The sequence below is a fragment of the Rhodococcus sp. 21391 genome, from assembly GCF_016772255.1.
In the GTDB taxonomy this organism is placed as follows: domain Bacteria; phylum Actinomycetota; class Actinomycetes; order Mycobacteriales; family Mycobacteriaceae; genus Rhodococcus_F; species Rhodococcus_F opacus.
In genome coordinates this window covers 227,435-285,105 of the sequence record NZ_CP063783.1, presented here as the reverse complement: position 1 = coordinate 285,105, position 57,671 = coordinate 227,435, and the positions used below count along the sequence as shown (strand labels likewise).

46 protein-coding genes and 8 pseudogenes (2 of these 54 running past the window's edge) are annotated in these 57,671 nt (G+C 63.4%); 19 read left to right on the top strand and 35 right to left on the bottom strand.

Annotated features, from left to right (window positions below; genetic code table 11):
- The 3 genes and pseudogenes from tkt to GO592_RS43450 form a co-directional block, all read left to right on the top strand.
- On the top strand, positions 1–105 hold the final stretch of the coding sequence (gene tkt / locus GO592_RS43460) for a transketolase (RefSeq protein WP_039951982.1). The gene continues 2,034 nt to the left of window position 1, outside the view; 105 of the gene's 2,139 nt are visible here — the last part of the coding sequence; the start codon falls outside the window, past its left edge; it ends in the stop codon at positions 103–105.
- Positions 106–245: 140 nt separating this feature from the next.
- Positions 246–464, top strand: coding sequence for a DUF3263 domain-containing protein (locus GO592_RS46870; protein ID WP_082324958.1), 219 nt, complete (start codon positions 246–248; stop codon positions 462–464).
- Between the two features lie 8 nt (positions 465–472).
- Positions 473–649, top strand: a pseudogene (locus GO592_RS43450) (glucose-6-phosphate isomerase); the annotation flags it as partial.
- A gap of 900 nt (positions 650–1,549) precedes the next feature.
- Here the strand turns inward: GO592_RS43450 and GO592_RS45695 are convergent.
- From GO592_RS45695 to GO592_RS43405, 9 genes and pseudogenes are all read right to left on the bottom strand, one after another.
- Positions 1,550–1,925, bottom strand: a pseudogene (locus GO592_RS45695) (hypothetical protein); the annotation flags it as partial.
- 556 nt (positions 1,926–2,481) lie between these two features.
- Positions 2,482–2,937 carry a MaoC family dehydratase gene (locus tag GO592_RS43440; protein WP_007298762.1) on the bottom strand — a complete coding sequence of 152 codons (456 nt, stop codon included), beginning with the start codon at positions 2,935–2,937 and terminating at the stop codon, positions 2,482–2,484.
- Complete coding sequence (gene fabG, locus GO592_RS43435) at positions 2,934–3,707, bottom strand: 3-oxoacyl-ACP reductase FabG (protein ID WP_007298761.1); 774 nt, start codon at positions 3,705–3,707, stop codon at positions 2,934–2,936. Before fabG ends, GO592_RS43440 begins: the two co-directional genes overlap by 4 nt.
- A gap of 16 nt (positions 3,708–3,723) precedes the next feature.
- Positions 3,724–3,905: pseudogene (locus GO592_RS43430) on the bottom strand (hypothetical protein); the annotation flags it as partial.
- Between the two features lie 26 nt (positions 3,906–3,931).
- Positions 3,932–4,105 (bottom strand): annotated as a pseudogene (locus GO592_RS43425) (acetyl-CoA C-acyltransferase); the annotation flags it as partial.
- Between the two features lie 52 nt (positions 4,106–4,157).
- Positions 4,158–4,994, bottom strand: coding sequence for an SDR family oxidoreductase (locus GO592_RS43420; RefSeq protein WP_050998652.1), 837 nt, complete (start codon positions 4,992–4,994; stop codon positions 4,158–4,160).
- Between the two features lie 130 nt (positions 4,995–5,124).
- Entirely contained in the window at positions 5,125–6,078 is a 954-nt protein-coding gene (locus GO592_RS43415) for a helix-turn-helix transcriptional regulator (RefSeq protein ID WP_007298757.1), read from the bottom strand.
- Positions 6,079–6,164: 86 nt separating this feature from the next.
- Complete coding sequence (locus GO592_RS43410) at positions 6,165–7,685, bottom strand: long-chain-fatty-acid--CoA ligase (protein WP_007298756.1); 1,521 nt, start codon at positions 7,683–7,685, stop codon at positions 6,165–6,167.
- Positions 7,686–7,729: 44 nt separating this feature from the next.
- On the bottom strand, positions 7,730–8,746 hold the full coding sequence (locus GO592_RS43405; protein WP_237720497.1) for a polysaccharide deacetylase family protein: 1,017 nt from the start codon (positions 8,744–8,746) through the stop codon (positions 7,730–7,732).
- 183 nt (positions 8,747–8,929) lie between these two features.
- Here GO592_RS43405 and GO592_RS43400 point away from each other — a divergent pair, with 183 nt between their 5' ends.
- Positions 8,930–9,940: an NADP-dependent oxidoreductase gene (locus GO592_RS43400; RefSeq protein ID WP_237720496.1), complete on the top strand. Its 1,011-nt coding sequence runs from the start codon at positions 8,930–8,932 to the stop codon at positions 9,938–9,940.
- 550 nt (positions 9,941–10,490) lie between these two features.
- Here GO592_RS43400 and GO592_RS43395 read toward each other — a convergent pair.
- The 9 genes and pseudogenes from GO592_RS43395 to GO592_RS43355 form a co-directional block, all read right to left on the bottom strand.
- On the bottom strand, positions 10,491–11,252 hold the full coding sequence (locus tag GO592_RS43395; RefSeq protein ID WP_082324957.1) for an NAD(P)-binding domain-containing protein: 762 nt from the start codon (positions 11,250–11,252) through the stop codon (positions 10,491–10,493).
- A gap of 643 nt (positions 11,253–11,895) precedes the next feature.
- On the bottom strand, positions 11,896–12,966 hold the full coding sequence (locus GO592_RS43390) for a nucleoid-structuring protein H-NS (RefSeq protein WP_202715298.1): 1,071 nt from the start codon (positions 12,964–12,966) through the stop codon (positions 11,896–11,898).
- Between the two features lie 668 nt (positions 12,967–13,634).
- Positions 13,635–13,949 (bottom strand): hypothetical protein, encoded by a 315-nt coding sequence (locus GO592_RS43385; RefSeq protein WP_202715297.1) that lies wholly within the window; start codon positions 13,947–13,949, stop codon positions 13,635–13,637.
- Positions 13,950–13,996: 47 nt separating this feature from the next.
- Positions 13,997–15,673: a ribbon-helix-helix protein, CopG family gene (locus GO592_RS43380; protein ID WP_202715296.1), complete on the bottom strand. Its 1,677-nt coding sequence runs from the start codon at positions 15,671–15,673 to the stop codon at positions 13,997–13,999.
- Positions 15,674–15,834: 161 nt separating this feature from the next.
- Complete coding sequence (locus GO592_RS43375; protein ID WP_202715280.1) at positions 15,835–16,053, bottom strand: hypothetical protein; 219 nt, start codon at positions 16,051–16,053, stop codon at positions 15,835–15,837.
- A 99-nt stretch (positions 16,054–16,152) separates the two neighbouring features.
- Positions 16,153–16,719: pseudogene (locus GO592_RS43370) on the bottom strand (PDDEXK nuclease domain-containing protein); the annotation flags it as partial.
- A 680-nt stretch (positions 16,720–17,399) separates the two neighbouring features.
- A complete protein-coding gene (locus GO592_RS43365; protein WP_237737283.1) occupies positions 17,400–17,720 on the bottom strand; it encodes a hypothetical protein in 321 nt (106 codons plus the stop codon).
- 411 nt (positions 17,721–18,131) lie between these two features.
- Entirely contained in the window at positions 18,132–18,740 is a 609-nt protein-coding gene (locus GO592_RS43360; RefSeq protein WP_202715294.1) for a hypothetical protein, read from the bottom strand.
- The gene (locus GO592_RS43355; RefSeq protein ID WP_007298007.1) at positions 18,737–19,075 is read right to left on the bottom strand and encodes a hypothetical protein; all 339 of its coding nucleotides are present in this window, start codon (positions 19,073–19,075) and stop codon (positions 18,737–18,739) included. The genes GO592_RS43360 and GO592_RS43355 overlap by 4 nt, the downstream gene beginning before the upstream one ends.
- A gap of 279 nt (positions 19,076–19,354) precedes the next feature.
- Here GO592_RS43355 and GO592_RS43350 point away from each other — a divergent pair, with 279 nt between their 5' ends.
- Together GO592_RS43350 and GO592_RS43345 are read left to right on the top strand one after the other, a co-directional pair.
- Entirely contained in the window at positions 19,355–19,516 is a 162-nt protein-coding gene (locus GO592_RS43350) for a hypothetical protein (RefSeq protein ID WP_157234263.1), read from the top strand.
- Between the two features lie 74 nt (positions 19,517–19,590).
- Positions 19,591–20,178, top strand: a complete 588-nt coding sequence (locus tag GO592_RS43345) for a DUF2441 domain-containing protein (RefSeq protein WP_237720460.1) — start codon at positions 19,591–19,593, stop codon at positions 20,176–20,178.
- Between the two features lie 427 nt (positions 20,179–20,605).
- Here the strand turns inward: GO592_RS43345 and GO592_RS43340 are convergent, their stop codons facing one another.
- Complete coding sequence (locus GO592_RS43340; RefSeq protein WP_167332375.1) at positions 20,606–20,752, bottom strand: hypothetical protein; 147 nt, start codon at positions 20,750–20,752, stop codon at positions 20,606–20,608.
- Positions 20,753–21,169: 417 nt separating this feature from the next.
- Here GO592_RS43340 and GO592_RS46440 point away from each other — a divergent pair, with 417 nt between their 5' ends.
- The gene (locus GO592_RS46440; RefSeq protein WP_157234262.1) at positions 21,170–21,409 is read left to right on the top strand and encodes an ATP-dependent DNA ligase; all 240 of its coding nucleotides are present in this window, start codon (positions 21,170–21,172) and stop codon (positions 21,407–21,409) included.
- A gap of 375 nt (positions 21,410–21,784) precedes the next feature.
- Here GO592_RS46440 and GO592_RS46435 read toward each other — a convergent pair whose 3' ends face one another.
- A complete protein-coding gene (locus GO592_RS46435; RefSeq protein ID WP_337460052.1) occupies positions 21,785–21,913 on the bottom strand; it encodes a hypothetical protein in 129 nt (42 codons plus the stop codon).
- Between GO592_RS46435 and GO592_RS46865 the strand changes: the two are divergent.
- A pseudogene (locus GO592_RS46865) lies at positions 21,860–22,063 on the top strand (hypothetical protein); the annotation flags it as partial. The gene GO592_RS46435 and the pseudogene GO592_RS46865 sit on opposite strands and share 54 nt — an antisense overlap.
- A 145-nt stretch (positions 22,064–22,208) precedes the next feature.
- Positions 22,209–22,751, top strand: a complete 543-nt coding sequence (locus GO592_RS43325) for a GIY-YIG nuclease family protein (RefSeq protein ID WP_039951575.1) — start codon at positions 22,209–22,211, stop codon at positions 22,749–22,751.
- 147 nt (positions 22,752–22,898) lie between these two features.
- On the opposite strand, the pseudogene GO592_RS43320 reads toward GO592_RS43325, so the two are convergent.
- The 4 genes and pseudogenes from GO592_RS43320 to GO592_RS43310 form a co-directional block, all read right to left on the bottom strand.
- Positions 22,899–23,084 (bottom strand): annotated as a pseudogene (locus GO592_RS43320) (phosphate transport system regulatory protein PhoU); the annotation flags it as partial.
- Positions 23,085–23,146: 62 nt separating this feature from the next.
- The gene (locus tag GO592_RS45685) at positions 23,147–23,422 is read right to left on the bottom strand and encodes a DUF6308 family protein (protein WP_237720459.1); all 276 of its coding nucleotides are present in this window, start codon (positions 23,420–23,422) and stop codon (positions 23,147–23,149) included.
- Between the two features lie 122 nt (positions 23,423–23,544).
- Complete coding sequence (locus GO592_RS45680; RefSeq protein ID WP_237720458.1) at positions 23,545–23,808, bottom strand: DUF6308 family protein; 264 nt, start codon at positions 23,806–23,808, stop codon at positions 23,545–23,547.
- 752 nt (positions 23,809–24,560) lie between these two features.
- Positions 24,561–25,773, bottom strand: a pseudogene (locus tag GO592_RS43310) (IS110 family transposase).
- A 739-nt stretch (positions 25,774–26,512) separates the two neighbouring features.
- Here GO592_RS43310 and GO592_RS43305 point away from each other — a divergent pair.
- Positions 26,513–28,003 (top strand): AAA family ATPase, encoded by a 1,491-nt coding sequence (locus tag GO592_RS43305; protein WP_157234261.1) that lies wholly within the window; start codon positions 26,513–26,515, stop codon positions 28,001–28,003.
- Here GO592_RS43305 and GO592_RS43300 read toward each other — a convergent pair.
- Positions 27,981–29,081, bottom strand: coding sequence for an IS630 family transposase (locus GO592_RS43300; RefSeq protein ID WP_202715098.1), 1,101 nt, complete (start codon positions 29,079–29,081; stop codon positions 27,981–27,983). The two genes, GO592_RS43305 and GO592_RS43300, sit on opposite strands and share 23 nt — an antisense overlap.
- Before the next feature lie 216 nt (positions 29,082–29,297).
- Here GO592_RS43300 and GO592_RS43295 point away from each other — a divergent pair, with 216 nt between their 5' ends.
- Both GO592_RS43295 and GO592_RS43290 read left to right on the top strand, forming a co-directional pair.
- Positions 29,298–30,542 carry a tetratricopeptide repeat protein gene (locus GO592_RS43295; protein ID WP_082325019.1) on the top strand — a complete coding sequence of 415 codons (1,245 nt, stop codon included), beginning with the start codon at positions 29,298–29,300 and terminating at the stop codon, positions 30,540–30,542.
- Between the two features lie 489 nt (positions 30,543–31,031).
- A complete protein-coding gene (locus GO592_RS43290; protein WP_007300018.1) occupies positions 31,032–34,970 on the top strand; it encodes a P-loop NTPase in 3,939 nt (1,312 codons plus the stop codon).
- A gap of 188 nt (positions 34,971–35,158) precedes the next feature.
- Here the strand turns inward: GO592_RS43290 and GO592_RS43285 are convergent, their stop codons facing one another.
- From GO592_RS43285 to GO592_RS43270, 4 genes are all read right to left on the bottom strand, one after another.
- Positions 35,159–37,474 carry a CHAT domain-containing protein gene (locus GO592_RS43285; RefSeq protein ID WP_157234326.1) on the bottom strand — a complete coding sequence of 772 codons (2,316 nt, stop codon included), beginning with the start codon at positions 37,472–37,474 and terminating at the stop codon, positions 35,159–35,161.
- Positions 37,475–37,885: 411 nt separating this feature from the next.
- Positions 37,886–38,218, bottom strand: coding sequence for a hypothetical protein (locus GO592_RS43280; RefSeq protein WP_007300017.1), 333 nt, complete (start codon positions 38,216–38,218; stop codon positions 37,886–37,888).
- Between the two features lie 48 nt (positions 38,219–38,266).
- Complete coding sequence (locus tag GO592_RS43275; protein ID WP_162130659.1) at positions 38,267–40,315, bottom strand: hypothetical protein; 2,049 nt, start codon at positions 40,313–40,315, stop codon at positions 38,267–38,269.
- A 341-nt stretch (positions 40,316–40,656) separates the two neighbouring features.
- A complete protein-coding gene (locus GO592_RS43270) occupies positions 40,657–42,474 on the bottom strand; it encodes a hypothetical protein (RefSeq protein WP_007300015.1) in 1,818 nt (605 codons plus the stop codon).
- A 250-nt stretch (positions 42,475–42,724) separates the two neighbouring features.
- On the opposite strand from GO592_RS43270, the gene GO592_RS43265 reads away from it, so the two are divergent.
- The 3 genes from GO592_RS43265 (at position 42,725) to GO592_RS43255 (ending at position 45,646) form a co-directional block, all read left to right on the top strand.
- The gene (locus GO592_RS43265) at positions 42,725–43,750 is read left to right on the top strand and encodes a beta-propeller fold lactonase family protein (RefSeq protein ID WP_007300014.1); all 1,026 of its coding nucleotides are present in this window, start codon (positions 42,725–42,727) and stop codon (positions 43,748–43,750) included.
- Between the two features lie 314 nt (positions 43,751–44,064).
- On the top strand, positions 44,065–44,286 hold the full coding sequence (locus GO592_RS43260; protein ID WP_007300013.1) for a hypothetical protein: 222 nt from the start codon (positions 44,065–44,067) through the stop codon (positions 44,284–44,286).
- A gap of 544 nt (positions 44,287–44,830) precedes the next feature.
- Complete coding sequence (locus GO592_RS43255) at positions 44,831–45,646, top strand: hypothetical protein (protein WP_007300012.1); 816 nt, start codon at positions 44,831–44,833, stop codon at positions 45,644–45,646.
- A 167-nt stretch (positions 45,647–45,813) separates the two neighbouring features.
- Here the strand turns inward: GO592_RS43255 and GO592_RS43250 are convergent, their stop codons facing one another.
- The 3 genes from GO592_RS43250 to GO592_RS43240 form a co-directional block, all read right to left on the bottom strand.
- Entirely contained in the window at positions 45,814–46,176 is a 363-nt protein-coding gene (locus GO592_RS43250; RefSeq protein WP_007300011.1) for a type II toxin-antitoxin system HicB family antitoxin, read from the bottom strand.
- Between the two features lie 835 nt (positions 46,177–47,011).
- Positions 47,012–49,111, bottom strand: coding sequence for a DUF262 domain-containing protein (locus GO592_RS43245; RefSeq protein ID WP_162130658.1), 2,100 nt, complete (start codon positions 49,109–49,111; stop codon positions 47,012–47,014).
- 49 nt (positions 49,112–49,160) lie between these two features.
- Positions 49,161–49,655 (bottom strand): hypothetical protein, encoded by a 495-nt coding sequence (locus GO592_RS43240; protein ID WP_162130657.1) that lies wholly within the window; start codon positions 49,653–49,655, stop codon positions 49,161–49,163.
- A 23-nt stretch (positions 49,656–49,678) separates the two neighbouring features.
- On the opposite strand from GO592_RS43240, the gene GO592_RS43235 reads away from it, so the two are divergent.
- On the top strand, positions 49,679–50,128 hold the full coding sequence (locus tag GO592_RS43235) for a hypothetical protein (protein WP_157234325.1): 450 nt from the start codon (positions 49,679–49,681) through the stop codon (positions 50,126–50,128).
- Between the two features lie 467 nt (positions 50,129–50,595).
- Here the strand turns inward: GO592_RS43235 and GO592_RS43230 are convergent, their stop codons facing one another.
- Positions 50,596–51,609 carry a DUF2510 domain-containing protein gene (locus GO592_RS43230; protein WP_007300008.1) on the bottom strand — a complete coding sequence of 338 codons (1,014 nt, stop codon included), beginning with the start codon at positions 51,607–51,609 and terminating at the stop codon, positions 50,596–50,598.
- The gene (locus GO592_RS43225) at positions 51,606–52,010 is read right to left on the bottom strand and encodes a DUF732 domain-containing protein (protein WP_157234324.1); all 405 of its coding nucleotides are present in this window, start codon (positions 52,008–52,010) and stop codon (positions 51,606–51,608) included. The genes GO592_RS43230 and GO592_RS43225 overlap by 4 nt, the downstream gene beginning before the upstream one ends.
- A gap of 244 nt (positions 52,011–52,254) precedes the next feature.
- Between GO592_RS43225 and GO592_RS43220 the strand changes: the two genes are divergently transcribed.
- Complete coding sequence (locus GO592_RS43220; RefSeq protein WP_007300006.1) at positions 52,255–55,446, top strand: DEAD/DEAH box helicase; 3,192 nt, start codon at positions 52,255–52,257, stop codon at positions 55,444–55,446.
- Between the two features lie 349 nt (positions 55,447–55,795).
- Complete coding sequence (locus tag GO592_RS43215; protein ID WP_007300005.1) at positions 55,796–56,086, top strand: DUF4193 domain-containing protein; 291 nt, start codon at positions 55,796–55,798, stop codon at positions 56,084–56,086.
- A 287-nt stretch (positions 56,087–56,373) separates the two neighbouring features.
- On the opposite strand, the gene GO592_RS43210 is transcribed toward GO592_RS43215, so the two are convergent.
- Positions 56,374–56,721, bottom strand: a complete 348-nt coding sequence (locus GO592_RS43210; RefSeq protein ID WP_007300004.1) for a hypothetical protein — start codon at positions 56,719–56,721, stop codon at positions 56,374–56,376.
- A 483-nt stretch (positions 56,722–57,204) separates the two neighbouring features.
- Here GO592_RS43210 and GO592_RS43205 point away from each other — a divergent pair.
- Positions 57,205–57,671 (top strand): IS3 family transposase gene (locus GO592_RS43205; RefSeq protein ID WP_237737277.1). Its coding sequence is split into 2 segments (ribosomal slippage): positions 57,205–57,577 and positions 57,577–57,671, totalling 1,455 coding nucleotides (it continues 987 nt past the right edge of the window); the frame shifts between segments, so codons are not numbered across the junction.

Below are 57,671 nucleotides of genomic sequence, written 5' to 3'. Positions count from 1 at the left end.
TTCGAACGATTCGGCTTCACCGCGGACCGTGTCGCGCGCGCCGCACGACAGACGTTCACCCGATCCAGCAAAGCCGAACCCGTGTCGGCAACCGCAGCATCGTGACATAGCCCCCGAAACGCGGCTCCTTACCCCGTGTCGCCCTCCCCCGGGGTAAGGAGCCGAACCAACACCTCACCCTCGAAGATCCGTCACCCCACCCCCATCCCTGCAACAACACACACGAAGCTCCCCCCGGAGCCGACATGATTGACAACGCACAAGCCAAAGTTGCATTTGCAAAGAAGTGGAGATTCTGGGGTGGCGCACCCGACGAAGACCTCTTCGTCGAATTCGGACTCACACCCACCCAATACTATTCACGCCTCCAACAACTCCTCGCAAGTTTCCTTCACCTCCGCGCGTTCGACCTCTCCCCTCTCGTGACAGCTCAGCTCAGGACGACGCGCCGAGACACACCTTAAGGCGAATTATGGAGGAGCGACGCGACGCGATGCTCCGAGGCGAACGCATCAACACCTCCGAGGATCGCGCCGTCCTACATACCGCCCTCCGCCTACCCGCTCAAGCCACACTGCAGGTGGACGGGCAGGACGTCGTCGCCGATGTGCACCGCATTCTGACCCGTATGGGTGACTTCTGTGGTCGCGAGCCGCTGGTGCCTCCTGCGCGCTGTTCCGTCGAACCTGCTCGCGCTGCGCGTTCATGCATGTTGAGAGATGATTGGACGGGGGTAAGAGGTGCGGGCGGCGTTGCCCGCAGGCTGCATCCGTTCCAATCGGGCAGCGAACCGCAGACACAAAGGTGGTCCGCCGCGATTCGCGCCGCAACCGAGACCACGCTGCGAAAATGGAGCATCACGATGAATGAAAAGAAGACCCCACCGACTGCACAGTCGACGGTGCAACCAGAGGCGAAACACGCGTTAACGGACGACCCCGGCGCCTCACCAGAAGATATCGCCGCTGTCGTCGAGGGGTTAACCGGTCAACGCCTGATCGAGAGGTCGCAGCAACGAGCACGGTAAGTGCGCCGAATATACAGTGTACGAGTCGAATTAGTCATCGACGTTGCCTCGTGGCGCCGCCGAGGATCCAACACAAGGGGCCCAGCTATGTTTCCTCTAGCAGCTACAGGATTGATGACAATCGGTGTCGCGTTCTTCTCGCTAGGTCCGCTTGCCGTGGCTGCAGTGCTTGAGCGTCACCTTCGTCGCTAGACGACTTGCTTCGGCACTTCGAGCGCTCTGGGGAACGTTCAGGCGGCATGTCGAGTTGGGACGAGTCGATACCGGCTGCTCTGCGTCGGTTTCTACAGTCCCTTTGATCGCAACAGTCGCCGCACGTCAATTGCAGCTGTACCGCGCGAGCAGGTATGAGGCGTATCGGTTCGATGACAGTGGTGCTCCGCCTGGGCGTTCTGAGCCGGTCGGACAGCGCTTGGCGGCGAGGCCTGCGAGTGTTTGGGTTTCCGCGGCAGGGCGCCCAAGCGGCTCTACCAGGTTCGGCGTTGTCGACGTCGTCGAAGCTCCACTCGCTTGCGCATGAGCGACGACCACCCACAGCAGGTTGAACACTCCGGTCACCATCCCCAGGCGCCGGAGTTGGGCTCCATCATGGGGTGCGGTGAGCGCCTGTTGTTGGAGCGGGACGATCTGCAGGGCGAGCAGTCCCCCGGCGGTCGCGGTGAGCACCATCGCGACCACGACCCAGACCTCGCCCGTGCGGCCCTGTACGGAAGCCAGGACGCCGTATACGGATGATCCGGTGCAGCACCCGGGCGGCGTCAATGCTCCGCTCGTCCCCACGCGCACCGCCCGTAGTAGCGGTCACCGGTGCGTACCGGGGAAACAGGCTGGTGGCCACCGCGACCGGACGCACGAAGAGGGTGCCGGCCACGACATAGGGGGAGAGCAGGCTACCCATACCGCACGACCACAGCTCGATTGTGGGCGAGCCGTCGACTCCCCCGCAGAGTTCACGCTGGGGGAGTCCATCCCGACCCGGACCAGCCTCGCCGGTGCCAACGAAGACCCGACGCCGGCACCGCTGACACGGACAACCGCCACCGCACGGCGCCGAAGATCATGGTCGCCACAAGCTCATAGCCTCCCTGGCAGGATGGCCACGCTTTGGAACAGGGCAATGTTGCGACTCACGCGACCGGCGTTGCTACCTGAGCATCACGGAAGGCTCGCTCGAGGTCGGCCGAAGTCCGCCGCGTGGACGACACCTCGTGACCCTCGCCGAATCTCCCTTCGGCGACGTCTTCACCGGAGCCTCACTCCCCACTTCCCTCGTCACCGAGGCCCATTTTGACCCAGTTGTGCAGGGTCGGCTCGGAGATCCCGAAGCCGTTCCCCGAAGAGTTTCCGCCGCGACGTGGTCGCCGCAAGCGCGAAGTCCCGTTGAACCGGAGCAGCCCCCTTCGATCGTTGTCATCATGCAATCTATCCGGTGGTGATTTCGCAAATTTGCGACGTTAATTCGGAACGTAGATGCTGACAATCTCTGCAATACAAACCGGCTTGTCGGCATTCTCGCGTTCGATCGTCACGGCCGTGACAACCTGGACGCCCGAGGGAACGGTTTCAACGTTTGCTATTTCAACCGCAGCCCGAATCCGTGAGCCGACGGGGGCGGGTGCCGGGAATCGAACGTTGTTCGACCCGTAGTTGATTCCCATTCGGACGCCGTCGACGGCGTAGACCTCCCATACAAGCATCGGGATCATTGAGGTTAGCAGATGTCCGTGGGCGATGGTGGCGCCGAACGGTCCGTCAGCAGCCCGTGAGGGATCGACGTGAATCCACTGGTGGTCACCCGTCGCGTCAGCGAACGAGTCGATTTTCTCCTGGGTGAGGGTGTGCCATGATGAGTAGCCGATCCGGGTGTTCGCCACGGCGTGCAGTTCGTCGATTCCGTTGAGTGTCTTCATACTTTGGGCCCTCCGGCGATGTAGAGAACCTGCCCGGAGATGAATCCGGCTCCCTCACTGGCAAGGAATGAGATCGCGTGTGCGATGTCGTCGGGGACCCCAACTCGGGCGACGGGGATGTCGGCGGCCGCCCTCTTCTTGAGATCGTCGAATTTCATTCCCATTCGCTCCGCCGTCGCGGCTGTCATCTCGGTTTCGATGAATCCGGGAGCAACGGCGTTGGCGGTGACGCCGAATTTGCCGAGTTCGAGGGCTAGAGTTTTGGTGAAACCTTGCAGCCCGGCTTTGGCAGCGGCGTAGTTTGCTTGACCGCGGTTTCCAAGCGCCGACACGCTTGAGATGTTGATGATTCGTCCAAAACCGGCCTGAGTCATGTGTCCCTGAACCTCTCTCGTCATCAGGAACGAGCCACGCAAATGGACGTTCATGACGGTATCCCAGTCGGTGGCCGACATTTTGAACAGAAGATTGTCGCGGGTGACGCCCGCGTTGTTGACCAGAACGACCGGTTCTCCGAGCTCCGTTGTGATCTTATCCACTGCTTTCTCGACACCGGTTCCGTTGGAGACATCTGCGCCGACAGCAAGTGCGGTTCCTCCGGCCTGGGTGATCGTGTCGACCACGTACTGGGCGGCGGCCTCCTCGAGGTCGAGGACGGCTACAGCGTGGCCGTCTGCTGCGAGCCGCTGTGCGACGGCGGCGCCGATTCCCCGTGCACCGCCGGTGACGATTGCGGTACGGCGGTGTTCGGGATGTGGTGATGCGTTCACGAGATGGGGTTACCTCTCAAGGATTGGATCGATGTGACTTCGGGTCAGGAGAGCGTTCGAGGATCAGTGCCATGCCTGTCCTCCGCCTACGCGCATGGTTTCGCGGTCGAACTGCTTGTCGTGCGTCTGTAGTGAGTTGATGAGGGTGCTGGTGATCCGCGCACCGGTCATGCCGAACGGGTGGCCGATAGCGATGGCCCACCGCTGACGTTCAGTCACTGTTCGCCGACACCGAGCATGATGTCGGCGATGTCGCTTGGATCGAGTGCAGGTACTTTCGCCAACGCAGCCATGACGATTTGGATGGTGAGGCCATCGGGCTGAATGTCCTTCAACGAGCTCTTGATCGCTCTACCGATCGGCGAACGTGCGGTGGCGGCGATGACAGCTTCAGGCAGGGTTGTTCCTCGAATCGGTGATTGCTGATGTGGAAGAAGGTGGGGCGAAGGTTCAGCCGGCGCAGCCGGAGATCCCACCGTCGAGCGGAATGATGCTGCCGGTCAGATAAGAGCCCGCACGGGAGGCTAGGAACCGGACCGTGCCGATCAGGTCGTCGGTTTGTCCGTAGCGGCCCAGCGGGACGCGCTCGAGGAGCTCTGCCTCGACCTCTGGATCCGCCGCGACGTGTCCGAGCATGTCCGTCAAGATCGGGCCGGGGGCGATCGCGTTGACGGTGATGCCGTCGGCCGCCAGTTGCTTGGCCAAATGGCGGGTGAGCATGTGCAGCCCGGCTTTGCTCGCGCTGTAGGAATAGTTCTCCCAGCTCGGTGTAGTCAAGGCATCCACGCTGCCGATGTTGATGACACGAGCGGGCCGGTCGGGACGTGCTGCATTGCGAAGAAGCGGAAGCGTTCCCGTGATGAGGTAGAACGGAGCGACAAGGTTGGTGTTGAGAACCTTCGTCCAACCGATGAGGGGAAACTCTTCTAGTGGCGCACCCCAGGTGGCCCCGGCATTGTTCACCAGGATGTCGATGCTTGTCAGGTGCTCGCCGAGCCAGTCGACCAGATCGGTCACCCCTTCGGCCGACGACAGGTCACTGGCGACGGGGGTGCAGCGTCCTGCCGTTCCCGCAGCGTCTGCCTCGGCATTGATGGCTTCGGCCGTCGTGCGGCACTGCTCTTCCTTTCGGCTGGTGATGACGACGTGGGCACCGCCCTGTACCAGGCCGCGGGCGATCATGGCGCCGATCCCTCGTGAGCCGCCGGTTACGACGGCGGTCCTCCCGGCGACAGAGAAGAGGGTGTCGGGTGCCGGGCGCAGTTCGGAGGTGGTTGCGCTATTCATATTAGCTACGCTAGGACCGCGTTGGCGTTATCTCTTGGGGGTCAGCGCACTTCGCTTGCGTCGCGCGCAGTAGACACAAGTGGAGCCGAGGGCAGGCCCGGTTGTCGAGCGGGCCCGCGGGTCTGCTGATTCAGTCGTTTTCGGCTGCCGCAGAACGTGTGTCGGACGGGCGCTCACCGAAGGCCCTCCGGTACGCATTACTGAAGGTGCTGAGGTCGCCGAATCCTGAGGAGTATGCCACCTGAGTCACGCTCTGGTGGCTCCAGCCACGGTCCTGCAGACGCAACCGGGCCAACGCCAGACGCTCCTCTCGGATGAGGTCCGATGGCGTTGTCCCGATCCGCTGCAACTGGGCCTGAACATGCCGGAGCGACCAGCCGAGACGCGTCGCGACCACGGCACCTGTGAGGTTCGGGTCGTGCGCGTTCTCTCGAACAAAGCGCCGGATGGCGGTGACCAACCCTCCCTGAACGTCGACGGAGGGGGCGGCCGTGTCTGCGTTGTAGGCGAGCGCCACGAGATCCACGATTCGGTCGGCGATCGCGTCGAACTGACTGCCGGTGAGCTCGTGCCGCTCCCTGCGCAGACTACTGACCACGTCGACAATGATGCGTCCCAGTCCAGATGTCGCATCGAGGACGGTGCCTGCGTGCGGCAGTGTGGGCACCCGCGCCTCGATCCGGTCACGTGGAATCACGAATGCAACGGAGGAGAAGCCATCACCATGGCGCAGAACAGTCGCGGTGTCCAGCGACGTGAGGGCCATGACCGCCGGTGTGATCGTGGCTTCACGGCGATCCTGCTCGAGGATCACTTCGCCCCGGACCGGTAGGAGCAGTTCGTAGGCGCCATGTGGATGTCGGCGGATGTCGGCTGCCGTGCGGGAGAGGACCTCCGCTTCTCCCCACCAACGAACTAGCTGGTACGTGTCCGAATATTGATGCTGAAGGGTTCCCTGGTAGCTGTCCGCAAGGGAGAAGGCCATCGGACAGTGGATCGACGAGACCTGATCGCGCCACCAATCACCGCGCTCACGCTGGTCGTGCTCGTTGCTGCGCAACGTATCGACGGAATACAAGGTCACAACACCTTCTCACACCGGTATGCCGAAACTGTCACTCGCGCCACAGTCGACGCTAGCGCGCGCCGGCGCCCACGCCAACGGCGTGATCATCGCAGAGCCCGCTTGAGGAGCTTTCCTGTCGCGTTCATCGGCAAGGTGTCCCTGAACTCCACCAGGCGCGGGTACTTGTAAGCCGCCAACCGTTCCCGTGACCAGCCGATCAGGTCTTCCTCCCTCAACTCCGATCCAGGCTCGCGGATGACGAAGGCTTTCACTTCCTCACCGCTTCGCTCATCGGGGATTCCGACGACGGCCACAAGGCTGACCTCTGGATGGCCGATGATCACCTCCTCGAGCTCGCGCGGATAGACGTTGAAGCCTCCCCGCACGATCAAGTCCTTGGCGCGATCGACGATGAAGTAGTAGCCGTCCTCGTCTCGCGTTGCGATATCGCCCGTGCGGAACCAGCCGTCGCGGATCACTTCCTTTGTCGCCTCGGGCCGCCCCAGGTATCCCTTCATCACGTTGTATCCACGTACGGCGAGTTCTCCTGGCTCCCCGGCGGGGACCTCGTTCCAGTGATCGTCGATGAGCTTCACCTCTACCCCCCAGATCGGTTTGCCGATCGATCCCGACCGGTTCGGTTGGTCGAGGGGGTTGAACGTGACGGTCGGGCTGGTTTCGGAGAGTCCGTAGCCTTCCCGTATCCCGACACCGAAGACATCCCTGAACCGCTCCAGCACATCGACGGGCATGGCAGCTGCGCCGGACAGCGCGATTCGCAGGAGACCGGCGAGGTCAACGTCTATTCCGTCGGCGGCGTTGTTGAGCAGAGCCCAGTACATCGTCGGGACACCGGCGAAGACCGTCACCCGGTGCTGCGTCATCAACGCCAGAGCCTCAGCTGCGTCGAATCGTGGCAGCAGGACCAGGGTGGCCCCCATGGCGAAACCGGCGTTCAGCTGTACGGTCTGTGCGAACGAGTGGAAGAGCGGAAGAGTGACCAGATGTATGTCGTCGGCTCGGGCGTCGAGCAGTTGGTTATGCCCGATGGCGTTGAGGACCATGTTGGCGTGGGAGAGCTCCGCCCCCTTCGGCTTGCCGGTCGTCCCGCTCGTGTACAGGACCACCGCGGTGTCCGTTGCCTCGGTCACCTGCAGGACGTCTTCCGCTGGGTGTTCGGCCAATGCCTCAGCCAAGGTTGTTCCCACGCCTGGCTCATCGAGCAAAGCGGGGCCAAGGGTGACCAGATGCTCGCAGGATTCGACGTCCTGGAAGCCGCGCCACGCCTCGTCGTCGAGCCCCGGCACGGTACAGAAGTAGGCCATCGCGCCCGAGTCACGGAGGTGGTAGGCAACCTCCTCCCGCTTGAGCATCGTGTTGAGCGGCACGACGGCTCCACCGGCCTTGAGGATGCCGAAGTAGACGATCGGAAACTCGACAACATTCGCGATCGTCAGGGCAACGCGGTCGCCTGGGCGCAACCCCAGGGAGAGAAGAAAATGGGCAACACTGTTCGCAGCCGCATCGATTTCACCGAAGGTGAGGGTTCGGTCACCTTCGATGACAGCGGTTCGGCTGGGAGTGCGTCGAGCAGTGTCGGCAAGCATGGTGGCCAGGTTGAGCATGATCCTGCTTTCAGAGGATGACGTTGTGAATGTGGATTTCCGACTCAGGACCAATCCCAGTCGTAGTCAGCTCCCACCCGCTTCGCCAACGGCTTGAACATGCGCTCTTCGTAGGTCGCCATCGTGTCGAGGCCGGGAATGGGCGCGAGGTTCAGGATCTCGGCCAGCCGCTCGACGTCGAGTTCAGGTTTCGGCAAGCCCGCAGCGAGCGCGAATCTCTGTAGTTGGTTGGTGAAGCTCTCATTACATGGCGGCTTCCCGAAGTTAACAGGATGCTTCATCGCCTCATCGAGGGTTACAAACTCCACGCCACGCTCGAGGAATGCCTCGAGGATCGGAGCGAGGGTGTCACGAGAGATCGTGGTGCCGTGTACGAGCCAGATGAGGGGTGCGTCGGCACCGAACAGGGTGTGCGCGGTGTCCGCGTGCTTGTAGAGCATGTCAACCGCTGTCGACACGTGCAGGTCGCGTACCTGCTTCTGCACGTCCCTGTCGCCAAGGGTCATCGCGCGGAAGTACGGCATGATGAACGCGAAATCACTGAACCAACTGGTGATCGGGGCCGTGCGGTAGCCGAGATCTGCGAGGTAATTCTCGACTTCCCCTCGACGTCGTTCGGATCCTGATGACATGTCCATGGGGTACCGGAAGTACTTCGACGGTGCGGCGTCGATCAGATGACCGATATACTTCTCGGCAGTCTCAAAATCGCATCGGAATGCCGCGTCGGGCATCCAGCGCAGTGGAGCATGCTGGTGAGTGTGGTTACCCAGGTGATGGCCCGCTTCGGCCCACGCCTCGAAGGCCTCCATTTGCTCTGGCTCGTTCTCGAGCCGGTATGTGTGAGAGAAACCGTAGGTCCCCTTGAGTCCGTAGTCGTTCAGCGTTTTCGCCACAGAACGCGTGATGTCAGTGGGAGTCGTGTCGCCCGGCATGGGAACGCCGTCCCACAGGACGAAGTCATCGATCGTGACCGCAATCTCGAGAGGTCGGTCGGCGCGTGTGTCATTCATTGCGTTGACTCCGGATCTTTCAGGTGGGCTCTTCGGCACGAAGCCCATTTCCCACCGACCCTATGAAGTGATGGACATCACGTCTTGGCTGTTTGCGCGCACCTGCTTTCATCAGGCGCATCGCATTCGGCTTGAGATGCGCGCTGTGCGCGCTCGTCGAATCCCGTGCGCATAGGGCCAAGTTTCGCCTTGTCATGACTTCTACCGTCGGTGGTGACGAAGGAGCACACCGTGAATTCATCACAACAGATCGTCCTGGCGCAGCGCCCCCACGGGCACGTGAGCGTGGAGGACTTCCGCGTGGAGGACGTCGCCCTGCCCGAACTCGAGGCTGGCGACGTCGCACTCGAGACCCTCTTCATCTCGATCGATCCGGCCATCAGGGGCTGGCTCGACGACCGACCGAGTTATCTTCCCCCAGTTGCACTCGGAGAGCCAGTTCGCGCTTTCGGTCTGGCACGCGTGAGGGCCTCACGCAACAGCAACTTCACCGCCGGCGACATCGTTCGTGGCTTCGTCGGCTGGCAACGGCGCCAGATCGTCAGCTCGCCCGGTACCGACTGGGACCGGATCACATCACGCGAGGACGTTCCCTTGGAGCACTACCTTGGCGTCCTCGGGATGACGGGCCTGACCGCGTGGGCCGGAGTGTGCGACATCCTGCGCCCGGAACCAGGGCACACCGTCTTGATCTCCGGCGCCTCGGGCGCAGTCGGAAGCGTGGCAGTCCAGCTCGCAAAGCAGGCGGGTGCACAGGTTGTCGGCGTCGCAGGAGGCGCCGAGAAGTGCTCGATGGTGGCCCGACTGGGCGCCGACGCCGTCGTCGACCGCACGGCCCCTGATTGGAAGGACCAACTCGAGGCGGCAACACCGGACGGCATCGACCGCCTCTTCGAAAACTCGGGGGGCCCGATGTTCGAGGCATCGATCACCCGGCTGAACAACCACGCACACATCGCGTTGTGCGGCCTGATCGACGGCTACAACTTGACCGAACGCCCCTCCGGCCCAAACAATTTCGGACAGCTTCTCACCAAGCGTATCCTCACACAAGGATTCGTCGCGCTCGACTACATGGACCGCGCAGCAGAGGTTGAAGCCACGCTCGGCGAACTCATCCGTTCCGGACAGTTGGAGGCCGTGCAATCGGTATTACCCGGATTCGAGCAGCTGCCGGCCGCCTTCGTGGACTCGTTCTCCCACGGCCACCCAGGCAAGCTCATCATCGATCTGACTGCGTAGCCAGCCTCTAAACTAAAGCCGCCTCAGTTGGAGGTTCGTTCCCGTCACCGCGCGGCCAGGATGCAGCCTCCGACGCATGCAAGGGGTATCCGGCCGACTTTTGCCTGGGAGCTGGTGGAGTCCCAGGGAGCTGTATGCATTAACGGCAGTCGAGTGCGCCAGACCTTGTGTTTGAACGCGCTCCGGAGCGGCGACGGCACCGGAAGTGGCGTTCAGCTGTTGCGCGTGTCCAACAACTTGTGCGTCAACGAGCCAAATAAGGACACCCCGGCTAGCGCGGGTCGCGATGTGGTGTTGTGCAGGCAGGCCACCCCGGGAGCCAGCGGGACCGAATCGTCGACCAGGACCCGATCCTGTTCCACCGCCCGCAACAACCACCGACACGAGTAGCGCCCGCACCCTGCCCAGCGGATGGCCGTACACCGGATCGGGCGCCCGCGCCCCCCGCCGTCTCGATACCGATGCCGTCCTGGACGCGCGTCGCACCAGGACCAACCCACCGGCCGAGCGGCGTCTTCCTATTCGGCAGCCACCGCTCGACACCGAGCACTCACTGCGCCACAGCACGCCACTCGTCCGTGCGCTCACGCGTTGCCTGCGCCAGTGCCTTCAACGTAGCTTCCCGATCAAAATCCTTGCCGTAGACCGGGGTTCCCGGCTGCTGACGCCAGGAATCTTCGACTGTGCCCGCATCGACAGGGTCAAATCCGAGCTGATTGATCAGATCGAATACCACCTGCTTCTTCAGTGCGTCATCGCCGGCGACGGGGAGCGCGATCCGGCCGCTCGACCCTTCCGGTAGGCCCTTCTCGAGAAGATGCTTCCACCAGATTCCATTGAATGCCTTGAACACCGGCACCCCGAGGCGTTCTTGCACCCATTCACTTTCTACCTGACCGCCTTCGATGGCGGCGATCAATCCGTCTCGCTGCTGCGGGTAGTAGTTGTTTGTCTCGATCACCGGAGCACCAGCGGCAGCGCCTGCGAGGATGTCCGAGGGAAGGTCCACGACGTTCTTCTGCGGGATGCTCACGATCACCAGGTCTGCACCCTCGGCGGCTTCGGTGTTCAGTACCGCCTTTGCGCCGGTCTCCGCCTCGAGGTCTGCGAGGGTGTCGGGTGTCCGAGAGTTCGACACGCGCACATCGTGACCGAGCGCAGTCAGCCTGCGTGTAAGCGTGCCACCGATCTGACCAGCTCCGATGATTCCGATGCGCATATCTCTTGTACCCCTTCGTCGAGTGCCGCGATACTTCGCGACTGCTGCATACGTCAACAACGGACCCCGTCGGATAGTTCCGCGTGGGCGCATTCAGCTCGAACTGATTCAAATACTTGACAGGTCGACTAGAGGGCCGACGTCCCACTTCTCGGTCCTGTCGTGGGTGAGGGGATTACCCCGATTGCTGCACGGATCGTGCTGTGCATTGTGGGCTCTTGTAGTCAGGTTCGCTTATCGCGCATTTCACCGCGCGATACCCCGGAGACAGCGCGAAATAGCCACTGTGAACAGTAGAAACGACACGTCCCCGCTCCTGATCGGCGCCCCGACAGACATTGCCGCGGCCACTCGCACCCCGCGCTCCCGAAGCCCATCCATTCCCGAACGAGGCCAGTATCCGGCAGCCGGCGGCAGCAGGTCCTCGGCGCGATGCAGGCGCGATGCCAGAGGCGAACGGTGGTCCGCCGGGTTCATCCCCGATCGTGAGAGACGTGCGAGTTCGTTGATGCCGGAGCCGAGACAGCACCTACACCACGCACCGGTCCTGCCCGCCATTCCGAGGCGGCCGACCTCGCTGTCAATCGACACGAAGAAGCCCGGGCGGGACGTTCAACACCCCAGACCCCAATCCCTGGCTCGGCAACCGACAGTTGAGCACCCGCTCCCCCGGGTGGGGCGAACGCTCGGCAACACAAGTCCAGGCCCTTATGGGCATCGCGCACCGGTAAGTACATCACTCATTACCGGCCGCCGCCGCCTTCCTCACGGGTGCCTTCCCAGCGGCCTTCTTCACAGGCGCCTTCGCAGCGGCCTTCTTCGCGGGCACCTTCGCAGCGGCCTTCTTCGCGGTTTTTGCAGCGGTCTTTTTCGCCGGCGCCTTCGCGGCCGCAACCTTCCTCACGGGCGGCACCTCGGACGGCACCCGTTTGGCGATTGCCTTGGCACCTCCCTTGGCGCGGGTCGTCTCCGACCGGGCCGGATTGGCGGCCGCAGCCTTCCTTACGGGAACCTTCCCGGCCGCAGCCTTCCTCGCGGGCACCTCCGCGGCAGCCTTCTTCGCAGGCACCTTCGCAGCAGCCTTCTTCGCGGGCACCTCCGCGGCAGCCTTCTTCACTGGCACCTTCGCAGCAGCCTTCTTCGAAGGTGCCTTGGCGGCAGCCTTCTTTGCAGGTGCCTTCGCAGCCGCCTTCTTCGCAGGCGCCTTGGCGGCAGCCTTCTTCGCGGGCGCCTTCACAGAACCCTCCTTGGCGGGCGGCGTCTCGGACGGCACCCGTTCGGCGATTGCCTTGGCGCCTCGCTTGGCGGGCCGCGTCTCCGACCGGGTCGGATTGGCGGCCGCAGCCTTCCTCGCGGGCGCCTTCCCGGCCACAGCCTTCGCAGGTGCCTTGGCGGCAGCCTTCTTCGCGGGCGCCTTCACAGAACCCTCCTTGGCGGGCGGCGTCTCGGACCGGGCGGCCGCAGCCTTTCTCAAGGGCGGCGTCTCGGACGGCACCCGTTCGGCGATTGCCTTGGCGCCTCGCTTGGTGGGCCGCGTCTCCGACCGGGTCGGATTGGCGGAAGCGACCTCCTTCGCAGGTGACTCGGCTACAGCCTTCTTCGCGGGCGGCACCTGGGACGGGGTCGGCTCCGACTCAGGCTTGATGGTGATCTGGGGTTCCACCTCGAGTCCGGCTCTGGCTTCCTCCGACGTCTGCGTCCGTTGCCGCCGCTTGCTGCTCGTAAAGGACCAGGCGCCCTCACCCGCGTTCCGAAGAACCGCGACTGCATTTCTGGCGGCGCGCGCGGCACCGCTGATAACGTTCATGGTCAACTCCGCTAGCCTTCCGCAGTCATGGCTGCCGACGCATGCGCGGCTTCCTCGGACGTATCCATCACCGCATAGACTAATCGTGAATGTGAGTCAACGAGCGACCGGCAGAGTGTGCGGTGCATATCGGCAAGGAATGCGGCTAACACAGATCGCCTCCTTGACCCAAACTGCGTGCACCCGTTTATGATTCATTCTCACTCACCCTCCCCGCTTCACACCTGTCGCTCCCGATGCCCGCTCGGTCGAGTGTCTGTCAGAACTAATGTCGGGATGTCGTCGCGCAACCAGGCTTCCCGCACAATCTCGTCCCGAATCTCGCGTCGAGGCCGAAATCGGACCCGAGTCCGTGGCCTCGACGCCAAGCAGCGCGCCCAGATCCGCAATTCGGTCACCGCCCTGCACCACTGAGAATCATCCCCGAAAGTGGGATGTGTCATCTGAGCGTGATCACCTCCGGTCAGTGGAAGGGCGTGGAATCCCACCATGCGCATACTCCGTTCGCGATGGGCATGATTTCGGGAAACCGATAGGCCAGGTCGAGCATGACAACCACTTCCTCCTGCCTTGGAGTTCCCGCGGCGCCGCGCCGGCACGTCCGGGGCGACGGGAGGGGACCGCGCTAGGGAAAGTGCCATTTACGCAGGTCACGGGGGCACCGGCTGCTATCGGAGGTGCACAGTTGCGGTGAACCCGTAACTCACAGGCGGGCAGAGCGAGACGGACGGCAGGAACGTGGGCACCTCTGGTCCCCAGGCGTAGTACACGTTGGCAGGGAATCCGAAGATCAGGCACACCATCTCCACTTGATGGGTGTTCGCGGAACCCGGGGCACACGTCGACATCGCACCGAGGACGAACCGTTGCACGGTGCACCCCGGCGGGTCCGGCGATGGTGCCGCGTGTGCGGGTGCCACGGTCAGGGACAGAGCGGCGGCCGTCGTCGACGCGACGAACGCGAGACGCAGAAACCGAGACATGGGTCCTCTGGTGATGCGGGGCCCGACCCACCATCTATTCTCGCAGCTCAGGTGTCGCTACCGCGGCCTCTCCGACGGATCTTCTCGCGGCGGGCATGTTTGGCCAGCAGGTGCTTCCGGCTGTTCGGAGCGCGGAACATCTCGTCGAGCATCCGGTTCTCGATGTTGTTGTGGAAGCGGAGGATGCGTTTGGCCGCCAGATACACCAGTTCCTGGCGGTTCGAGCCGAGCCGGTCGGCGAGGGCGTCGAGGTGTGCGAGGAGTTCGTCGTCGAGGGCGACGTCGACTCGGGCGGTACGGTGCGCCGGGCGCAGGTCGTGCACGGGCGCAACGTTTTCCAGGTCACCAGTGAGGTCGCCAGAGTTGTCCAGAAGCCGGCGCACCGCGACGCGCACGAGCGCTGAGCTGAGCCGTGTGCCGTGTCGTTCGGCGAGCCGGTCGATGGCGCGTCGGGCCGACGGGCGAAGGGACACTCTGAACTTCTCGTCGAGCCCGGACACGGCGGCCTCGTCGATCAGCGCCGACCGGTAGTTGCCGGGGGCGGCGAGGAAGCGGTGCACCGCAACCGCGACCAGGTCCCGCGGCGACGCCTCGTGGCGGGTGGCGAGGGCGCAGAAGCGGGCGGCCGTGGGAGGGTCCAGTTTCAGGGTGACCGGGTCGTGCGGGAGCGCGCGGGCCTGGGCGGCGGCCCGGCGGGCCTGCGCCAACGCCTCATCGGCGTGCGGGGACCCGATGAGTCTGCGAATTCCGACGCGGAGCAGCGCGGAGACCCGGCGGGGACCGTACTCGTCAGCCAGCTCTTCCAGGCGGCGTTTGGTGTCCTCGTCGAACCGGAAGACGTGCCGGCGCCCGAACGGGTTCCCTTGCGGACTCGGTGCTCGAGTGGGCGTGTGGGCCGGTTGGTCGGCGGCCGCGGCCTGTCGGCGGCGGGTGTCCCGGGCGAGGAGCCTGGCCCGGTTGGCGTCCCCGCGGTAGATTTCCTCGGTCACCGCCTTCTCGAGGTCCCGCGGGTTCGCCAGGAGCTGGCGGGCGGCCAGGCGGATGAGTTCGGCGCGGTCGGAGTCGAGCCGAACTGCGAGGGTGTCGAGTTGGTCGCACAGGTCGTCGTCGAAGTGCACGTTCGTGCGCGGGCCGAGGGCTTCCGGGGTCAGGTCGCGGGCGGTGCCGATCGTGGCCAGGTCGGCGGCGAGGGCTCCCGGGTTGTCGAGGAGTCGGCGGACCGCGACCCGGATCGCTGCGGCGGTGAGGGCGTCGCCGTTGCGGCTGATCAGCTTTTCGAGGCGGACCAGTGTGGAGCGGTTGAGGTACACGCGGGTGCGGTAGGTCAGATCGGTGCGGGTGTCTTCGCGGAGCAACGGGTGGCGGAATCGTCCTGCTGCGGTGAGGAAGCGGTGCAGTGCGACGCGGACGATCGCGCTGCGGTCGGTGTGGAACTCGTGGGCGAGTTGGTTGAGGCGAGTGTTGGTGGCGGGGTCGAGGTCGAGGGGTCTTTCCGCCCAGGGGATGCGGCGGGCGTCGGCGGAGGCGCGGCGGGCCTGTGCCAGGACTTCGGGCACCCGGTCGGGGTCGGCGAGAAGTCGGCGGGCGGCGACCCGCACCAGCGCCCCGAAGCGGCGGGGGCCGATGTCGGCGGCCAGCTCCTCGAGGCGTTGTTTTGTGGTCGGATCGAGCCGGAGCGGGATCGGATCTCCCACCGGTACGCGGCCCATGTTTGTCTCGCTCATCACCGGCCATTGTTCCGGTAGGGACGGGGACCGCGAGTCGCACCCCATGTCGCCCGCCGCCGCCATGATCGGTCACGGCGCCTCGGCGAGCCGGCATCTGCGAAATGTACTGTGCCTCAGCATCCGGGGGCGGGTGCCGGGGTCGCGGGCGTGTGACTGGCTCAGGAGTGGTTGAGCGGTGTGTACGGGGCCGGGGGCGGCGGGGTGTACTGGCTGACCGGGACGCCGCCGATGGTGCCGAACTGGTCGAGGTCCATGCGGAACACGATTCCGCGCTCGGGATCCCACTCGTAGGTGCCGAAGCCGTTCTCGGTGTGCTGCGGCGCATTGTCGGCGGGCTTGGTCTGGTTGTCGTCGCTGCTCGGCGCGGGTTCCGTCATGTCACCAAACTTTACAATTCTGCATTGTTATGTCGCAATCCGGTTAGGATAGCTCATTCATCTCACTGGCTCGGCCCCGGTTGGCCGATACCAGCGGGTTCACTGCTCGGTGTCGGCGCGTGGTGACGGGGTTTCCGCCAGGTGGGTGAGGGTCTCCCCCACTGCGGAGGCGAGTTCGTCATCGGTGGGGACGAGTTCGCGCACCGGTGCGGGCAGGGTGTCGTAGGTGTAGTCGGCGACCGCCAACGGTGCGGTGGTTCCAGCCAGGGAGTAGCGGACGACGTTGTCATTGCGTCCGGCGCACAGCAGGATCCCGATGGTCGGCGCGTGCTTGTCGTGGTCGCGCAGGTTGTCGTCGATCCAGGACACGTAGAAGCCGAGCTTGCCGACGTACTCGGGTTCGAACCGACCTACCTTCAGCTCGACGACGACGAAGCGGGCCTGGATCCAGTTGAAGAACAGCAGGTCGATGTAGAAGTCGTCACCGTCGACGTCGAAGTGGTACTGCCGGCCGACGAACGCGAAGCCGTGACCGAGCTCGAGCAGGAACCGTTCCAACCGGGCCATCAGCGCGGCCTCGAGCTCTCGCTCCGCGACCCGATCGGTCAGATCCAGGAAGTCGAAGACGTACGGGTCGCGGACCAGTTGCTGCGCCAGGTCGGAGTCACCGGTGCGCTCTTCCGATCTCCCGGTGCTCCGCACCGGGAGACGGGGCGAGTCGCTTCGCTCCCCGCCAGGGAGCCGCTGCGCGGCTCGCAGTGGGTCGATTCCCGTTGCCGTCGATCGAGTCGCTTCGCTCCTCCGAGTTTCCGGGATCAGGCTCTCACCTGCACATTTTGATCGAAGCGTTCGATCCGGTCCCCCACACCCCAAAGAGGCTGGGAATGCGAGTGGATGCTCCCGACCCGTCGCCCACTCGCTTTCCCTCGCCGCTCCATGTCATACCCACATCATACCACCCCATCCCAACCCAACCCAAAGCAGGCAAAAACCTCAAAACATCCAAATCTATTGATCTACAACCGATTACGAACCTTACAACCTCATATTTGTGCACAACATGTGTAAAATGTTATCAACCAATTGATTACTCAAACATATTGCACATCAACAACTTTCAAAATCACATCCAAAACGGCTCCACAACGGACGAAACAGACACCCGCGCGCCCTCGCGCCGGCACTCCCCAACACAGGTCGCCAGCGCCTCCACATCACAAACCGGGGACATGTCATCACACCAGGTCACAGCATCATTACAGCCCCACACCGGGACACGGCCCGCACCCCGAAAATCGGGTACGGACCGCCATCACACCAAGCGGATTCAGCGCTTCGCCGGCGGTTCAGTCGGGAGTGAAGAACAGTTCCATTCCGATCATGAACCACGCCACCATTGCCGCCATCGGCACGAACGCGCACACCAACGGCACAGCGAACTGCCGGGCGGGCCGCCACGGAACCGTCATCAACCCGCACGCCACCACCACAACAGCTGGGCCCGCCCAGCTCACCCAATACGAGGCCGGCGGCGGATCAGGCCCGAACGAGATGAACGAGCCGCGCGGATACACCCGCGGCTGCACAACATCGCCGTAGTGCTGCCACAAGATCACCGCCGGCAGATAGCAGAAGAACCCCAGCAAAAGACCCGCGATGACGCCCAACGAAATCCGCAGCCCCTTTCCCGATCCCCCCGGGTGCTGCCTCGTCCACACCACCCATCATCGGCCCCGCCGATGACCGATCACCCCGGGACGTGTCATCTTCCCAGGTCAGAACGCTCCCCGAGGCCGCGGTTCTTCCCCCTCCATCCACGCGATCACATCAAACACCCGCAGCGCCGAGATCTCGTCGGGGAGGCCGAGGACGTTCGTCACCTTCGCCCGGCCGATCCCAGCACGCCCCAGGGAGGTTTCCAGGCCCCAGGCAGGCCACCGCGGGGTCAGCGGGACCGTTCGACGAAACCCAGTCCCGATCCAGGCCCACCGCCGCCAGAAGGGCGTTCAGCGCCTCCGCCTCAGTACCCAGGATCCACGGTCTGCGTCCAGGCTTGGTCCGGCGCAGCTTCGTCCCGATCAGCCGAGGCCGTCGCCGAATTTCTCGAGGTCGGCAAGCCAATTCCGGGCGCGACCAAGTGCCACGTCCCTGTCCGCGTCGTAGGTGTCGGGCCACTCGATCCCGTAATTGTCGATACGGCCGAGAATTTGTGCGGCAGTGACGATCCCGCCCTCCACCAGAGCCGCCACGAACACGCGGTCCTTCTCGCGACCAGCGATGGCCTTGGACGCACACAGGTCCACGGGATCGAGACAAAACCCCGTCCGCCCATATTCCGACCCGTCCTCGACCTTCACCGCGACCAGCCGGTTGTCCCATTGCCTCGGCAGTACCACCACGTCCTTGTGGATCCCCTCGACGTACACACCGAAAGACTCATGAAACGGTGAGCCTTCACCAAGCCGCCCGTTGAGCATGAGGATCTTTTCCACCACCGCCGGCGACGCCGGAGCGTCGATGCCGCTCCGCGGAAACACATCAACCTCACGCGACAACGTCGCGTACTCCGGCAACTCCGTCTCGTCATAGGACCCGAGAATCGACTGGGAGCCGAAGACAATCACCTGCCCCTCGTCGAGGTTCGCGCAGGCTGCCCTGATGACCTGCTCGAGCTCCCCGCGGTTCACCTCAGGACGAGCTCACGCAGCTCATCGAGGACCTTCATGCGTTCATCCTCGGTCAGCAGCACGTGCAACGGGGAAAGGTTACGCATCTCGTTCCCAGCCTCGTCGTCCGACTCGACGACCCGACGAAGCGTCTCGACGTCGTTGTCCTCGACGATCTGTTCCCACCGATCCAGGAAGTCGGTGAAATACGGGCTGCGACTCACATGCTCACGGACACTCTGAAGACTGCGGCGAACGCGGACGGTGTCGAGGGGCAGATGCTCGCGCTCGACCTTGTCCAAGATGGCGGTCTGCAGGAGCTTCTGACGGGTGACCTTCATGTTGATGACGGTCATCTCTCGCTCCCTCCTCGCTCAGGCCAACCACCGCTGCGGTCGGTGCCCACAGTGTACGGGTCCGGCCACCGTTTACCCAGGTCACCCCACGCACACGCAGCGACGACCCGACCACCATCCGCCGATCCGAACAACAGCTCACAGCAGACCCTCCGCGCTACCGCGATATCCCCGCAAGCGTGTACTTCGATGGCCGCGGTCTGGTGGCCTGGTGCGAGCCACCCGCGTGCAACGCACACTCCGGGACTTCTCCGACCAGTGGGGCGATGTCCTGTGAAGATGCAGCAGCGAGCCGACGTAGGCCGCTCGGCCACCGCCCTGCGAGCAGCACGCGCGTCGCTCGCCGGGGAGCCGGCAGCGTCCAATCGCGCCGAGACCCCGGGCACGGACGCAGGTCAGCTCGTTCGTGTCGATCGCTACGATCTCGGCGTGCACTCCTAGCGGTTCGCCCTACCGGTCGGCCGAGATGGAGCCGGCTCGAGTGCGCGTGCCCCTTGCACCCATGCCTTTCGTTCATGTCGATGGGCCAACCGGATGCTGAAATCTACCCACTATCGATTGCACGAGAGGCTTGTGAAATGCCGCGTTTCTACACCGTCGATCGACGGGGGACCCTGCACGAGGGACAAACCCTCGGACTCACCCGGTACGACGATGTGAACCCCCCACATCTGCAACGACACCTCGACGTGCTGTTCCCGGACGGCGTTGCAGCCCACGGTGAAAACAACTTCGTCAACGCAGATGTGCTCTTCCAGGTCACCGACCACTCCATCGAGCTGATCTGGGAAAATGTGCGTCGTGCGCACTACCCGACCGCGCCCTCTCGCTTCCAATCCGTCTTCGCCGTGGACACACTGGAACAAGCCCACACCTTCCGCACCGCATTAGACCCAACGGGCACCGCGACGATCTGGCAAGTGGAGACCGCTCACGACGGCTTCCGGGCAAACATGGATCTGCTTCGTACCCACGGCACCGCCCTGATGACCTCGTACCACGCCCACTGCTATTGGTTACAGCAGAACCCAGACCACGAGGTACCCGTGACATGGGAGATCCTGCTACCCCCACCTGTCCACGTAGTCGGTCCGGCCGAGTAGTCAGAACCGTTGTCTATCACGAGTTTCACACGCCGGTCGGATGTGCGGCCGACGCCGAGAACTCGGCAACCTCGACCGACAGGTCACTCCAGGTGCGCCCGCTCGCCCTTGTTCGCGGCCATAATTGGTGGCCGACACGCCGCACCACCCATCCGCGACCCCGGCCACCTCAGCCGCGGCCGGAATTCGTGACGATCAGTGGCCGAACCGGGGCCTACTCCGGTGAGCACACCCAGCCATCGACACGACGCGTGACGACGAGATCACTTCCCCGCCTAGCTTCCCAGCCGTGTCGATGGACTCCGACCGCCCGCAGGTCAGCGGCGGAAGTTCGACCGCTCGTCGGTCCGCATCGCCACAACCGCGGCGAACGCGGTCAGCAACAACATCATCAGCAACAGCACATTCACAGACACTCCCCCTCGTTTCAGCGTGCACCCGACGGACCGGCCGGACGACGGTCGGCGAACATGGCCTCGACCCTCGACTTGATCTCCGCGGTGCTCATCGACCCACCACCGCGGGGCGGACGTGCGGCGATCGGGGCAGTCCGGAGCGTCGAGACTGTAGGCAATGCATCCTCTTTCGTCGAAGGTCACCGGCGAGGGGAACAGTCACGGCGTGATACCCGCACCCCCGTCACAGATGATGTGAACTGCTTCACAATCACTGGCTCATGAAGTTGTACACCACAACGGAGAACTGCGCCAATCCACCTGTCCGACAGAATCTTCGGCAACTGCTACCTACTTGCCGGTAGGTACCTCCGGCGGGGCCGGACAGTCGACGTCGAGGACCCGGAGATCCCGCAACGGATCCAGGCGATGTACGCCGATCGAGACAATCCCAGGCCCGCCGGCACCGGCCAGAACCCACCCACGCTCTGACATGCCGGTGTTCCGGCCCGACGCCCGCCGATAGGACGCAGCTCCACCCCGATTGGTTCCACGAACACCCTGATTCGACACGGCGGGGCACACACTCGACGTGTATGCCCTCCTCGCAGGCGGCACCCACACCGATGCTGGCCACCCTCGGCGAGGTCCCGACCGGCCCGGGGTGGGCCCTCGAGTGGAAGTGGGACGGACAGCGCGCGATCGCCCTCGTTGCAGGCGGTCAGGGCCGCCTGTACAGCCGCAACGGCAACGAGAGACCACCCACTTCCTTCCCCGAACTCTCCGAAGCGCTCCCGGGGGGCGCTCAGCGGCCACGACGGCGTCGTCGACGGTGAGGTCGTCGCCCTCGACGAGCAGGGCCGACCGTCGTTCGCTCGGTTGCAGCGGCGAATGCACGCGCAGCGTCCGACGGCGCAGCTCCTCGCCGCGGCGCCGTTCGACGACCTCGACGTCGACGGCCAGTCCACGACCGCGCTGCCGTATCTCGAGCGCCGAACAGTGCTGGCCGATCTCGTGCAGCCGGGGCCACGGGTGCAGGTCCCGGCTGCACCAGACCGACATCGACGGCCGGCAGATGCTCGCGCTGGCACGCGAGCACGGACTCGAGGGGTGCGGTGGCCACACGCATCGACTCGCCCTACCGACCCGGCCGCCGCTCCCCCCACCTGGATCACACAATGCCGGCGTGCTCGGGCCGCTCGCGAACTCCGCTACGCCGCAATACCGAGGTCGTCGTGACCACCTGGGTCGACGGCGCCGGCACCGCCCGCGACGGGATCGGTTCCCTGCTCCTGGGCGCCCACGACGACAACCACCACCGACTGGTCTACATCGGCCACGTCGGAACAGGATTCAGCCAGCGGACCGGCGAGCGTTGCCGGCGAGCTCGCGCAGATCGAGCAGCCCACCAGCCCGCTCGCCACCGCCGTGCCGGCACGGGACGCCCGCGGCGCGCACTACGTCGAACCGAGGCTGGTCGGGATGTCGAGTACCGCGAGTTCGTCGGGAGCCTGCGCCACCCGAGCTGGAAGGGCCCGCGCGAGGACAAGACACCCGACGAGGTCGACCTACCCGGGGCGGCACTGACACCGCGCGGCACCCGCATTGTCGGCCACACACGGCACACTGACCGCCATGCAGACCCCACCCACGACGGACGCACCCGAAGCGGCCGCCGCCATCGCCGCACTCGGCGCCACCAGTCACGCCCTCGACAACCTGGCCACGCTGCCGGCCGCGTCGGGCCTCTACGCCTGGTGGGCAGCCCCCGACGTGTTCCCCCACCTCCCCGGACCAGCTCACCCCACCGACCCGTCAGTGCGGCTGCTCTACGTCGGTCTCGCAACGAACCTGCGCCGCCGGATCGGCAGCAATCACCTGCGCCGCAGCGGATCGTCCACCCTGCGCCGCACCCTCGCCGGGCTGCTCCTCGACGCCGAGGGCTACCAGACCCGCCGCACCGACCGCGTCGTCCTCCTCGACGAGGACGAGACCCGCCTGACCGCGTGGATGCACACCCACCTGCGACTGTCCTGGTGCCCGCACCCGACCCCCGCCGACGTCGAGGCCACCGTCATCGGCCAGTGGGCACCGCCGCTGAACATCGCCCACACCACCCCCGGACCCGTCCTCGCCGTCATCACCGCCGCACGCACCGCGTACAACACCAGCGCCTGACCACCACACACACGCACAACGCGCGGCCATCACATGGACCACGTCGCCTCCAACAACCGCGTCCACGGCAGGAACGCGCACACCCACGGGCACGACGAAGTCCACACGCGGATCGGCCGCGGCGATGCGGCCCGTGACGGCGACGACCTACGGGGTCATCTGCTCCCCGGTGACGAGGAAAATCACCCGGCGCCCGACCACGACGGCATGGTCGCCGAAGCGCTCGTAGAAACGCCCCAACAAGGTGACATCGACCGCGGCCGGGATAGTGCCAGTCCAGGCAGGATCCTCGATCACGGTGAGCAGCCGGCGATGCAGCTCGTCGAGCTGCTCGTGAAACTTCATCCGCATGCCCATCATCCTCGTGCACCTGTCGAAGACAGCACCGGGACGTGTCATCTCCCCTGTTCAGAGCCATCGCCGAGGCCGCGATTCTTGCCGTTCATCCACGCGATCACATCGAACACCCGCAGCGCGGAGATCTCTTCGGGGAGGCCGGCCGCCTTCCGGATCGACAGCAACCGGCGGTGCAACGCCCCGTCGTCGGCCCGACGCGCCTCCCTCACCGGGTTCAGATGTGATCGCTCCGTACCCAGGACCGCACCGACGACGGAGTCCCAGATCGGGTACAGCCGGGGGCGTTTGCGGGCGATCAACTTCGTTGCCTTCATCCCGGCCGATCCCCGGCAGCGCCCAGAGGGCCGTTTCCAGGTCCCAGGCGGGCCACCCCAGGGTCAGCGGGGCCGGTTCGTCGAACCGTCCCGATCCGGGCCTATCGCCGCCAGAAGGGCATTCAGCGCCTCCGCTTGGGTGTCGAGGATCGCCCGCGCCGCCTTCGGCGGGACCTCCCGCCGACAGGAACACCCGCCGCGACCAGATCGTCCGCCGTGAACCGATCCACCTCCCCCGCCCGGTCCCCGGTGCTCGACCAGGAATCGAAATGCGCCCCGACGTAGGCATCGTCGCCCAAGTACGGGCGGCCGTAATACCCCGTCAGCGCCGCGACCGCCGCAACATTCGAGTCGGTCGCAAGAGTGGTCGGCAGCCGCAATGTCATACCCCACACCAAAATCACCGAGACGGCAATGGGCGTGCCAGTGTTAATGCTTCCGCGAGGGCATTGCCACAACATTCCTTAGTGAGGTAGTGGGCTACATCATGGGGTCTTGAGCCATTGTGGACCCGCCAGGTAGGGGCTAAATGTGAATCCTCCGGACGGTCGCGATCGAAGACCGTTCGCAGGTCAGGTCGGGCTGCGACGATGTCGTCCGGTGCAGCGATGTTGACCCATTTGCGGATCGCCGCGGGGTATCCGGGAGGCTGGCCGAGACGCCTGTTAATCGCGGATAGGCCAAGTGGACTGCCGAGGGTAATCAGCAGGGGCAGCCGAGGGGTGGGAGGGAGCGTGCTAAGGGCTTCATAGGCTACGACGGACCCCAGACTGTGCCCGATGACGACCCGCGTGCTTGCGGTGATGTGCTCAAGAACCTGACCAACAGCATGGGCTCGGATGGCAGGCTCTGTTAGATAACGGGTGACCTGCCTAAGGGTTCGATTGACAAGCGCAAGAGAATTAAGACCCCCACGGGTGAACCACGGGATCCGGTCGAGAGCGCCGATCGCAGTTACCGCGCCTGATCGCATGCCCATGGCGTCTTCTTGTGAGCGGGTCAGGGCCGCGACTAAACGCAGGGCTTCGCCAGCATCCTTCGGATTTGTCGATTCGGCGGCGTTGTGGATCAGATCGCGGGCGATGTCCTCGGCGGTTTGCTGCTCTGTCGGAGTTAGACATCCCAGGGCCGTAAGTTGTCAAGCAGCTTGGGCGGTGCGTCGGTGGTCCCAGGCGATGTGTTCGTCGTAGTGGGTGCGGTGGCGGAGGCAGCCGTGGAGGAGGCCGACGAGGCGGTTGCCGAGGGCGCGGAGGGCTTGGTGGTGCAGGTCGCCGGCGTCGCGTCGCTGGTCGTAGAAATCTCGGGCACCGGGACTGGACGAGAGCGCGCAGAACGCCCATTGGTCGATGGCGTCGTAGAGGCGTCGGTTGCGGACGTGGCGGGCGAGTACCGCGCGTTTCTTGCCGGACGCGATCGTCAGCGGGGAGGTGCCGGCGTAGTTTCTGCGAGACTTGGTGGTGGTGTAGCGGTCGGGGTCGTCCCCGAATTCACCGAGCACCCGGGCGCCGAGTTTGACACCAAGTCCTGGCAGGGAGCGGTAGATGTCGGCGTCCGGGTGTGCCTCAAAATGGTCGGCCAGTGTGGTCTCGAGGTCGGTGATCTGTCTGTTCAACTCGGCGATGAGGCCGACCGCGGCGCGGGTGGTGGCGGCGAACGCGGCTGCGACCGGTGCCGGTGCGGTCAGGTGCTCGGCCCGCAACCCGGTCTGGATTTCGCGGGCCCGACTGTCGATATTTCGTTGCCGACCAGCCTTTTTGAGGGCGGATCGGATTGCCGGCAGGGTTAGGTGCGCGGCCTCGGCGGGTGTCGGGGCGCGACCGAGTACTGCGAGTGTGTCGCGGTCGTGCAGGTCGTCGAACACCTCCAGCGCGGCCGGGTAGTACTCGCGCAGCGCCGAGCGCAGCGCGTTGGTCTGCCTGGTGCGGGACCAGATCAGATTCTGGTGTCCGCGGGCGAGGACCTTGCGCCTCTACGTCCGGACTGTCGCCGGCGATCGGCCGGTGATTATGCCGGTCGGTGCGCACCAGGTCCGCGAGCAGCTTGGCGTCACCGGGGTCGGACTTCGCACCGGAGACGTGGTGGCGGTCGCGGTAGCGCGCGACCGCGAGCGGGTTGACCGCGTAGACCTGATAGCAGGCGGCGGTCAGCGCCTGCACCCATAGGCCGCGGTCGGTTTCGATGCCGACCACCACCTGACCTGGGTCTTCGGCGTGCTCGGCTACCAGCTCGTGCAGCTGCCGGATGCCGGTCAGCCCTTCCGGCAGCCGCCGAGATGCCAGCCGCCGCCCGGCCTCGTCCATCAAATGGACATCGTGATGTTGTTCGGCCCAATCATCGCCGAGGAAGATCATCGATCGCCTCCTTTGATAACTTCTTTCTGGGTGAAACCTGTTTGAGCCCAGAGGCACCCGGCGGCGACCTAATGGATCAGTGCTCGGTGGCACGACACCCCATCAGCGCTATAGGCGACCTCACCGACCGGGCCGGGGCACGATCTAACTCTAGGAGTCAACCATCCCTCCAGGCGCGAACAGTGCTCACCGGCCGGCGGCTCCGTGATCAGCCTGCCGTGAACAGGCAGTTACCTGTCGAAGGCTCGCTGATCGACTCCCATTAGGCCGACCAAGTCGGCACCTTGCCGATCCGGGGTCAGGAAGAGACTTCCATAGAAGGCCATCCTGACCGTAATAGCCTCGGAACCTGCCTGCGCCTCTCGGCAGAGTCGATCGGCGAGCGGCCTGTAACCGGCGTTCTCAAGGCCACCGGCAAGGCCAAGAATCCAGGCGGATTCAAGCGTTGCTGCTGAGTGTTGTTCCTGGGCGATTCCGTGTACAAGTACAACGTCGGACACCTCGGAACTCCTCGCGGTCGGTGCGTGGATGGGTCGCGGCGCGACACCTCCTTCCCACGCCGCGGAGGTGTTTGGTCCATTATGTCGGGGTGAGAAGTTCAGCGCAGCGGCGGGTACTGGTGATCGCCTCTCAGTGCCCGGCCTTGGGCGAGACATACACGCTTAGCTTCCTTCCTGAGCTTGCGCATGAGCTATACGACGTGCTCACAGACTCTCGGCTCGGGGCCTGCTCTCCGGCGTTGGCGCAGAAAGATTCGTCGTTGCTCCTCGATCCCACTCGAGCAGAAGTTCTGTACGCCATCGAGTCAGCTTTCATCGACTCTGCGCAGGAGGGAGCCACCTTGGTGATTGCGTTGATCGGACACGGGCTTGCCTGCGAGGACGACTTTTACTACCTCTGCGCCGACGCGACTGGCACCGGCAAATCCATGACGGATGTGCACTTGTCTCAAGCGTTAAAGGAAGGCCTTCGTGATCACGCCGATCTGGACGGGTTGATCGTGTTGCTCGATACCTGTCACGCGGGAGTAGCCGCACAGCAGTCAGCTCGCGCCTGGGGGGATGTCGGGCTGGGGCTGAAGTCCCGACGATATGAGTTGCTGACTTCATCGGCAAACTCCAATGCCTATGGTGGCGATTTCACCCGAACGATGGTGCGGGTACTGAAAACTGGAGTGCCTGCGGCCGGCACGACGATCGATGCACGGTATTTGCGAGAACCGCTAGTGAAGGGGTGCCCGGCGCAGCAACCGCAACGAGTCACCATCGACGGTGGCGGCTGGGCGCAGGCCGGCGACGAGGGTCTCTGGCTGGCCTACAACGCTGCGGTACACGACCCTGCCGCAGATGATGCAGTCCGAGCAGTACTGAACCGCGTCGGCGAGCTCACTAGCTATCTACAGAACACCTCGACATTGCAGGCGCTAATCGAGGCTGGCGAGCAATACCAATGCGTTGTGCTCACCGGACCACGTGGCCGCGGGAAGAGCACGCTGGCGGCTGCGCTGTTTCGGTCTTCCACGACACCATCGGTTCGCGAGGCCGCGATAACGGCGATTGCCTTTTGCAGTCGCGACACCACCTCTGCGGCACTCGCGGCCATGCTTGCGGCCCAGCTCACCGACCGACTCCCTGGTTTCGCCGCTTCTGCTCGCGCCTACGAGGCAAGCCTCGATGACGTCGAGCTCCAGAGTTTGCCTGCACTGCAGCGCTGTGTCATCGGACCGCTGGCACGCCTACACCTTTCTACACCAGTCTGCTTGATCATCGACGCAGTCGATGAACTTCCTGAGGCGACCGAGAACGTCGTCCGCAATGCGGTAATCTCCGCGCTCACCGGATCTCCGAGCGGAGCAGGAAGTGCCCACTCCGTGCGCTTTGTGCTGACTGCACGGCCGGCTGTGATCCGCCCACCCGGCGCACACCAGGTCGAGGCCGAACCGCCCGGTGACGATGTGATCGAAGCCTACTTGCAGGCCCGCGGCATTGACCCTCTCCATACCGCATTGCTGGTTACAAAGGCCCACGGCAGTTGGCTGCACGCTCATCTCCTTGCTGAGCGGGCAACCCGGCCAGACTTCACTCAGACCGATATTCCTGACAACCCCGACATTGCGCTTCTTTACGAGGCGGAGTTGCTATACGCCGGAGCCGATACTCGTGACAACTGGCAGCGGGAGTTGAGACCCGTCTTAACCATTCTCGCGGCTAGTGGTCTGTCTGCGATTTGATCTTGTGGAGGGCGGTGCGGCCGCGTTGGACTTTGGCGATGATGTCTTCCGCGGTCGCTTTCCACACGAAGGGTTTGGGTTCCTCGTTCCAGTGTTGTGCCCACGTGGTGATCGCGTCGGCAAGGTCGGTGACGCTGGTGAAGACGCCGCGGCGCAGCCGCTTGTCGGTCAGTTCTTTGAACCAGCGTTCGATCAGGTTCAGCCAGGAACTCGACGTTGGGGTGTAATGCAGGCGCCACCGGCGACGGTTCTTGTGCGCCAACCACGCTTTGATCTCCGGGGTCGAGTGCGCGGACAGGTTGTCGAGCACGACGTGAACGTCGAGCGAGCGCGGGACGCTGGCGTCGATCTGCTTGAAGAACCGCAGCACATCGGCTCCGGCGTGGCCCTTGCGGAGGTCTGTGAGGACCTCCCCGGTGCCGACGTTCATCGCCGCGAACAGATCGATGGTGCCGTTGCGCTTGTAGTCGTGGGTCATCGTCCCGGCGCGTCCTGGCTTCATGGGCAGCGACGGCTGGGTGCGGTCCAACGCCTGGCATTGCGTCTTCTCGTCGAACGAGAACACCACCGCCCGCGCGGGCGGGTTCAGGTACAGCCCAACGACATCGACGAGTTTCTCCTCGAATCGCGGATCGTTGCTGATCTTGAACGTCGCGACCCGCCAGGGCTTGAGATTGTGATCAGCCCAGATCTTGGCGACGGAGTCCTTCCCGATCCCGACGCGGGCGGCCATCGTCCGGGTGCTCCAGTGTGTCGAGCCGTCCGCCGGACGCTCCTGATGGGTCAACCGCAGCACTTCTTCGACTGTGCCCGCCGGCAAACTCGGTTTGCGGCCTCGCCCCTTCGCGACCGTCCCGACCCCGGAAGTTCCCTCTTCTGCGAAGCGAGAGCGCCAGCGCCGCACCGCTTCCGGAGTCACCTGGCAACGTCTGGCTATCTCGGCATTGGCGACTCCGTCGCCTGCCCACAGCAAGGCCCGTGCCTGGACCACCTTCCGGTGCGGCAGTGTCGTCGAGACCGCCATCCGCCTCAACTCCGCCCGCTGTTCGTCACTGACCGACAACGCCGCTGCAACCATGCATCGACTATACAAAACGCTCCACTAATTCGCAGACGGACCACTAGCGGGATTGGTCCTCGCTTGCCGATCTCGCTTGCGGTCGCCGCGAGCGCCCGGCTGGACGGCCCTGACACAACAACCCGATTCCGAGATGTCATCAGCCGGCTTTCAGGACTGATAGCTCGTTCGGACGCGGGGCAGTCCCACGAACGGATTGGGCTATTCCACGCCAGCGTGGCCGAAGATTACCTGCTCAAGACAGGGCGCCAAGTGCAATTCAGTGTCGACCCAGTACCTGGCCATGTCGCGCTCACTGAGGCCATTCATTCGATGGCCGACCCTGGAACCACCAACCCCACCGACCCCATATATCAGTACGCCGCCCGCGCCGAAGCCGACCATCTTTGGGCCGCAAAAAAGTCCAGCGCGGCCGTACTGACGAGCCTTTTGGCTCGTCCCCTGGACCGGGCAATCGACGAAGTTGAACGGTGGCAGCATTGGTGCTCCACCCTCAAGACGGTTCTCGGACCGGAACACACGGACACTTTGGTCGCCCACGAACACCTCGCCCTCTGGGCTGGGCACGCTGGTGAACCTTCTGTCGCACGGGATATTTGGTTAGAGAACGCCCTGATCAAAGAGAAAAAATTTGGAAGAGAACACCCGAAAACACTCGCGGCCCGACACAATCTAGCCCGGTGGATCGGAATTGCTGGGGATCCGGCCGCAGCGCGGGACCTCTACCTCGAACTGGTGCCGATCACACAACGAATATTCGGTGAGTACCACCACAACACCCTCGTTCTGAAGGATAGTCTTGCCGGTTGGATCGGAGAGGCCGGCGACGCGGCCACGGCGCGGGACCTCTACCTCAGACTGGTGCCGATCACGGAGCAGGTGCTTGGACCAGACCACCCCACGACGCTCACTGCCTACAACAATTATGCCCACTGGGCAGGAATCGCAGGCGACGCAGAAACTGCGCGAGATCAACTCTGCGCTGTGGTGCAGACTCGCGCTCGTGTATTGGGTCCAGAACATCGGAACACCCTCATTTCACGCAACAATCTAGCCGGATATGTCGGGGCAGCAGGCGACGCCTCCACCGCACGAGATCAACTCACGCACCTGCTTCCGATCATGGAGCGGGTATTCGGCCCGGAACACTTGGAAACCCTTTCTGCCCGTGGAAACTTGAACCGGTGGATTGGGATGGCCGGCGACCCGGCCACCGCGCGGGACCGATACGTCGATCTCGCCCTACTTCTGGGCAGGGTATACGGTCCCGAGCACCCGCATACTCTCACCGCACGCAGCAATTCAGCCGAGTGGATCGGGCTCGCGGGCGACATCGACACAGCCCGAAACCATCTCGATGAACTGGTTCCGATCATGGAGCGAGTTTTGGGTCCAAAACACCCTGAAACACTCACCGCCAGAGAGCATTTTGGCAAATGGACCCACTCACAACATCACTGACACGCACGCGGAATCATCCACCACCTTCTCGACGCCGGACATAGCATGGCCGTAAGTCGAACTCTCCCGTGCTCGCCGTCATAACTCCCAGCATCAACGATGGGATCGTGTACTCGCATCATTGTTCCTGCCGTTTGTCGGCGACACCGCCTCGTTTGATCTTCTCCCGGTGCGGACCGAGTACAGGATCGCGCTGCTCCAACAATTCGTGCTCCCGATGGAAGCTGCCACGAACAGCATTCGCGCCGATGCCCTGTGCGCGTTCGAGCATTGTCGACCGCGAGGGACGGTGGACGCCCGAGCAGGATTTCAGAGTCGCCGACAAACCACCCTGCCCATCCGCAGCCAGTGAGCACAGGGCCTGGGAACAACGAGCCCTCCACTGGAGCGCACCCGCGGGTCAGAGGTGTCGTCCCAGTCGTTCACAATGAGACGGTGACGGAACTTTCTGGGGGCGCTCCCTCCGGTCGTGTCGACAATGACCACCTCGTGCCCACGCCCGAGCTCACATGGCAAGAGTTCGAGGACTTCACCGAGCGCCTACTTACTGCACACCGCTTCTGCTCCGACGACGTCGTTCACGTCACCCGGGTGGAGCGTTGGGGGCGGCCAGGTGACAAGCAGCATGGAGTCGACTTTGAAGGATCCTTCTCCGATGGCGCGTCCGCCGCGTGGCAGTGCAAGCAGCAGAAGAAGCTCACACCTGAGCAGGTTGATGCGGTCGTCGCCAAGTGCACCTTCCAGGCTGACCGGTACTTCCTGACCTTCTCCGGCCAGGCATCGCCGGCAGCGCGCACACGTATCAAGACGCACGACAAGTGGGAGCTTCTCGATCAGCGAGGACTGCAGAGACTCCTCGACGACCTCCCGCTACAACAGCGCCGTCATGTAGTGGACGCTACGTGGGGACTCGCCACCCGAAAGCGCCTCCTCCGCAGTCCTGGCGAAGACGCGTTCCTTCGGCCCGAGGATGCCGCCGCTGTGCGGACCGATCCCGCACGAATCCTCAATGACGGCGGACCGCTGATCGGGCGTGTATCGGAACTCGAGGGACTCGTCGACAGCTTGCGCCAATCAAGTCCGGGTGTCGTGATCCTCAGCGGCCCTGGAGGGCGTGGGAAATCCCGGCTGCTACTCGAGGCCCTGACCATGTTGCAGGCGTTGCGACCAGAGGTACCGGTCCTGTACTTGTCGCCTGGGCGTCGGCTAGACCGCGACGCTCTCCATGAGCTTCCGTACGCGCCGGCCGTCATCGCGATCGACGATGCTCACCACACTTTGGCGTCAATCTCGCTCATCCTCACGTACGCGCAACAGGTAGCCGGGACCCAACTCGTCTTCGCGATTCGCGACACACACATCGACACGCTCCGCGGCACACTGGCAGAGGCTCGCTTCAATCAGCCGGGTTCGATCAGCTTAGGATCCTTGACCCGCGGTGAGGCCCACAAATTGATCACTTCACTCGCAGCGGATCTGGACCTGAATTTCCCCCTCACGGAACATCTGGTCGACCAGACCACGCATTCACCGCACATCGCTGTACTCGCGCTCAATCTCGCCCAGTCAGGAAAACTCTCGGGCCCTCTGCCACTGTCCAACGAACTTCGACAAGAAGTTCTCAGCCGTTACCAGGAGGTGCAGACCGAGGCCATCGGCAACTTCAGTACCGATGTTGTCCACCGGACCCTCGCGACTTACTCCGCGCTCGGCCCCTTCACCGCCGACACGCACACATCCGTAGCACCGGAACTCGCGGCCTTCTGCGAGCAATCGCTCATCGAACATCTCAGGCTTCTCGCACAACTCGAGATTCGCGGTGTGTTGCTCCGCAACGACAGTGTCGTCCGGGTTGTACCGGACGTACTCGCCGATCAGATTCTAGAACGCGAGGCGATCATCGCCGGACATGACACGTCCTTCGTGACCGAGGTATGGAATCGGTTCAACACCGAATCCTTTCCCCGCTTGGTGAACACACTTGCCGAACTGGACTGGCGCCTTCGTCACCAGGGCCTACCGACGGTGTTCGGGCCGATTTGGAACGAACTGAGTGCAGAAGTTCTACAGACTGATCTCGATGGGACATCGCATGCCCTCCACAAGCTTCGAAGCCTTGCCCGCACCCAGGCAGGCCGAGTGGTCGTGCTCCTCGACAGTATCCGCGGCCGCCTCGAGTCGGACCTGATCGCCTCGGACTGCGTCGCCACGAACCGTGTTTTGACACGAGGCTGGATCGACCACCGTACTCGCCAGCGGTTCGGGCTCAAGCCGATCACCGACCAGGAGATCGAGAGCCTCCTGGCAAGGCTCTACGGGCTCTGCGCGCAGGCTGACTCGGCGCACCTTGAGGCCGCGTTGGATGGGCTCTGGGCGATCAGATGCCGGCGCGAACCGAGGGATCGATCATCATCGGAAATCACCACAGCAGTCGCTGCCATGGCAAATCTCGGTGAAATCAGTGATGCCTCGATCGCTCCCCGTATCGTCAACCGCGTCCGCGCGTGGAGTCTCGATAAGGCCACACCCGACTTCGCCGACCCGACCTTCCCGCTCAAACCGTTACTCGTCAAAGAGGGCAAACGTAGCGTCCAGACCAAGTCCACCGAGCTCTCCCTCAGCTCCTATCAGCTACCAGCAGACACGCTCCGGCCCATTCGAGACTCGGCACGGGAGGTCCTACGACAAGTCGCCGAGCATCCCAGCCTCCTCCGCGTAGGCCCCGCCCTCGAATTGCTCGCAGCCGCTCTGCGTCAGCCCTCGGGCTTCTTCGGACGCACGGTTCCGCGGGAAGCGGTTCTCGCTTGGGAGGGCGACGATCTGGCCACAATCGAGGTCCTGGGCGAGATAGCCGAGGTGACCCCCAGTCCAGTCGTCCGGCGAAAAGTGCGGGAGCTTGTTTCCTGGTCAGCCGAACGGGCCACCTCGATCCGTGTGCGCTACGCGGCACTGTCACTCGTCACCAGGCTGGATCAGACGCCAGGCGACGACCTCGCCGAGCTCCTTCTGAACGAGTACCGCTTCAGAATTCCGTCCCAACGTGGGCACACCTTGCCCACCTTCGACGACTTCGCACAAACGGTGGCGCAGTCCAAACGACGCGCTGCCGGCGACAAGGACGAAACTGACAGCACGGTGTCCGACCGAACCTTCGACGAACGCGAACGCGCCACCTCGGCGCTACTCACTCGCACAGTCAGGACGCTGCTCGCGGATGACGATGTCACCAACCTGCTGGACCAGACCACCAGCGTCGCCGAACAGGTCACCCAACTCCGTTCCACATCTCCGAACCTCTGGGCCCTGTACCACCACATCGGAGCCGCACACCCCCACCTGCTCGTCGAGATCCTCGCCGCCCTCGCCTCACGGCCCCCAAGCGTCCTCGACAACCAACTCAACATTCTCTTGAACGCCTGGTCACAGCACGATGAACCCAGACTGCTGACGTGGCTCACAGAGGCGAGCACTCGTCGTCCGGCACTTCGACTTGCCATCGCTCGTGCATTCGATCAGTACGGCTGGGCCGACCGAAGCAGTGACTATCTCGCGATCTACAGGTCAGGCTGGGCGGACCCGGACGTCGATGTCCGACGCGTCTTTCTCGAATCGTCGCACGTCCTGGTCCGAAGCTCACCAGCGGACGAAATCCCTCGACTCCTCGCCGCGGACATCCCACCGGATTCGGCAACCCAGATACTGGAGTATGCGAGCGGAACCGATGGCATCTCATGGGCAGCGACGCTCGACGAATCCGACGCCACCGCGATCATGATGCTGGGCCGGCGGTCCGGACTCGAGTCATGGGCGGAACAACAACTCGTGCAGGGCATCGCGTCATCACACCCCGGGCTGGTTCTCGACCAACTCGACGATGAAAACTCCCACGGCAATCGCCTACCCGACGAGCTGCCTGGACTGGCCGAAGCCATCTCCGATCACCCCGACATATTTGCGAACTGGATGCGCGACAGAACCAGCCAGCCCGACGTTCCTCGAGGGCAAGCCGTGGTCGCACTCGCCTTGGCCACCGGGATCTCCGAAACCCAGAAAAACTCAATCACGTCACTTCTCGGACCCGTCGATACCGCAACAGTGACCGCTCTACTCGAATTGCTCAGCTCCACCGAGATCTGGCCTCTCCAACAACCCTCCCTCGCGAAATCTTTCCTGCAACGAGCCGACCAGCTCGGACAAGACATATCTCAAAAGGTATTGAAGGCAATCGAACACGCTTCACAGCTGGGCAGCATCTTCTGGTCCAACGGAGTCTCCGAGGACGTGAACCACGCACTCACACTCGCGACGAAAGCCGCACAAGACGAATCAGACCCCCGACTCGAAGCGATATACACCCGCCAAGTTCACTGGCTCCGCAAGGAGGCACACGACATCGCAGACAAATACGCACAAGACACCGAATTCTAAAGCAGAGACCCAGTACCGAGAGGTCTCGGCGTCGTCCCGCGCACGCAGGCAGTCCTCGAGATCCCCAGGGCACGCCGCAAATCTGTGTAAGCGTCCATGGCAGCAGGAGCTAAGGTTCACAACGTTCGGCACCTTGCGGTGGCAAGGGTTTCGGGATTCCCGGACAGAAGCGGTACATCCGGATGCGGTTACCAGCACCGCCCGGAGACTCGAAAGAGCTGCCAATCCCAGGGCGCTTGAGCGCTTGCTCCCTTCAGAGCTGAACGCCAATCAACCCAATGCCGGTCGAGCACCGGTTCTAGCGCTATCTGTGATTGCGGAATTACCTGCGTTGACGCCGCTTCTCTCGCCAGGAGGTAGGCTGACCAGATCGACTCCCCGTGGATCACGGCATGATGCATTACGCATGAAAAGAAGAAGCTTACGATATCGTTTACGGGCGCCGAAGTGGAAACAACCACACGCGCACCGCTCTCCACCAGCGCGACGTCTAGTGGTACAGACTCCATTAGCTGCAAATCCGAATACTCTCCCCTGCCGGTCGAGCAGGCGGACAAGAACACCAAATCGGATTCGCGCCAATCGAATTCAAACAGAATTCGCGCCGAGGAAAGAAAATCGGAAGCGGCCGACCCAAGCTCCAACCCGATCTGGTATGCGCCCGCACCGACCCTTCCATGCCCTGCGAAATGCGCTACACTCGGCGCAGAACTCACTTGATCCATATTTGCTACAGGAACGTCGTACAGTTCGGACAGAACAGCCAACTCGATATCGACGGCGGCTATGCTTTTACTGCCAACTCCAGCATGCCCGACGAGGAGCGGTTCCGATTCCGCAGAACGTTCACGGTCAGATAGTTTCGACGTCCTGTGACTGTACGAGGCCTGCACAAACCCCATTCGAAGGAACGCCTCATGAAACGGGAGATTGTACACTGAAGCGCCGAGGTTTAGGACGATCGAGTGCACCCCGCTTCTGATTAACTCCACCAATCTATTTAGACCGACTGAGAGCCGTTCTGCCTGAATGTCCCAAGATAGGGCTGACAGGCTGGTCAGATCAATTGTGGACGAGAATTCGAAGATCTTCGCGACAGGAATGCCGTCCTGCAAGTACGCAACTTTTGCCATTAAGTAATCCGGCTCTGAGCCCGTCGTGGAAAACTGGCAGTATGCTCGTCCTTTCCCTAGCAATCCGAGATCGATATCGTTGACTTTTCCGCGCCGTGCTCGACCGATAGCGTTGCGCAGGTCCTCTCGTGCCTGTTCGAACCGCTGAACGTCAACAATTGAGCCACGGAACTGATCTTTCGCCAGACTATCGATAACCTGCAAATAGTTCCGATACACGCCTGGAAGCTCCGATTCATCTTGATTGAGATATGGTTCGTGACAAAGGGCTAGACACTCGAACGCATTCGTCTCAATCCATGCCATCTGCTCCAGAATATCGGCAGCCGACCGATCTTTAAGAACATAAATACGGTCTTCATCATCCCATTTTCGTTCAATGTATTCCCATCCCTGATCTACGACTTCCTCTGGAATTTGTGTTCCGAATGAGAATACATATTCAAGCGTGGAACTCGGATTTATCTGATACACGTCCAGCCTTACCAACTTCATCGAGAGAAGCGTGCGCAGATAGTTAAATTCATCTGCATTAGTGAGTCTGTATCGGTACGACGCAAATGCCGTGTCGCCGTTGCGGTATGTAAGGCGAAATCCGAGAACAAGATGATTCGATTCTTCACGCACGAAGAATCCCGGATTATAAGTCCACATTTCAACAGCACGCAACTCTTCGACAGATTCAGCTACGAAGGTCCATGACGGGACGTATCCCGCCGTACTCAGGACCATGCGCGCGCCATTGTTGATCACGGCATCCGCAACCCAGCCAGGAACGCCGGCGGGGAGTTGGCGAGGCCATCCTCCGGGAACTGAGAGCTCGTAGTGACGAATGTTTCTCGTCGATTGCAATGCTTTGTCATTTCTACGGTCAGACTCAGCATCTGGCATACACGCCAATACCTCCAGCGGAGTAGCCATTGACAGAACCCTATTCAACCCCTCCGCAGCAAGAATTTGCACAAGTATGGCGAGATGACTCCCTTCCTGATCCAAAGACCATTGAACGTCAGCGCTCAGTTCGTTCAGCGACCCCAAGTCGGCGACGGAATGGTCGTCCAAGTAGGAGGATAGGGTGGAGTCGATAAAGTTGGGCGATAGGTCGGCTGTAGTAACTTCTGCCATTCTGCGGCCAAGCTGTGACCGATAAGCGATTCCGATAAGGTCCGAGGAGAGTTCAGATAAATCTCTCCCGAGGCGATAAAAGCTGAACCAGGAATAGATCAAATTGGAAGCAATCCGTTCAGGCGGAGCACCGGACCGCCAAACTCGCGATATTAACGACGATACACCGCCAATGTTCAAGTACCCTTCGAGCGCGATGTCCCGGTCATCGATGCCATAAATGTGACTAGCACCCACGTGAATCATGAGAAATGCCTTTTCTACGACGTTTAAATCAGGTCCGCCGTCTAGAATGAAGCACGAATCCACATCGGTACGGCATGACATCAATGACTCTGACAATCCTCGCAGCCATTCCCGTCGACCGCGAGTGAAACCCTCTACGGTTGCATTCCTCATTGATCCAACTCCAATCTGAAGTGTTCAGCTAGATTCCACATCTGCTGGCAGGTGTTTGCCGATCTGGATGGAATCAAACGGATAGAGTTCCGGACTTAGAAAGACACCTTGTCCGTCTTGCCACGCCCCGTGCACGACCCGCAAGGCGCAACATGCAATGCTCCCGGACCCCGCGCCGCCCAAGACTCTCCATGAGCACGTGTTACGACTACCCGAAACTTGCTTAGTTCCGGGCGCGCGGCCCCGCCCAACACAGTCCTAGTCTGCGTCAATGTACCTATCCTTGACTTCCCCCGTGCCCAGACCGAAGACTTCTCGAATGCGTGGACGAGGCATTGCTTTCCAGACATGATCCTTCACTGCTGTGCGCATAGCGCTGATGCTTGCCTCCTTCCAGCCTTCCTTTGTTGTCGCGAGGATGATCTCCTCTGCACCAAAGGTTTCAGCAAGCAAGACTCGCTTCCTAGCGGCCTTGTTCTGGTTCCCTGTGTCGAGTTCGTCGGTCGACTTTGCCTCCGCCACTACAACCTTGTCATCGACGAGAGCCAGTAAGTCTGCTTCGGCGAGCTTCTTCCCTGCCGGGTCGGACACTTCCAGTTCGGCGCAGTCGGCGTAGCGGCTGCTGTGACTGGCCGTTGTTTAAAGATGTTGAGCGAGAAGTATGGGAACATCGCCATTTTGGTCCATGAGCGCGGTGGCGACGGGGTGCAGGTCGTAGAACCATTGCGGCTCGTCGGCGGGCATCTTCCATCGGGATTGCGAGAGGTTGTTGGGTTGGCCGCACCGAAGGCACTGATTGTTCTGACGGAGCCGGTCGATCACCACGAAGTCGACATTGCCGCAGGCCGAGCAATCGAGGAGAAGGCCTCTTGAGAGGATATTCTCGGCGAGAAGCTGGTCGCATTGCGACCGTGCCGACTCGGTGGACACGCCGGAGATGGACACGATGCCTGGGAAGTTGAGATACACCGTCCCTCGCACGACGCATCCCTCATTGTTTGGGAACTGCCCCTTGGACGTCTTGGACTGCGGGACGAAACTGCGGAATACTGGAAGGAGGTCACCGGAAACAGCTTCTAGGAGGCGCGTCCTCGACCCGAACATCGTCTGGAGGACGTCCCCGTGCCGTCCTGCAGGTGACGTGGTGGCGGCTCGCCCCATCAACGCGGCACGTGCATGGGCCCACGTCCGCATGCCTGGCTTTCTGATCCGCGGTTTCGCCAACCGAAAGTCGGCCGATGCCCCTGCGGGGACGAATCCGTACGCGAGAGCTTCATACGACAGGCCCGCTCTACCGACGCGCATCCATGTGTTGTGGGGCGATTCGTCGGGGTGGAGGATCACGTGGGCGGGGATGTGCCGAGACGGCGGAATTGGCGTGTCGGGGACATCGATGTCGACCTGCCAGGACAGATCCGGCACCGTCCTGAGGAGCTCGTGCTGAACGATCGGCAGCGGCGGTGTCGCAGCGAGAGTGGTAGAGCCGTCCGTATCACGGAGAACGGGCATGGTTGTGGTGGAGCTGAACTGTTCGTCAATTCCAAAATGCAACTTTCCCCGATCGGGGAACTGGAGGTCGTCATCGAGTCCGATGACGGGTAGGTCATTTGCGGGATCGGCTGCTTTCGGATCGCTGACCATGAAGGTCGACGGCGCGTCGATAACGTCGTCGCGGAACTTTGCCACTGCATCGGTGTCGTGTGAGACCGACGTTACGGCCCACGCTCGCTCTTCACGGGCGTAGAACGGGGTGAGGGTATCTCGGAGGAGTTGAAGGATGTGTGCGCGGTCCTCGCCGCCGATCCAAGAATCTGGGATCCACAGCCCGTTCCCGTACAGTCGATCCCAGATCATGGCCAGTGCGAAGTCGTTTGCTGCGCTGCCGATGACACAGAGTTTCCGGTTGCGGCGGCTGGAGACACTGGTGACGGAGGCCAATCCGGGGGTTGTCGCGTCCCAGGCGGAGGGCAGACCGTGAGCTGTTCCGTATTCGGGGTCGAGGACAACTTGGGGTGTTGTGCTCTGGAACCTTGTGGGGTAACCGAGTAGCCAGCGCTGTACCTCGGACCGTTGTGTGTTGTCGAGCGTCGGCCCTTCGGCTGTCGGGGTGCCGAGGAGGCCGAGCCGCATCACAGCGGCTACACCGATATCGCCCGTTAGCGCGGGCGAGACGCTTACCGGTGTGGGATCGGATGGGCGCCGGATCTTGTCGATCGGGGTGAGAGCTCCAAGGTGACTACCCGGCCCTGTCGGTCCGGGAGCGGACAGCGTCGGTTCTCTCTCGTGCCAGCGATGGTCGCTGCCTGCTGGTTCGGAGCCGTTGTCCATTCGATATGACGAACACGCTGCCACCACTGCATCACGTGTTCGAGCCAAAACGTCGTCATCGACGTTCGTTGAACGCAGATCGTCTCGAAGGCGGGACCGGCTGTCTTGGTCGTCGATGTTCTGCTCGTCAAGCATCTGCTCGATGGTTCCCGGGGTGAGCTTGTCGAGGTCCCCAACGGTGTAGCTGTAGGACACGACGTAGTCAGGGTCGTAGGCGATGACGGCATCTCGCACGCGTGGGTCGATATTTCCGTCGGTCGCGGGCACGAGCACGAAGCCGGCGCCACCCCAGGTGTTGCTGGCGGCGTACATCGCTGCCCGAGCGAAGTAGTCCCAGTTCGCCTGGGCCGGGAAGACCACCGCGACGCGGGGTGCGCGGAGTCCGGTGGTGACGGTGGCGTATTCGATGTGTTGGTTGGCGCTCATGGTCTTCCTCTTGTGATCATCGACCGTCCACGCGGACAGCCGGAAGATTGCGGGAAAGGCTATGGCCCGGGGGTATCCGACCTAGGCTTTCCCTCGCTCCGCTTCCCGGTCGGCGCAGTTGATAATTGGGCAGATTCGCGCCAACAGCCTCGTTCTCTCACAAAGCAGCGATCCGACAATCGCGAAAGGCTACTTTGATGTGACCACGGTGCTGACTCCAGTGCGCGCGCCCGGATCGAGCGCCTTCCTTTTCTTGACATGGCGTATCTTGACCTCTATGCATGAGGGGCGAGCCGGTCCCGCAGCTCAGCGCTGAGCCGGCGCATCCGACCCACGGCCCGCTTGGGCATAGGGCGGGCCGGCAGGCCGAACAGATCGAGCATATTCTGCAGCCGAATCGGGATCCCGCGACTGGCGAGGGCTCGCCAGTCGGCGAGAATCTTCACCGGGTCACCGCCCATGTGGTCGGCGAGCCCCTCGAGGATCATCAGATCCGTCACTGTGATCAGTGCGGGCGGAGCCACATACCGGGCTGCCGGGCTCAAGAGTGGATGCGCGCGTTCGCTGATCTGGAAGTCGACGAACTCCGAGTACGGCAACCCGGCGTCCGGAGTGATCACCAACGGGACGAAGATCGTGTCGGGGGTGATCCGGGAGCCGTCTCCGGGCCAGCCGTTGTCCGCGAGCAATTTGATGGTCGACGTCAACTGTGTGAACTTGTGCTCGAGGAGGTTGCGCTCGATGTCGCCGTCGAGCAGTTCCGGATCACCCTGTCCCTCGGACAATGGTGCGATCAGGCGTCGGTTGTTCGCGTCGGCCACGACGCAGTACCGGCCGCGGACCATGACGAAGTCGCAGACGGACGGCGGCCCGGAAGCCCCCGGAGTGGTCCACGCCTTCTGCATCACCGGTTCGGTGGTCACCGCGACGTCGTGCAGATGCGGCTGCGCGGCGATGCGGCGGATCCCCTCGCCCACCCGGGCCTCGAAAATGTCGTTCATCGCCTGCTCGAACTGCTTACCCGCTCGCGGGTTACTTGTGCGCAGTTCTTCGCGGAGGTCGAAGAAGGGGAGGTCGCCGAAGATCCGCTGGGCGCCCATTTGGGCGCGTAGCAGCAACAGTGCGCCGTCGGGCAACCGGACGAGCGGGTAGCGCTGCACGGTGAACCGGGACCATGCGGTGGCCAGTCCCTGCTCTTCTTGGTCTCGGAAGCTCTGACGCAGATCCGTCAGGGAGATGACCATGTGTTTCTCGACGTGGGTGAGGACGCGGTCCGGAACGCCGGCGGCGCGGAGCTCGTCAGTGGTGAAGCGCACGTGACCGGTCGTTGCGCGGTCGATGATCAGGCGGCCGAACGCGAGCACGTCGTTGAACGGCACCGAGAATGCGGCCTCGAACACCATCGCGGGTGACTCTCCGGTGAGCCGGTCCACCTTCGTGCCCTGCGGCCATGGACGCCGCCACAGATCGTGCAGATGCGGGAGCAATGTTTCGATCGTTTCCGGCTTCTCGTATGCGAGAGTGGCGACCTCGTCAACGGCGAACGTCCGCATGAGTTCGCGCAGACCCTCGTCGCTCAGGCCGTCGAGGACGGACTCGATCTGGGCCACGGATTCGGCGTCGAATCCCCTGATCTCGGGCATGTCGAGCTGGCTGGAGACGTGATCGTGCTCGGTGTTCATCCCGAGAAGGCAACGGGTGAGGTCATCGGAACTCACAGGGTCGAGTGTGTCGTCGTCCGGTGCCGACAAGATGACCTCGCGCGCGCACTGCATCAGACCCCTCGGGGAGATCAGGCCCCGGTGGTCGGCGGCGGTCAACGGTTCGAGCGCCTCGCGCAGTTCGGGACCGAGGGCACCGACCCAGGCACGCTCCACCTCCATCCGGGTGTCGCTGATGATCGCGGAATCCAACCGGGCCAGCAGTTCGGCCACCACCTGCAGCGAACCGTAGACGTTCACCCCGCGCCAGACACCCTCACGGTCATCGCGATCAAACGCGGTCCCCAGGACCTCCCGCGCCGCGATCGCCGCCTTCATGCCGAAGGCACGGCTCGCGACGGCGGGATTCATCAGACTGCGATTCGACGACATACCGACAAGTCTGCTCTACGACACCGACAACCTCGAGCATCTGGCACCAGCTTTCCCCGGAACATCATTCACGTGAATGACACTGCGCAAGTCTATATTTCACCAGTGGAAGGGTGCTGCGTCGATCTCCGACGGGAGCTCCGAGCCGGGCGGCCGTGTGGCGCATCCGCGCATAGCGCCCAAACCATACCTTTAGGTCGGTTATGGTCCGTTTGCTCGCGCCAGTAACCCCCGATCCGAAGAGGTACGCATGCCGACTGCTCTGCCGAGGATTCTCCGCCGCACCTCGACCGTCCTGACCATGACCGTCGCGACATTCGCCCTTGTGGCCACTACCGCCGGTGCCGCCCCGGCATACTCCTTCGCGGTGGCCGCGACGACGCCGGTGGGCGCGGCGCCGTCGCAGGTCGCCGTCTCCCCCGACGGCGCCGCCGCGTATGTCACCAACGCCCAGAGCAACGACGTCTCGATCCTCGACACCGCCACCAACACAGTCACCGGGACCGTTCCGGTCGGCGAAGCACCCGGCGGGATCGCCATCACGCCCGACGGTTCGGGGGTCTACGTCGTGAACGCGACCAGCAAGACCGTCTCCGTCATCGATACCACCACGAACACGGTGACCGCCAGTGTCCCGATTACCGGTAACGCGTCCTGGGGAGCCGCCGCCTCCGCGGATGGTGCACACGTCTATGTGCCGACTGGCGATGCGATCTCGGTGATCGACACCGCCACCAACACGATCGCGGCCACGATCCCGGTGGGGTCGTTCCCGATTCTTGCTGCGACCAACTCGACACATCTGTACGTCACCAATGCCGGCGACTACACCATCTCTGTCATCGACACCGCGGCGAACACCGTCGTTGCGACCATCCCGGTCCCGGCCGCCGGCCGCCCCGTCGCGATCACCGCCACCGACCAGGCTGTGTACGTCCGCAGCGGCGCCGAGGTGTTCGTGATCGATGCCGTCACCAACACGGTCAGCACAACCTTTCCCGTGAAGGGCACCCTCGGCGGGGTGGCCGTCACCGGCGACGGAAACACGCTGTACATCATCGACTCCGAAGGCGGCGCGGTCGCGGTCTTCGACACCGCCACCAACACCGAGGTCGCCTATCTTCCCGTCGGCGCGATCACCGGTGGTGTCGCCGTCTCCCCTGACGGCAACAAGGCCTACGTCACCAGCTCCGACAACATCGTTGCCACGATCACCTGCGGCGGTGCGAACGAAGCGTGCACCGGATCGCTGTGCCTTCCGATCCCCGGTCGCTGACCCGAAGAACGATGAGTGAGGGCGGAACCTGACGGGGTTCCGTCCTCACTGTTTCCATCCAGTCGCCCCCGTCGGCGGGAACTCCGCGGCTCGTGACCTTGTCGGCGCCGGTGGTCACTACAGGATGGCCTTCCGGATCCGGGCGAGGTCGGCGGCGCGGCCGCGCAGATGCTGTACGCCACCCGGCTTTCCAGCGGGGCCGTCATCTTTCAGTCGGGCCACCGGTTGCTGTCGTCGACTACAGATAGGTTCCCTTCGTCGCAAAGCATGAGATTGCTCCGGAGGAACTCACCGCGTCCCACATCGGCCAGTACGTGAAGGTCTCCACCGAGTACCCGGTCGCTGGCACGAAGCGGGAGACCCTCCTGATCGCCACCCTCGTGGGCGTCGAGCACAGGCTGGAGGAGCGCGGGAAGCCCGCCCTTCAGACCCGCATCACCTTGGAAGTGGCGGCCGATGAGGTGACCCTCCACATTCCGTTCCACCTTCCCATCGACATCGCGGACACAATGGACGAGTTGCTGGCCGAGGCGTGAGACCCGCGACGGGTCCGCCGATCTACGTGCGCGTCAGGATCCTCCGTACTCGCTCTGCGCTAAGGCCAGGCAGAGGCGGCGTGAATCATCGCCACGGCCTCGGGGAAGAGCAACGAAATTGCTCGTCGGGCCACACCCCTACGATTGGCGACATGACAGACGTGTCGAGAACGCGGAACCGTGAAAAGTCCTTTGCGATTCCGAGTGCGGTCACGGGGCCGCGGCCTCCTCGGATCATCCACGCCGCCGACCGGGCTTCCCGCCGAGGCTTCACTCGAGGCCGGACGCAGTGAGGTCGCTCGATTCCCTCGTTCGCGCGTCGGGGTTGCGTGACAACGGCCGATACTTCGGTCCTGCGCCGGACGATCATTGCCCGTGCGGGTCTCTTCGGCAGGCGAAGAATTGTCACCGGGGCAAGGACGATTCGTGGGTCGCCGCGGCGCCCGCCGCGTTGCTCGTCGGTGCGCGTACCGGCTACGCAAATCCGCAGTGCTACGCCCGAAGCAGCAACGATTGTTCCCGAGACATCACGCGAGAGCATTGGATGAGCGCCGATCTCCTCCGGCGCATCGCGGATGAGAATGTCGTCCTCGTTCAGGGGACTGCGTGGATGAGCGATGCCGGCGCGGGGACGCCGATCGGGGTTAACTCCCTCTCGTCGAAAATGCTGTGCGGGAGGCACAATGGGGCTTTGAGCCCACTGGACACTGCCGTGGCGGCCTTCTTCGAGTTCTTCAAGGAGGATCAGCTCGACATCGGCACGCACATGGGGACCGGCGACTTCGACCGGACCTTCACCATGATCAACGGCCCGATACTTCAGCTGTGGCTGCTCAAGGTGCTCTGGGGTGTGCTCGAAGCTCGCGCCATCCGAGTCAACGGCGTCACCGCCGAGCGCTTCCGTCTCGGAGTGACGAAGGAGACGCTGTCCGAGATCCTCTGGAGAGGAGCGCCCTGGCCGCGGCATTGGGGAATGTATGTGTTCAACCACCAGGGCCATCCCGATGAGCCGGTCACGCTGAACTCCACACGTATCCGGATGGTCGATGTCGGTGGTGAAATTCTCGGTGGAATGGTACGGCTCTCGGGGGTCGAGTTCTGCATGGCCTTCGAGCGGCCGGACGTTCCCGGGGTATTTCAACCCGGCGCACTGACGCTTCAGCGTAAGAGCTTCGGTCGGAGCTGGAAGATGTTCGCATTCGCCTGGCCCGAGCTGGGGCACGACCCGATCAACGTGATGAGCCAACTGGGGCCCGATGAGAACGCGTTCGAACCTCCCGCCAGCCGTGGCCCACACATCCTTCATCGGCGCCGTTCCTTCCCTGCGGGAACAATCCAGATCAGAAACAGACCCCGCTGAGGCCAATGACGTTCTCCGACGGCGCCTGTGGGGGTGAAGTGGACCGAGGCATCGAACCGGGCTAACTGTTCCGCCGTATGCTGCTGTACCGGCCATGGCAAGGCACCGAGCTGTTGACCGCGGTGAGCCCTCCCCCGACCGGAGTAGGCGGGTGATTCCTCCCGCCCTCACCCCGCCTTTGTGTCGGCTCCGGCGCTGCCGGCGGGAGCGGAGAGTTTCTGGTTGACCAGCAGATTCAGGGAAACACCCTGCTCCTCGGCCTCGACCGCCAGAGTGCGGTGCACCCGCGGAGAGGTCCGCACGGTGAAGGTGCCGCTGTAGGAGCGGTCCGCGATCGGCACGGGCGGGCGTTCGCCGGTGCCCACCATGGCGTCGACGACCTCGCGGACGACGGCGATGATGCCGTCGAGGGCCTCGTACTGGGTGTCGGCGAGCCAGGACAGAGAGGGGAATTCGGCGACGGTGCCGACGAACTCACTGTCCGGTTCCGACCAGGTCACCCGGTAGGTGTAGCGCGACGCATCAACCATTGTCCGCCTCTTTCATGAGCTTGTCGCAAGCGGCGAGGACCTGGTCGGCCCGGTAGGGCTTGGCCTTGCCGCCTTTTGCTTTTCTGGATGCCCACCCGGGTCTCCGGGCCACGGGATCTTGAACACCGCGGCGAGGTGCCGTCGTGCTGGCGTGGTTCCCCGAAAATGTCGCAGCAAAAGTTGAACAGCTCGCTGTGGGGTCACTCTCTACGGAATGGCACACATCCTCACAAGGAGTCGCCGCTGCTCCGACATACCAATATGGTATCACCGGCGATACCACCCTGGGAGTGGGCGGCGCTAGGCTGCCTCGCGCGGGTGACCGTCCCGATCGCCGAGGTGCGCGGCAACGGTCCCAGAAATAGCCGACATGAACACGACCCGATCGAAACGGGTCCACGCAACTAGTCAGGCAGCTGGGCGCGCAAGGCTGGAAACCGCTGGGTGGGGCTGCCGACAGGGGTACTTACGCCCCGCAGGCCTCCTACACGAACCACTTCCCTCGGCTACTGCCTCAGACAACCACATTCTGTCGCTCGCACTTGCAATGACGCAACAGCGAAGCCCATGACCTGCACAAGAAACAGGGTGGCGCCCCGCGACTGTTCTCCGTGAATTCCCCGCGACGGGCCAGTGCGTCCTTTCTCGTTCTCCTCCGTCTGTTCTGGTACCCATCCCCACGGATCAAGGAGTGACCATGACCACCCCGAACGAGTTCGAGAACCCGGCGACGGATCGGGCGGACACAACCTCGCAGGCTGCGGCACCGACGTGTTGCAGCGCCGAACGGCAGACCAGAGAACTTCGCGCGTGCCCTCCGGCGCTGCGTGCCAGGTCAGCGCGTTTTGCGTGCTCCTCGGCGCCCATCAACGCTCGCGCCGACAATTCCCGGCACGGTGGTGCGGCTGCCGTTGCTCGGGAATAGGCGCGCGCTGATGGCTCCCGCTGAAGGTGGATCGTTGACAGGGTATTGCGGTGAGGGAGCATTGCGGATCTCCGCGATGGTCAGGAACGCCCCTTCGTCGAGATCGGCGAAGGCATTGAGGATGTGCTGACCGATGTCGCGACGGCTGGGGATTGTCGCCGTCGAAGGCTCCTTCCTGCGTGTCGCGGCGTGGTCGCGATCCGGGGTGAGATCCCGGTCCTTGTCGGTGATGCGTCGAGGCGATTGAGCAACATCTGATGGACGCGGCCACATCGTGACGGCGGCACGAGCCAGGTCGAGAGCTCTTCGTTCGATCTGATCGGTGTCCCATTCCGCGGGCAAGGATCGGTTGAGGGTTAATGCTGAATGTTGGAGCAGGTGAGCATGTTTCCTGCTCCACGGTCCGTTGGAGAGGCTGGAGTTGAGGGTGCCGGTGATCAGGGTGAGGTTGCCTACGGTGTGTAGCAGGGTTTCTCGACGCTTTTCCTCTGCCTCGGCAAGGCCGGAATCTTCCGGCAGAAGCCAGTGCTCCCGCCAACTGCGCGGCATCAGATGTTCGACGGACAGCTTCGAACTGGCCGTGATGGGCTCGGTGCGATCGGTGGTGAGGTGATGTTCGAATGCCAGCAGCAGACGTTGCAACCGGTCTCGTTTGAACAGGCGATACAGCGGCAGGCCCCGCAACGACTCGGTCAGGTCATCGTCGCTGGGCCAGATCCCCGATTCCGAGTCCTGCTGAACGAGGAACTGCTTGATCACGTCGGGCGCCGGTTCGTCCTGAATGGAGAGCCGCCAGAGAAGCTCGAGGAACAACCGGTTGTAGTTCTTCGCTGTCAGCCGGCAGATGGACCTGCGCACGAGGTAGGCCTCAAGCAGTGACAATGAGCGCGAACGGTCACCTCCGTCGGTGTGGGCGAACAGCCACAGCAGAAGCGGCGTGATGGTCTGGGTATCGACAATCTCGATGCGGTCCAGGATCTGCCGCTCAGCCGGACTGCCGACCTGCTTAGTGTCGAGTTCGTCGTAGATCTGTGCGTATCGAGCGAGTTGGACCAAGAAGGTCTGCGCCCGGTCGGCGTCATTGGCGAAGTAGGTGCGCGACACCGCGAAGAGCTGATGGGACTGAACTTCCCGCTGGAGAAGGATCGGCAGGAAGAAACCCACAAAGACGTCCAGCCGCGGACGCACAAGACGACCCTGTCGCACATTTGCTTGCCATCGAGCTTGTTCGAGGGGTTCCCAGTACTGCTGGTACAGCTGCTCGACCGGACGGCCGTGATCTTGCAGGGTTCTGAACAACGCGTTCTTGATCAGGTCAGACGCCCGAAGTGCCGTGCCTCGCGCGTTGAGGGTTTCGAAGATGACTTGGGCGTTGTCATCGATCCCCAGGTCGATGACAACGACTTCCAGGTGCTCGAGCATGACCTCGGCAAGTCCGTCCAGCAAAGCTTCGACCTCGTCACGACCGCTGCTGGTAACGAAGGCATCGATCTGCTCACGAAAGAATACGTACGCCGAAGCGATCCGTGGCAATGCCGGATCGTGGGTGCTGTCCCGGTATTCACCGTTCATCACGTCGGTGTACGAACGGCGATCCCTGTTGGTCGGCCAGAGTTTGAACTCTTCGTCGACGCTGTCGACGTAGTCCGCGTCGTTGACCAAAGTCTTCGTGAGCCGGCTCAGCAGTCGGGTTCTAATCTCCAGAGAGAGGTAGGTGTCACGAAGCGCCGCGATGAGGATCTGCAAAGTGGTCAGCCGTTGCTGCCCGTCGATGACCTCGCGAACTTCGAGGCTGCCCAAGACGCCGCGCTTCTGCTCGAGAACGATCGCGCCGAGGAAATGTGGCGGGGTCTCGTCGTCCCCCCTCCGATCGAACGTCGCTACGACATCCTCCCACAACGGGGCCCACTGCTCCTCCTCATCCCACACGTAAGGACGCTGGAAAAGGGGCACGACCAGCCGTACATCGCTACGGAAAACGGTTTTCAACCTGCGCGGATGGGCTTCCACTCGTTCCCCCATGTGATTGGTTGGTCGCTGAACGTTTTCTGCGTCATCGTCACACACCGCCATTACGGTTCGGACGAGCGACACCCGGCACAGCCCGCACTCGGCGTGACGGAGCACCTCGTGTTCCAAGAGGCGACACCTGGGCGGACTGAGGTTTATCCACATAGGTCACAACAATCTTCAGTCCCTGTGCTCCCAGGTTCCACGGGACTGGTAGCCCGTTCGCAGACAATCTTCGGCGTGGCCCATCCACGGAGGCGGCGACTGCTCCCGTGCGGTCGACCTCGTTGTCGACCATGGCCCAGAGCTCGTCGGTGCTGATGCGCCTTGCGTCGCAGGTTTCGGTAAACCCGTTCGGCATGGTCGTAGCGTCCAGGTAAAAGACGAGGCCGAGGTGGCGCAACCCGTCGAGCACTGCCTGCTCGACATCCTGGGCGGCTGCGCCGGTGACGAACTCACGCGAGCGCACCAGTGTCCAACCGGTGCGCTCGTGCAGGAGCAGTCGCGAGTTGTACCCGGTGCATGCGCCGATACCGATCGGCAACGCACCCCGGTCAGATCGATGCCGTGCGAGGCGCAGAACCGGCAGTCCTTGCCGGTGCGCACACCGGTCAGCCGGGCATGGACCTGACGGCCACACCCTCCGCATTCACACAGCCAGCGTTTGTCCGATCCGGGGTACGGTTCGAGGGGTTCGAGTCCGGCGGCGCGCATCTCGGCGGCCGCGGACTCGGGATCGAGCATCCGCGACCGCGCCGCCTCCGCCGCCTTGCGTTGCCCGCACTGCCGGCATCCGCCCTGTCCGGCGCGGATGCCACCCAACCGCGGGGTGCCGATGATGCCGCAGATCAGGCGGCGGCATCGCCACGGCTTCTTGGCTCCGGGATAGTCCACAAGCGGTTCGAGGCCGGCGGCGCGCATCTCCACAACCGTTGCCTCGGCCCGGCGTACCAGGACGGGATTCGGGCGGTCGCCGCGCAGAACCGGCACCGGGCACCGTTCTTGACGGCACTATAGGTGGTGACGACATCGTTGCGGCAGATCAGACACCTGCATCGCCACGGCGCCGCGGATCCTGGGTAATCCTCCACCGGCTCGAATCCCGCGCTCCGCATCACCGTGGCGGCGACAGCAGGGTCAGTCCGCGTCTTGGCGTTGGCCCTCAACCGCCCGCAGGGCTTGCACGGACCCTGCGGGCCCGGACCAACCGCAGACAATCGGGGAGCCCCGATCGTGCCGCACGACAAGCAGCGGCACCGCCACGGCTCGTCGACACCCGGGTACGGCTCCAGTGGTTCCGCCCCGGCGGCACGCATCCGCTCAACAGCTTCGTCCGGTCCCAGCCGCTTCGGCATCCGCACCCCTCCCGCACTTCACCGCGAACCGACCCGAGCACAGGCGCTGTCGGTCATCTTCTTCCACGTCGGCAGTTCAATTACTCACGCAGTGAGTGGCTTTCGCTCGGATTGTGGTGGTCGACGTCATCACCTCACGCCGACAACCGCATCGAGGGCGGCGTTGTACCTCGGGATCAATGTTTCGTCGATGGGATGCTTGCCGTCCCGCTTGTAGCGGATGGCGAGCAGCCCGTTCTGGTATACCTTGTCCGTGCCGAAGACCTCGGCGTAGTGCGCTGCCTGCGCGACATCGGAGAATAGGTACACCGAGACCTCGTCGACGGCGATCATCTGAGCGCATTGCAGATCCTCGCAACCGGCACTGATGGTGCGATCCTGGCGGTTGGTGGCGGGCAGGCCGGCGGCGACGAAGGCGTCGATCACATCGTGGGCGGTCACCGTCCCGATGGCGATCGTCGGCAGATCCGGGGGGCATGCTTTCCGGTTGGGCAATGGCTCGAACTCGTACTGGCCGACGGCCAGCCCCGTTCGGGCGGCACCCAAGGAGTCGAGGGCGAACTTGCCGTTCGCCTGGCGCGCCCCGCCCACCGCCCGTTGTCCGTCGCCGCAGTCGATGAAGACGTGCCAGCCGCCGGTTTTCTTGGTGGTGGTGTAGGTGCGGCGCACTTCGAGGAAGGCGGACTCGAGTTCGGTGTCGGTGTACGTCCGGTTGACGTTGATCGTGAGGTATCCCTCGCGATCGACGCGGAGCCAGAAATCGCGCATCACGTCGTCCGCGGTGGAGACGGCCGGCGACGTCGGCGCCGCCGCAGATGTGGTGGTTGCCGATGCTCGGGGTGCGGCCGGTGGGCTCGATGCTATTGCCGCGGTTTCCGTTGCGGTCGGTGCGTTTCCGCCACCGTGGGTGTTGAGGATCTGCCAGGCGCCGAGCCCGAGAACGACGATGCCGATCAGGCCTACGGCGATGAGGTTGTTCCGCTTCCGTGTCGCCGGATCGATCGGCGGTGGTGGCGTTTTCGGGCCCTCCTGCAGTGCTCGCGGCTTGGTCGCCGAGGTCCACTGGGTGCCGTCCCACCACCGCAGCCGTGGTATGCCCTCGGGGTCGGGGTGCCATCCCGGCGGAGGAGTCGGTGTCGTCATGCCGGAATCAGCGCCAGGTACTGCGGACAGTACGCCGCGATCGAGGCCTTCATGTACGCCTCGGCGGTCACCTGGTTGTCGAAGATGTTCTTGCCTGCGCCCAGGATCATCGACAGTTCCACCATCTTGTCGAACTTCTGGTCATCGGGCAGCGTGGTGCTTGCCAGGGCGCTGCAGGTCTGTCGCGCGAGCGGAGTCAACAGTGGTACCTGGCTGGTCGTCGGGAAGATTCCGCCGTTGCGAAGTTCCTGGACGAAGAGGTCGTCACCGGTCAACTTCTTCGTTGTCGTGGGTGCGGCGGTAGTCGTGGGGGTCGCCTCCGGTGCTGCGGAATCGTCGGATCCGCACGCGGACAAGAACATCACGCCGAGGACAATGGCCACGGCAACTACATACTTCACCGGCGAATCAAACCAGAGGAACCGGGACCGCGGTATAGGTCGTGTGAATGTATCGGCGAATATCACCCGGGATGCCGACAACTGCGCGAATGAATCCGCCGGCGTTCGGAGGGCGAAACCTCTCCCGGGCACGAGCAACGCCACAGACTTGTCGGCAGCGTGCGCTCCCGATCGTTTGGCGGCAGTCCCGGCTTTCCAGCTGCCTGCCGGTCATTGTCGGTACGGCAGGCTAATCTCGCTCGTTATGGCGGTACTCGGTGATCTGTTGGCACAGTTGGATACTGATCCCGTTCGGCGGGGCAGTCAGTTCGAGCACATCTGCCAATGGTTCCTGAGGCACGATCCGGTCTACGCGCACGAGCTGCGACGCGTGTGGCTGTGGAAGGACTGGCCGCAGCGCTGGGGAGCTGATGCAGGTATCGACCTCGTCGCCGAGGATCGTCGCGGGCGTCTCTGGGCGATCCAGGCCAAGGCCTACGACCCGGCCGTCTCGATCACCAAACGGGACGTCGACACCTTCCTGGCCGAGTCAGGGCGGCCCGAGTTCGCCTTCCGGCTGCTGATCGCGACGACCGACCTGATCGGGCGGACCGCCAAACGGACGCTGGAAGCGCAGGAGAAGCGGGCGAGTGTCCTTCTCCGTGGTGACCTTGAGGTCGCCACGGTCGACTGGCCTCGATCTCCAACCGATCTGCGGTCCCCGCGACTGGTACCGAACCGTCCGCGCCCGCATCAGCGCGAGGCCCTCGACAAGGTGATCAAGGGTTTCGACGGGTACGACCGCGGCCAATTGATCATGGCCTGCGGCACGGGAAAGACCCTGACCGCACTGTTCATCAATGAGCAGCTCGCCGCCGAACGCACGCTGGTGCTGCTGCCCTCGTTGTCGCTGTTGGCTCAGACGCTGCGGGAGTGGACCGCCCACTCCACGCAGGCGTTCGACTTCCTGCCAGTGTGTTCGGATGCGACGGTCGCCGACCCGGATGCGGTGGTCGCGAACACGAGTGACCTGGGTTTCCCGGTCACGACCGACCCGGAAGAGATCGCGAGATTTCTGCGGCGACGGTCCGGTCCGCGGGTGGTGTTCGCGACCTACCAGTCATCCCCCCAGATCGCCAACGCGTTCCGGTTGGGTCGGGTACCTGCCTTCGATCTGGTCATCGCCGACGAGGCGCATCGCTGCGCTGGCCGCGTCTCCTCCGGTTTCGGCACCATCCTCGACGCGGAGTCGATCAAAGCGGACCGTCGACTGTTCATGACCGCGACCCCACGCTATTTCACCGGCCGGGTCGTGCGGCAAGCGAAGGAAGCCGACTTCGAGGTCGCCTCGATGGACGACGAGGAGGTGTTCGGCCCGGTGTTCCACCGGCTCGAGTTCGCGGAGGCGATCGCACGTAAACTGCTGACCGACTACCAACTGGCCGTCGTCGCAGTCGATGACGCCACCTACCGGGACTGGGCCCAGCGCGGCCGATTCGTCACCACCGATGGCACCGAGGTGACCGACGCCCGCACTCTCGCCGGACAAATCGGCCTCGCCCAGGCGATGCGCCGCTACGACCTGCACCGCACAATCACCTTCCACTCACGGGTCAAGCGCGCCCACGAGTTCGCCCAGTCCCTCCCCGAAGTGATCTCCTGGATGCCCGCCGACCAGCAACCCCTGGGTCAGGTGTGGTCCGACTACGCATCCGGCGAGATGCCCGCCGGGCAGCGCCATGCGCTCCTGCACCACCTCGGCCGGCTCGACCACGGCCAAAGGGGACTACTCGCCAACGCCCGCTGCCTCGCCGAAGGCGTCGATGTCCCCACCCTCGACAGCGTGGCCTTCATCGACCCCCGCCGCTCCGAGGTCGACATCGTGCAGGCCGTCGGCCGCGCCATCAGGCTCGCCTCCGACAAGACCATCGGCACCATCGTCATTCCGGTCTTCGTCGACACCGACGAAGACCCGGCGGTCGCCCTCGACAACTCGGCATTCAAACCGGTGTGGGACGTGATCAAGGCGCTCCGGTCACACGACAGCCAGCTCGGCGAGCACCTCGACGAACTGCGACGGCAACTCGGCCGGCAGGGCGAACAGTCACGACTACCCTCCAAGATTCATCTCGACCTGCCCGAGCAGGTCGGCGCCGACTTCGCCCGCGCTTTCGATGTGCGCCTGGTCGAGCAGACTACTGCGACCTGGGAGTTCGCCTTTGGCGTGCTAGAACAGCATGTAGCACGAGTTGGCCAGGCACGCATCGCGCCGTCCGGCATCGTGAACGGTTTCAAACTTGGTATGTGGGTTGTCAACCAACGTGTAAAACATGATCAGGGCCTTCTCGACGCCGAGTATGAACGACGACTAAAGGCACTTCCCGGATGGACTTGGGATCCTTTCGCCGATCAGTGGGAAAAGGGGTTCAGCCGACTCCTCGAGTACATCGAACGTCATGGTAATTCCCGGGTACTGCAGAGCTACGAGGACGACGACCGCTACCAGCTTGGCAACTGGGTCACTATGCAACGAGTGAACTATTCCAATCGAACTCTGGACGCCGACCGCCAAGAACGACTCCAGAATCTGCCTGGCTGGAGCTGGAAGCCCAAAAGTGACATGTGGGAGGAGGGTCTTGACCGGCTCCTGGAGTATGTCGAAGACATCGGTAACGCCCGGATCCCAGCAACCTACAAAACCGAGGACGGCTACAAGCTCGGCCAATGGGTGGACGTGCAACGCCGGAACTTCGTCAAAAGGACCCTTACAGCCGACCGTAAGCAACGACTCGAGGACGTGCCTGGCTGGACATGGGACCCCCGCGCCGACAAATGGGAGGAGGGTTTCAGCCAGCTCCTGAGCCACGTCCAACAGACGGGCCACTCCCGCGTCCCGTACTCCGCCAAACTCAACGACTACCCCCTCGGGACCTGGGTTGACAGGCAACGCCAGAACTACGCCAAGGACATCCTTGAACGGGATCGCCAACGCCGACTTGAGGACGTGTCCGGATGGACCTGGAACTCGATCGACGATCAGTGGGACGAGGGGTTCGAACACCTACTGCGGTACGTCCTCGAGCATCAGCATGCCCGCGTAGCGTTCGATTACAACGCCACCGATCAATATGCCCTCGGCAAATGGGTCGCAAGACAGCGCGCCGCGTACACCAAGAGAACCCTCAACCCCGAACGCCAACGCAGACTCGAAGAAGTACCCGGATGGACATGGGACCCCCTCGCCGACAAGTGGGAGGAAGGGTTCAAACACCTGGCCGACTTCGTCGAGACCCACGGTCACGCCCGCGTCCCCTACGGGTACAAGGCGAATGAGTACGGGCTCGGCAGCTGGGTGAGAAAGCAACGCGCCAGATACCTCTCAAGAAACCTCGACCCCGACCGCCAACACCGCCTCCAGAACCTGAACGGCTGGGAATGGGAAACATCATCGCGCTAGGTTGCTTCACTCACTGTACCGAGTGGCAGTCATTCGCTTGAGCGCCTGCACAGGCTCCCTTTCTCGTCCACGAATACTATTGCCTCACAACATCGGCACCCTGACCGTAATTGGTCGCTCACACCCATGTAGGGCGCACGAGCACGGACCGAGCGGAAGAACCCGGCATCGAGCCAGACGCCCCAACCAACGGCCAAACCCCCGCGTAAGGAGCCGAACCGGCACCTCACGACCTCCCCACCTCCCCAGGTAGTTGAACCACCGCACGCCAGACCCCGGAAGCGTGTCGCGGCGCCGGACCCTCTAATCTTGCGAGCCGAACACCCAGAACATGAGGAAAGCAGCAGGCATGGCCACCGACTACGACGCCCCCAGAGTCACCGAATCCGACGAGGCGGACACCTCCCTCGAACAGCTGACCGCCAGCCGGAAAGACACCCAGTCCCCCGCCGTGGACGTCGAAGACACCGACACCGCCGAATCGTTCGAGCTGCCCGGCGCGGACCTGTCCGGTGAAGAACTCACCGTCCGCGTCATCCCGAAGCAGGCCGATGAATTCACCTGCACCAGTTGCTTCCTGGTCCACCACCGCAGCCGCCTCGCCGACGCTGGGCAACAACTCTGCCGCGACTGCGCCTGAACACCTCGGACCCACCGAGAAGCGCGGCCGCCCTCGGATTGGTCGGCCATCGCACACCCTGGATACCGACGCCACGATCTGGTTCGCTCTTCAAAGGGCCTCCCTGCGGGCCCGAGGCAGCACGCGGGTGGGGCGGGCGGGCTCGTATCCGCGACCAACCGATTATGAGTCCACGGCTCTCACCGACTGAGCTACCGCCCCATCACCGCATTACCCCGCTCTCGCGGGACCTGGCGATGGTATCTCCACACCGCTGACCGTCCCGCTCATGCCCGGGGGGACGGTCTTCACGCGCGCCCGAAGAGCTGCCGCACGCCCCCGTCCTCGTCGACCGCGTACAACGCCATCCCCAACAGATCCAGAATCCGCTGCGGTGCCCGCACCGCGGCGTCCACCGATCGCGGCTCGTCCCTCACGACCAGCGTAAACGACACTGACTGATCCGCCTCGCTCGGCATCCGCCGCACCAGCTGACCGATGGCGGTATCGACATCCAAATCCGGCGCGGCGGTCGCAGCCTTGACCTCGACGTAGAGCAGGTGGCCGTCCTTCTCGGCGACGATGTCGACGACATCCTCATCGGTGCGGACTACCCAGCCCTGAGATGACAACCATTCCGCGAAGTCCCGGACCACGCGAGCCTCATCACCTGCCATACCGGACACGGTAAGCCAGAAAACCGTCAGTTCCGAACAACACCACAGCACAAAACACGTCCGGTGCGGCACGCGACGACCCAGGAATACCCCGGCAGATCGTGCGGTGAGATCGACGTAACCCTCAGGACCTCATTTGGTACGGGGCGACAGTTCTTGGCACCGACACTCACCCAGCAGGTGCCAGCGGAACTCCCATCGGCCCCTCGGTGCACACTGTCGACCAGCGCTCGTGAATGCGAACTCCCGTGCCAGTCGCACCGACCGTCCGCCCGCGTTCATGGCTGTGACACAGGCGCGCTCATCGCCGGTGAGTGTGGCTTCGAAGAGACAGGCAAGTGGGTCACGCTCAAGAGCGGACACCACTCGGTTCAGCCGCCCACACCCTGTGTGTCAGGCTGAGTTGAGTCCACCGGTTCACAGCAACCCCGCCTGCAGGGCGAGATACGGATCAACCCGACAATGACGATTTCCAGCCTGGCCGTAGCCGGGGACAATGGCCACATGGAGTCTTCCCACCCACGTTCCGACGGACCACGCCGACGCTCATTCGCCCCGGCGGACAAGCTCGCGCACCTGGCCGCCTACGAGCAGGCCTGCCAGACGAACGAAGGCGGCGCCTACCTGCGCCGCGAGGGCCTCTACTCCTCCCTCGTCACCGAGTGGCGCAAGCAACGCGACGCCGGCGTCCTCGACGGCAAACCCGCCGTCGCGAAGGTCGGCAAAATCACCGCCGAGCAGGCCGAGATCGCTCGCCTCAAGCGGGAGCTCGACCGCACGAACAAGCGACTGGCCACCACCGAAGCCGCCCTGGACATCATGGGAAAAGCGCATGCTCTCTTGGAATCGCTCTCCGAGAGAGCGGATTTGGACGACAAGCCAACCAAGCGCTGACCGCAGCATGGACCGAACTGACCGACGTCGGGATG

What these genes read in the sequence shown, in the direction of transcription:
- GO592_RS43395 (WP_082324957.1), bottom strand. Translation starts at nt 11,252, where the DNA reads ATGCGCCCACGCGGAACTATCCGACGGGGTCCGTTGTTGACGTATGCA.
- GO592_RS45685 (WP_237720459.1), bottom strand. Translation starts at nt 23,422, where the DNA reads ATGAAGGCAACGAAGTTGATCGCCCGCAAACGCCCCCGGCTGTACCCG.
- GO592_RS46440 (WP_157234262.1), top strand. Translation starts at nt 21,170, where the DNA reads ATGCCCTCCTCGCAGGCGGCACCCACACCGATGCTGGCCACCCTCGGC.
- GO592_RS43405 (WP_237720497.1), bottom strand. Translation starts at nt 8,746, where the DNA reads ATGGGCTTCGTGCCGAAGAGCCCACCTGAAAGATCCGGAGTCAACGCA.
- GO592_RS43410 (WP_007298756.1), bottom strand. Translation starts at nt 7,685, where the DNA reads ATGCTCAACCTGGCCACCATGCTTGCCGACACTGCTCGACGCACTCCC.
- GO592_RS43375 (WP_202715280.1), bottom strand. Translation starts at nt 16,053, where the DNA reads ATGACGGAACCCGCGCCGAGCAGCGACGACAACCAGACCAAGCCCGCC.
- GO592_RS43350 (WP_157234263.1), top strand. Translation starts at nt 19,355, where the DNA reads ATGCAGCAGCGAGCCGACGTAGGCCGCTCGGCCACCGCCCTGCGAGCA.
- GO592_RS43255 (WP_007300012.1), top strand. Translation starts at nt 44,831, where the DNA reads ATGAGCGCCGATCTCCTCCGGCGCATCGCGGATGAGAATGTCGTCCTC.
- GO592_RS43270 (WP_007300015.1), bottom strand. Translation starts at nt 42,474, where the DNA reads ATGTCGTCGAATCGCAGTCTGATGAATCCCGCCGTCGCGAGCCGTGCC.
- GO592_RS43390 (WP_202715298.1), bottom strand. Translation starts at nt 12,966, where the DNA reads ATGAACGTTATCAGCGGTGCCGCGCGCGCCGCCAGAAATGCAGTCGCG.
- GO592_RS43220 (WP_007300006.1), top strand. Translation starts at nt 52,255, where the DNA reads ATGGCGGTACTCGGTGATCTGTTGGCACAGTTGGATACTGATCCCGTT.
- GO592_RS43325 (WP_039951575.1), top strand. Translation starts at nt 22,209, where the DNA reads ATGCAGACCCCACCCACGACGGACGCACCCGAAGCGGCCGCCGCCATC.
- GO592_RS43420 (WP_050998652.1), bottom strand. Translation starts at nt 4,994, where the DNA reads ATGAATAGCGCAACCACCTCCGAACTGCGCCCGGCACCCGACACCCTC.
- GO592_RS43285 (WP_157234326.1), bottom strand. Translation starts at nt 37,474, where the DNA reads ATGATTCACGTGGGTGCTAGTCACATTTATGGCATCGATGACCGGGAC.
- GO592_RS43385 (WP_202715297.1), bottom strand. Translation starts at nt 13,949, where the DNA reads ATGTCTCGGTTTCTGCGTCTCGCGTTCGTCGCGTCGACGACGGCCGCC.
- GO592_RS46870 (WP_082324958.1), top strand. Translation starts at nt 246, where the DNA reads ATGATTGACAACGCACAAGCCAAAGTTGCATTTGCAAAGAAGTGGAGA.
- GO592_RS43355 (WP_007298007.1), bottom strand. Translation starts at nt 19,075, where the DNA reads ATGACCGTCATCAACATGAAGGTCACCCGTCAGAAGCTCCTGCAGACC.
- GO592_RS45680 (WP_237720458.1), bottom strand. Translation starts at nt 23,808, where the DNA reads ATGACATTGCGGCTGCCGACCACTCTTGCGACCGACTCGAATGTTGCG.
- GO592_RS43380 (WP_202715296.1), bottom strand. Translation starts at nt 15,673, where the DNA reads ATGAGCGAGACAAACATGGGCCGCGTACCGGTGGGAGATCCGATCCCG.
- GO592_RS43345 (WP_237720460.1), top strand. Translation starts at nt 19,591, where the DNA reads ATGTCGATGGGCCAACCGGATGCTGAAATCTACCCACTATCGATTGCA.
- GO592_RS43250 (WP_007300011.1), bottom strand. Translation starts at nt 46,176, where the DNA reads ATGGTTGATGCGTCGCGCTACACCTACCGGGTGACCTGGTCGGAACCG.
- GO592_RS43265 (WP_007300014.1), top strand. Translation starts at nt 42,725, where the DNA reads ATGCCGACTGCTCTGCCGAGGATTCTCCGCCGCACCTCGACCGTCCTG.
- GO592_RS43440 (WP_007298762.1), bottom strand. Translation starts at nt 2,937, where the DNA reads ATGAAGACACTCAACGGAATCGACGAACTGCACGCCGTGGCGAACACC.
- GO592_RS43300 (WP_202715098.1), bottom strand. Translation starts at nt 29,081, where the DNA reads ATGGTTGCAGCGGCGTTGTCGGTCAGTGACGAACAGCGGGCGGAGTTG.
- GO592_RS43230 (WP_007300008.1), bottom strand. Translation starts at nt 51,609, where the DNA reads ATGACGACACCGACTCCTCCGCCGGGATGGCACCCCGACCCCGAGGGC.
- GO592_RS43215 (WP_007300005.1), top strand. Translation starts at nt 55,796, where the DNA reads ATGGCCACCGACTACGACGCCCCCAGAGTCACCGAATCCGACGAGGCG.